This is a genomic window from Solirubrobacter phytolaccae (assembly GCF_027587195.1).
Taxonomy (GTDB): domain Bacteria; phylum Actinomycetota; class Thermoleophilia; order Solirubrobacterales; family Solirubrobacteraceae; genus Solirubrobacter; species Solirubrobacter phytolaccae.
Genome location: NZ_JAPDDP010000032.1, coordinates 1 through 57,671, shown reverse-complemented (window position 1 = coordinate 57,671; position 57,671 = coordinate 1). Strand labels below are relative to the sequence as shown.

The window sequence follows — 57,671 nt, the reverse complement described above, 5'->3', positions numbered from 1 at the left end:
CAATGCTGACCGTCGACCGGCAAGAGAGGATGAACGTGCCGGGCGCGACGATGTCCGGCTTGATCCGCGAGTCGCCGTTGTCGTTGACCGGGCCGCGGCTCGAGAAGTCGGCGATGTCGTCCGCGTTGTCGGCCTGCAAGCCGAAGCCGGCCCACTGGAGCGGGAAGTTCGTGGGCGGGGTCGCGGGGTTGCCATCCACGTCCTGCAGGTTCGGGTCGATCGTGATGATCGCGGGCAGCGGGCGGACGCTCTCGGATGCACCGACCGTGAGGCAGTTCTTCGCCGTTCCGGGCGGCGTCACAGTCGACGCGCTGTCGCCCGCGTTCCCGGCCGAGATGATGACCAGCAGGTCGCGGTGGTCCCACACGAACTCGTCGACGTCCTGCGACAGCGCGGTGTACCGGCCGAGGTTGATGCTGTCGCCCCAGCTGTCCGAGTGGATCCGCGCGCCGTCCGTGTAGGCGTCGTCGAACACCCCGACGCCGAGGTCGAGCGGCACGACCAGTCCCGGGCCACTGTCCGGGCCCATCGAGAGCACGGTCAGCCGCGCCGCCGGCGCCATTCCGCGGATCGTGCCGTTCGAGTTGGCCCCGTCCCCGGCGATGCTGCCGCAGACGTGCGTGCCGTGGTTGTTGAGGTCGGCGCCATCGGCGACGCCGAACGCGGCGGCCTTGGCCACCGTGGCGCGCACGTTCAGCACACGTCCGTTGAAGTCGGGCATGATCGTCCCGGGCTCGCCGGTGTCGAGTCCACTGTCGGCCACACCGACGATCTCGCCGGTGCCGTCGAGCGCGAGCGTCGTCGCGACCGGCTCGACGCCCGTGAGCGTCCGTGCGACGTTGTTCTGCGTGCGGATGTCGGGCTCGAGCTCGACGTTCAGCACGCCATCGAGCGCAGCGACGTCCGCGATCCTGTCGGCCGTGGTCTGCACAACCATCCGTCGGGCCGAGTGGGCCGTGACCTCACCGATCGAAGCCGCGGCCTCTTGGGTGGCCTCCGGCTGGTAGTTGGCGTCGACGGTGACGAGCAGGCTGACTGGAGGCGAGGTCGCGGCTGCGCTGGTCGCGGTGCGGAGAACCTGCCGCGCGGCTGGGGCCAAGGTCGCGTCCAGCTTCTCGAACGGCTGGACCGCGGCGGCCGAGTCGATGAAGGCCAGGCCCTGCAGGTCACCGAGCGAGGCATCGGTGGTGCCCCGGATTCGGTAGGCGCCGTCGGGAAGTCGGCTCACGACGCGAAGCCCGAGCTCCGTGAGTTGGGTCGAGTGAGTCTCTTCCAGCGGCCCGTTGGTGACGACGCGAGCGTCAAGGAGATCCATCACGGCTCCTTCGGGTTGTGGATTCCGTGACTGTTGCATCGATCATCAGCGGCGACCGGGCGCCACCGTTACTGGCCGGCGAACCGCATATCCAGGCGAATGACCGGTTTTCTAGGGTGTCATGATGGTGACATTAAGTCAGGGTTCCTCTAGCGCCACGGCCGGCAGCGCTCTCAGCACATCCAGCTGATCCGGGCGTAGGCCTTGGGCACGCCCGTGATCCGGCCTTCGATGCACTGGTAGACGCGCCGGTCGCCCTCGAGCTTGCGCGTGCGCACGACGACGCGCACCTTGCCGCGCTCACGGTGGCCCTCGGCGCAGCTCGGCTCGCAGATCAGGACGCTCGCGTTGCCGCGGGCGATCGCGCGCGACTGGCCCCAGTGGATCCAGCGCAGGCCGGTCAGGTCGACGTCGCGGAAGTTGAGCTTCTTCGGCTTCTGCGCGAGCTTGCTGGAGAGCGGGTCGCGGACGTAGGACTTCTCGGCAGCCTGGGCGGCGACGGGAGCGGACAGGGCGGCGACGGCAAGGGCGGCAACGACGGTACGGCGCATCCGGGAAGGGTCGCACGCGCCGACCTTCACCGCGTCGGGTCCGCGCACGGACACCCGGCTCTATACACGACTCCTCCTTTGCTCATAGGCTCCTCATCGCTGGGAGCAGGTATGAGCCGGCGGTCGGTCAGAGGGGACAGACGGCCACCGGAAATGCAGGGATAGGAGGGAACCCTTGCAGTTCATCGTTCGAGGACCGGTACCGGTCCTTGTGGCGGCGCTTGCCCTTGGGGCCGCTGCCGCACCCGCGTTGGCCGCATCGACGGAGGACATCGCTCGCGAGCACGTGAGCAAGCACGCCGGCCGCTTCGGCGTGTCGGCCGCCGACGTGGCGCAGCTCACGCTGCAGAACAGCTACAAGACCTCGGCCACCGGGGTCACCCACGTCAGCCTCGTGCAGCGGCACGCGGGCTATGACGTGTTCGACAGCCAGGTGACGGTCAACGTCGGACGCGACGGACGGGTCGTGTTCGCCGGTGGCAGCCTGGTGAAGGACCTGCAGGCCGGCGCGACGTCGGCCTCGCTCGACGCCGCCGACGCGGTCGAGGCCGCGGCGAGCGCGCTCGGGCTCGAGGACCCGTCGGGGCTGAGGGTCACGCAGGGCAGCAAGGCGCGCGAGGCGACGGTCAGCGGCGGCGGCATCTCGGCCTCGCCGATCCCGGCCAAGCTCGGCTGGCAGCCGTCCGCCGACGGCCGGCTGAAGCTCGCGTGGCGGATGGAGATCGACGCCGCCTCCGAGTCGCAGCGGTGGAACGCCACCGTCGACGCGAACACCGGGTCGCTGCTCGACGCCGAGGACCTCGTCATCCACGACGACGTCCACGACACGGGCGCGGCGCTGGCGCGCGAGACCACGATCAGCAAGAACTTCGCGCCGCCCGTGTTCGTCCTGAAGACGCAGGCGCCGGTCAACGACGGTTCCAGCTACAACGTCTTCCCGTGGCCGTCGGAGAGCCCGAACGACTCCGACCGCGCGCTCGTCACGAACATGGCGGACAGCCTCGCCTCGCCGTTCGGCTGGCACGACGAGAACGGCGCGGCCGGCCCGGAGTACACGATCACGCGCGGCAACAACGCCCACGCGTTCATGGACCAGGACGCCAACAACGTCCCGGACCCGAACAGCAGCCCGGACGGGGGCGCGGCGCTCAAGTTCGACTTCCCGATCGACTTCTCCGAGCACGCGCAGACGTACCGTGACGCGGCGACGACGAACCTGTTCTACGCGAACAACATGATCCACGACCTCGCGTACCGCTACGGGTTCGACGAGGCGTCGGGCAACTTCCAGACCAACAACTACGGTCGCGGCGGCACGGGCACCGACTACGTGCGCGCCGAGGCGGCCGACGGCAACGGCACCAACAACGCCAACTTCAACCCGCCGACCAACGACGGCGGCCAGCCGCGGATGCAGATGTACCTGTGGCCGGGCAACCAGGTCGGCGCGCAGAACCTCGTGTCGGTCGACGGCGGCGCGACGCTCAACGCGACGTGGGCGCGCTTCGGGCCCGCGATCACCAACGCCGGCCTCACCGGCGCGTTCGTGTACGGCGGGACCGGCTGCGAGGCCGCGCTGTACCCGGCGGAGCGTCCGACGGGCAACTGGATCGCGGTCGTCGACGGCGGCATCGTCGCGCCGCTGTGCAGCTACCTGCAGCGCGTGCAGGTCGCCGAGGCGCTCGGCGCCAAGGCGGTCGTGGTCGCGCACAACGCGACGGGCGCCGCGCCGGTCATCAGCGGCACGCTGACCGACCCGGCGACGACGATCCCGTCGGTCGGCCTCACGCAGGCCGACGGCACCGCGCTCAAGGCCGCGATCGCCGCCGGCCCGAAGACGGGTGCGATCAAGAAGAACCCGGCGCACACCGGCATCCGGGACGGTGACCTGGAGAACGGGATCATCATCCACGAGTACGGCCATGGCATCTCGAGCCGGCTCACCGGCGGCGTCGGCAACAGCTGCCTCGGCGGCAACGAGCAGGCGGGCGAGGGCTGGAGCGACTACCTCGCGCTGACCTTCACGATGGACCCGACGGTCGACGACCCGGACAAGGGCCGCGGCATGGGTCCGTACGCGCTGTTCCAGCCCAACCGCGGCGGCGCCGGCATCCGCCCGCGGCCGTACTCGCGCAACATGGAGATCCAGCCGTTCACGTACGACTCGATCAAGACTGGCGGCTGGCTCGCCGGCGCTTCGCTCGCCCTCCCGCACGGCCTCGGCCACGGCTGGGCGGCGGTGCTGTGGGACCTCAACTGGGACCTGATCGACAAGTACGGCTACAACCGCGAGCTCTACCAGGCGTGGAACACGGGCGGCAACAACCGTGCGCTCCAGTACGTGATGGACGGCCTGAAGCTGCAGGGCTGCAACCCGGGTCTGGTCGTCGCGGCCAAGGCGATCGTCGCCGCGTCCGAGGTCCGCAACAACGGCCCGGCCGACACGTGCACGATCTGGGCGGCGTTCGCCCGTCGCGGCCTCGGCTACAGCGCCGTCCAGGGCACCACCGGCCGCAACGACAACAGCGAGGCGTTCGACACCGCCCCGAGCTGCCTGCGCGGCTTCGAGAACGTGCCACCCGGACCCGAGATCACCACGGTCGTGTCGGGCACGGAGGTACCGCTGAAGTTCAAGGTCGACGCGGGGCTCAGTGGCCTCGACATCGCGACCAAGAACAACCCGTACTCGCGGCAGATCGACTGCACGACGCGGGCGACGGTCACGCCCGGCCAGGTCGCGATCACCCCGCGTCCGGTGCCGGTGGCGGCCGTGACGAAGGCCGGCAAGGCGCTCTCGGTGGACGCGAACGGCGTCTACACGTACCCGTGGCAGACGACCACCGCGTGGGGCGACAGCTGCCGCGAGTTCGTGTTCACGACGAAGACGGGCGTGCAGCACCGCGCCTACTTCAAGTTCCTCGCGGCCACGCACGTCGAGGCGCCGGTCGGCGGCTCGGTGCCGGCGACGCTGTCGGTTGTCCTGGGCGCGCCGGCGACGTTCCCGGCGTTCGTCCCGGGCGTCGCGCGGGAGTACACGGCCGCGACGAAGGCGACCGTGATCTCCACGGCCGGTGACGCGACGCTGTCGGTCTCGAACCTCGGGAACCTGGCCAACGGCGCGTTCACCCTGCCGGAGCCGCTGCAGGCCTCGCTGTCGAAGTCGGCGTGGAGCGCCCCGGTGTCCAACGAGGACGTGGACCTCACGTTCAAGCAGCTCATCAAGGCCAACGACGCGCTGCGCACCGGCACCTACAGCAAGACGGTCACGGTGACGTTGTCGACGACGACGCCGTAACGCGATGACACTTCGCGCGGTCCCGGGCAACCGGGACCGCGCGTCAGTCCTCGTACGCGATCCGGCGGGAGTCCGGCGACCACTCGAGGCCGAAGATCCCGCGCTTGCGGAACGGGATCAGCATCCGTGGCTTCTGGCCCGGCGTCATGAGCGCGAGCGCGGTGTCGCTGTCGGCGTTGTAGCTGCGCAGCACGACCGCGAGCTGCGTGCCGTCGGGGGACCAGACGATGCCCTCGACGTTCTCGCCGGCCGCGACCGGCGTGCCGAAGCGCTGGTCCTCACCGCTGACCACCACCTCCTCGCCTGAGGCGACCGCGATCCGCTCACCGGCGGGCGCCCACGCCTCGCGGGAACCGTTGATCCCGAGTCGGTGGCTCTTGCCCGAGGCGATGTCGAGCACGCGCATCCAGCCGGTGGAGCCGCCGGCGTACACCAGGCGGTCGCCGGCCGGGGAGAACGCTTCGAAGGAGACGCCGTAGAGGCCTTTGCCGTCGAGGCGCCGGAGGATGCGGCCGGAGGCGGCGTCCGCGACCCGCAACGTCTCACCCTTGCGCTCCCGCGCGAAGTAGGCGACCCGCGTGCCGTCGCGCGACCAGGTGAGGTTGAGGCTGCTCTCGTAGAGGTCGTCGCCTTCGGCGAACTGCGGCAGCTTCGCGAGCCGGCGACCGGAGGCCACGTCGCGGATCACCACGCCGCCGCGGTCGCCGCGCAGTCCCTGGCCGTGGTCGTAGAGCGCGGCGACGCGCGTCCCGCCCGGGCTGAGCACGGCGTCGAACGCGTCCGGCAGCCGCCGCAGGAGCTTCCCGCGCCCGCCGGCCACCGGGTAGCGGCGGACTTCGACTTCCTCACCGAGCGACTCGTTCGCGACGCCGATCAACGCGGAGCCGTCGGCCGTCCACTCGAGCGACGTCCAGCCCTCCGCGGGGGAGTCCTTCACGAGGGTCGAGCGCTTGCCGCTCTGCACGTCGATGACCTTCAGCGCGGCTGACGCCGGCGCGGCGGCCGCGAGCCACGCGCCCACCACCACGAGCAAACCACACTTTCTTGATCGACAAATATGAGAGTCTCGCCGAGCGCTCATCTTCTCCTGCCACGGTCCCGCCGTTGCTCGCACGTTGCGAGCGGGTCTACGGAGGGATCTATGAAGCTATTGAAAGCGCGTGCCGCCGGCGCCGCACTGCTCGTACTCGGCGTGGCCGCCGGGCCGGCGCTGGCCTCGGCGCCCGGCGTGTCGGTGAGCTCGGTCAGCTCGCTGGCGCCGAACGCGCGCGCCGGCACGGTGCGCGGTGAAGTGGTCAACCGGACCTCGCGCGCGGTCACCGCGCCGGTCAGCGTGCGCGTGCAGCGCACGGGGGCGAAGGCGCAGTTCGTCGGCACGACCACGGTGAGGGTCGCCGCGGGCGCGACGAAGGCGTACACGCTGGACGTCAAGCTGCCCGCGGGGCTGAGCCGCGGCAACTACTACCTGGCGGCGTGCACGCCGTCGCTGACGGAGGCCGACGGCCTCGGGTGCGCGACGAGCGAGCGCGACATCCGCATCCAGGGCGGCACGCCCGTCCGCGGCTCGGCCGTTCGCCTGCCGGCCGCTCGCACCGCCGGTGCCCGTGCGGCAGCCGCCGAGGACTGCACCTCGGGCGCCCACACGCTCGCCAAGCCCGGCGACCGCGTGTACCCGGACATCGGCAACGGCGGCTACGCGAGCCTCCACAGCGACGTCTTCATCAACTACGACGCGCTCACGAACCTGTTCCTGCCGGGCACGCACGTGGACCTGCAGCAGCGCTCGACGCAGTGCCTGAGCGACTTCAGCCTCGACTTCGATCGCAAGAACGGCGTGACGAGCGCGACGGTGCCGGGCCCGGACTTCACGGTCGGCTCGGTCACGGTCAACGGCCAGCCGGCGACGTTCAAGTTCGCGCAGCCGACCTACCCGGGCGACCCGAACGGGCAGGACGATCCGGACCCGCTGGCGCACCGCACCGGCCTCACGATCCCGATCAACGCGGCCAACCCGAACCCGCCGGCGTGCCCGCCGATCAACAGCCAGGCGGCCAACCAGAACCTGCCGTGCGGTGAGACCAAGCTGGTCATCACGCCGAGCGCGCCGATCCCGTCCGGCACCGACTTCACGGTCACGGTCAACTACACGGGCCGCCCGGGCGTGCGTCCGTCGCCGACCGGCACCGAGGGCTGGTTCCGCAACAACACGGCGGGCAGCCAGGGCGCGATGGTCACCTCCGAGCCGACCGGCACCGAGGCCTGGATGCCGCTCAACAACCACCCGTCCGTCAAGCCGACGTACGACATCTACGACACGGTCACCAAGGGCAAGCTCGCCATCGGCCCGGGCCGCCTCGTGACCTCCGGCGACGACGCGCCGAGCACGAACTTCCCCGACGGCTCGACGAGCTACCACTGGAAGTCCAGCGAGCCGATCGCGAACTACCTCGTCGAGAACAGCGTCGGCAACTTCGACTACTCGTTCCGCGACGGCGCGAACGACGTCGTCTACTTCGAGGCGCAGGACTCCGGCATCACGGCCGCGCGCAAGGCGCTCAACCGCGTCGCGATGGACCAGCAGGAAGCGATCACGCACTTCCAGGAGTCGATCACCGGCCCGTTCCCGTTCAACGCGAACGGCATCGTGGTCGCCCTGCCGAGTGCCTCCTTCGAGGAAGAGATGCAGACGAAGATCGTCTTCGTCGGCGGCACGATCGGCGGCGCGCAGGGCACGAACATCAACACGTTCGCGCACGAGAACATGCACCAGTGGTGGGGCGACAACGTCGCCGAGGGCGCGCCCAAGCTGATGTGGTTCAAGGAGGGTCAGGCGACGACGGCCGAGTACTACCAGACGGCTCTCACGGCGGCCAACGCGGCCGGCGGCCAGGGCACGACGGCCGGTGACGCAGCCTTCGAGGCTTCGCTCGTGGCTCGCTTCAACACCAACTACAACAGCACCAGCACGACGTTCTGGAACACCGCGCCGAGCAACCCCACGTCGGTGACGATGAACGGCACGTCCAACGCCTACACGCGTCCGGGCACGTCGTACCTCGCCCTGCGCGCGATCCTCGGCAAGGAGAACTACAACGCCGCGCTCCGGCACATCCAGGTCGCCTACCGCGGCGGCTCGATGGAGGAGGCGCCGCTGAAGGCCGAGTTCCACAAGTACCTCCCGAACCAGTCCCCGGCCTGCCACAACAAGCTCGAGGAGTTCTTCAAGCAGTGGTGGGACACGCCGTACACGGGCTCGCCCGCGGCCGGCAACAAGCCGCAGATCACCGGCCCCGGCCTCGCCGGCGGCGGCTTCTACGACGCGACGGGCGGCTGCGCGCCGTACGGCGTCGACGTCCCGGGTTCGGCCGGCGGCGACGTCGCCGCGACCCTGTCGTTGACGCTGGGCACGCCGGCCACGTTCGGCACGTTCACGCCGGGCCTGGAGAAGGAGTACACGGCCGCGACCACCGCGAACGTGATCTCCACCGCGGGTGACGCGGCGCTGACCGTGAGCGAGCCGGGCCACCTGGTCAACGGCGCGTTCTCGCTGCCGGAGCCGCTGCAGGTCGCGTTCTCCAAGTCGGCCTGGAACGCGCCGGTCTCCAACGACACCGTGGACATCGCGTTCAAACAGCGCGTGGCATCGACGGACGCGCTGCGCACGGGCGCGTACAGCAAGACGCTGACGTTCACGCTGTCGACCACCACGCCGTAGACGGACAGGAGGCCGGGGGCCGCGGCGGCGTCACATGCCGCTGCTGTGGAACTCGGCCTCCGGCGTCCCCTTGTGGGCGGGGGACTGCCACTCCTTGTCGAGGATCGTGAAGTCGGCCGTGATGCCCTTGACCTCGCGCTCTTGAGGGGTGCCCGTGAAGATGTCCTTGAAGACGTCGTCGAGCGCCCGGTTGAAGCGGACGGCCAGGAGGGTGCTGCCGTCGAGCTCGGGCTGGCTCAGCTCGGAGTGCGCTTGGCCCTGGATGTCGCCGACGCCGGCCGGCGTCTTCACGGTGCTCGTGGCCTTGTCGCGCTCGGTGAGCTTGCGGTTCCCGTAGCCCAGTGCGGCTCCCTCTTTGGCGTTGAAGCCGATCCGCGTGGCACCGGGCGCGCTCATCCAGCCGGGCACGGCGATGTCCTCGCCGGTCTGCACCATGGTGTGCGACGTCCGCTCGTCGTCCATCGTCAACGACGTGTGCACGCGCTGGTAGGCGCCCTTGTCGTTGCCGAGGTAGCAGCGCAGCTCCGTCTCGTTGCCCGCCTGGGTGTAGAGGTGCGTGATCAGGCGGTTCGCGCCCCCGACGCTGAGCTGGGGTTTGACCAGCAGCGGGATCTTGGTCATCTTCACCGACCCGTGGCCCTCGCCCTTGCGCTGCTCGGCCCTGGCTTCACCCAACGCCTCGAGGCGGGCGAAGATCGTGGCCTGGTTCTGGTTCGGGGTGTTCGCGACGTTGCCCATGAGGCCTTGGGCGCGCGCCTCGAAGGCCCGGAAGCGCTCCGCGGACTCGAACTGCTTGATCAGGTCGCCCTTCTTGGTCAGGTGCGTGTCGAGCCACGGTCCGACCGGCAGCGGGCCGGTGATGGCCCACGAGCCGGCCTTGGGGGACGTGCCCGCGCCCTCGAAGACCTTCGCGCCGAGCAACGCCTTGAGCTGCTTGACGCTCAGCGTCCGGGTGCCGACGTCGTTGCCGTCGGCGTCCTCGAGCTTCAGGGTCCAGATGCTCTCGCCCTGGATGACGGTGGCCCGCGTGGGCGTGTACGGCTCGGGCGCCTGCGGCGGCTGCTGGCCGGGCACCGCGTTCGGCGTGGCCCCGGCGTCCGCCGACGGCGCCGCCTCGTCGCTGAGGTCGAGCTTCGCCGCGTCGATCTTCTCGATCTTCGTGCTGCCGTCGAAGGTGACCTTGTAGGTCTTCTTGTTCTGGATCCCGACGATCGTCCCGAGCTTGGTGCCCATGCGGACGCGCTGCCGGTTGTCGGCGTATTCGTCGTTGCCGCCGTCGATCGCGCGCTGGAGCGTGGCGTGCTGCGCCCGCGTCTGGACCATGCGGGCGACGGCCTGGTTGCCTGCGGACCGCTGCAGCGCGAGCAGCGCGTGCGGATCAGGTGCCGGCTCCTCCGCGCGCCGGCGCTCGTCGCGCGGTTTCTCCGCCGTGTCAACTGTTCGCAGCATCAACACCGTGACTCTTTCAGGCTGCGTACGCGAAACGCGGCGATATCGCTTGCTAGAGCGAAATCCCACGCCTATCCGTGTCAGGCTTCAGACGATGGTGATCGGCGTGCCGACGGGCGTGAACGTGTAGAGCCTGGTCATGTCGGCGTTGCGGACGCGGACGCAGCCGTGCGACGGCCGGCCCGGGATGAGCTCGGGCTGGTCCGTCCCGTGGATGCCGACGACGCCGCCGCCCGGCCAGTCGGAGACCTTCGCGTAGGCCGAGGTGCCGAGGGCGTAGGCGCCGTACATCGGCGCGTTGGTCAAGCGGAGCTTCTCGCGCACCCAGAAGTGGCCGGCGGGCGTGGGCGTGGACGGCTTGCCGACACCGACGCGGGTCTTGAAGACGGTGCGGCCGGCCTTCGTGAGCGTCAGCGTGGCCGTCTTGCGGTTGACCGTGATGCGCGTGTCGACGGTGTTGAGCGGACCGAGTGCCGTGCGCCGGACCCAGCCCGTGCGACCGTTCGGCCGGCCGGGGACGCGGACCTTGACCCAACCGTCGCGGCGTTGCAGCACGAGGTACACCTCCGCCAGCTTGTCCTCGGTGAGAAGACGCGTGGTCGCGACGCGCTTGGCGGCCGTGTCCGGCTGGGCGCGGATGGCGACGATGTTCACCGGGTGCGCCCACGTGCTCGCGCTCGCCGGGGCGGCGAACGCGAGCGTCGCGGCGACGATCAGCCCGTGAAGTGCGGGGAGACGGCGCCGGTTGCGCACTTGGAGAAGCGGATCGTGAGCGTGCGCGCCTTCGTGCCGTCCGTGAACGTCACGCGCGCGGTGACCTTGTGCGTGCCGCGCTGGAGCTTGGCGACGCTGATCTTGCTGGCCGCGCGGGTGCCGTTGCGCGTCGCCTTGACCGTGCGGACCTTCTTGCCGTCGACGCGGAAGACGACGGTGCGGAGGCTGCGGCCGGAGACCGTGGCGGTGCGCGTGGACTTCACGCAGCCGGCGAGGCCGGTGAGCTTCGCGGTGCCGACGCGACGGGTCTCGGTCGCGGCGAGGATGCCGCCCTCCGCGGCCGGCGTCGGCGACGGCGTGACGGTTGCCGCGGCGGGCGTGGCCGGGACCGGCGTGGCCTCAGGGAGCGGCGTCGTCGTGGGGGACGGCGTCGGCTCGGGCGAGACCGTCGGGGCCGGCGTGGGGGTCGGGCTCGGCGTGGGCTCGGGCGAGGGGGTCGGCGTTGCCGTCGGCGAAGGCGTGGGGCTCGGGGTCGGGCTGGGCGTCGGCTCGGGCGTTGGGCTCGGCGTGGGCTCGGGCGTCGGGCTGGGCGTCGGCGAAGGCGTGGGGCTCGGCGTCGGGGTCGGGCTCGGCGTGGGCTCGGGCGAAGGGGTCGGCGTCGGCGTCGGGCTTGGCGTCGGCGTGGGGCTTGGCGTTGGCGTGGGGGTCGGCGTTGGCGTTGGCGTCACCTCCGGCAGGTCACCCGCGAACGGCGCGTGGTGGATCTCGCCGCCGCCCGTGTGGCTGAAGCTCGCGGCGATCACGCTGCCCTCGACGTTCGAGCGCGTCAGCAGCGACACGGCCGCGCGCGGCGCCAGGATCGTGCCTTCCACGGTCGCGCTGCTCGGGTCCAGCGTCAGGCCCGTCGCGTTCGGGAACGCGAGCAGGATGCGCTTGGCCTGCGTGAGGCCGATGCCGGAGAAGTTCGGCGCGCGCCAGGTGCCGGTGGTCCAGTCCGGGACCGCGATCACGAGGGTCGCGTCACTCGGCATCGAGCGGAACGTGATCGTGCCCAGCCTGCGCAGCTGGTCGGCGGTGAGCCGCCACACGTTGGTTCCCGACGAGAGCCGCAGGTAGGGGTCGACGGTCCCGGCACCGCTCCAGCTCAAGGGGTCGCCGTTGGCGTTGGTCGGCGTGACCGTCGGCGTCAATGCGCCGTACGCGTCCGCCTCGGCGCGCAGCGACGTCAACGCGCCGGCGAAGTCGATCGCGTTCGCGGGCGCGCCGAACATCGTCGACGACGGCTGCCCGGTGTTGAGCGCGATCGCCCCGCTCGCACCCGCGCGGGTGATCGAGGCCGTGCCGCCGCTCGTCGCGCCGGTCAGCCCCGCACCGTCCACGACACGCGCGTACTGGTTGTTGTTGACCGTCAGCCGTCCGCCGTTGAAGCGCACGGTCCCGCCGACGTAGAGCGCGAACGGCTTGCCGTCGATCTTGTACGGGCTCGCGTTGTTGTTGCCGACGCGGTAGTCACCGCCCGCGGGCAGGAGGAGGTCGCCGCCGACGGCCATCGAGCCGTCGTTCTCGTTGCCGGTGACCGTGGCGTTGCCGGCGCTGAACACGGTCATCCCGCCCGCCGCGGACAGGGGCGCGGCCGAAGCGGTGGCAGGCAGGACGAGGAGGGCCGACAACGCGGGCGCAAGCAGGCGCCAACGCCGTCGGGAGACGAAGCGTTCCGGCATCGGAACTCCTAAGGAGCGAGAGGGGAGCGGCCGCGATGGAGGGGGAGTGCGGCCAACGTCCACAGTAGTACGCGCTGCAACTGCTTTATAAGGATTGGCCAAACCTGGCCAGATGTTCGGCCCGCGAAGAGCCTGACTGGCAAATATCTTCCTAAGACGCTAAAGTGTCTTCCATGGAAGCAACTTGGCGATGGACACTGATCACCGCGATCGCGCCCGTCGCGTGGGGCTCCAACTACTACGTCACGCGCGAGTTCCTGCCCGCCGACGCCGCGCTGTGGGGCGCCGCGATCCGGGCGCTGCCCGCCGGGCTGCTCCTGCTGCTCGTCGCCCGGGCCCGTCCGCGCGGTGCCTGGTGGTGGCGCTCGGCGCTGCTCGGCGCGATGAACGTCGGCGCGTTCTTCGCGCTCATCTACCTGGCGGCACAGCGGCTGCCGACCAGCATCGCCTCGACGATCATGGCCGCGTCGCCGATCGCGCTGATGCTGATGGCCTGGGCGATCGTCGCCGAGCGCCCGCGTCTCATCCCGCTCACCGGCGCAGCCATCGGGATCTCCGGCGTCGCGATCATGCTGCTCGGCGGCGGCGGGACGATCGACCCGCTCGGCGTCGCGGCCTCCGTCACGGCGATGCTCATGTCCGCGGCCGGCTACGTGCTCGCCAAGCGCTGGAGCGGCGAGGTCGAGCTGCTCGCGTCCACGTCCTGGCAGCTCGTCGCGGGTGGCCTGCTGCTGCTCGTGCCCGCGCTGCTGCTCGAAGGCGCGCCGCCCGCGCTGGATGCGCAGGCGACGCTCGGCTTCGCGTACGTCACGGTGATCGCCACGGCGGTCGCCTTCGTGGCCTGGTTCGGCGGCCTCAGCCATCTACCGGCGTCGACCGTCGGGCTGATCGGGCTGCTGAACCCGGTGACCGGCGTGCTGCTCGGGACGGTGCTCGCGGGCGAGCTCCTCAGCGCACGTCAGGCGCTCGGGATTGCGCTCGTGCTCGCCGGGATCCTGGTCGGCCGGGCCAAGCGGCGCGTGTCGCGCGTCGTCGCCAGGCCGGTCGCGTCGGCGGCGGCGAGCGCCTGCCAGTCGGCCATGCCCGCGCCCGGGAGCTCGCGCCGGTAGCCACACGCGTAGAGCGTTCCCGCGACCCCGCCTTCGCACAGCGGCGCGGTCGCGTTACGGAGGCCTGCTCGACTCCCGGTGGCGGTTCACCGCCGACGATTCACCGGTTGACCCGTCGATGCGGGGGTCCGGAAAACAGGAGGCTTCCACTCGCAGCAGCAACCTCCCCAAACGAACCGCAAAGGACCTCCTCCCAATGATCATCCGTGGCTTCCTCGCTCTCGCCGTCAGCGCCGTCCTCGGCATCGGCACGCTCGTCGTCGTCAACAACGCCTCCAACGACGCCAATGACACGGCGAAGGAGATCACCCGCCAGTCGCTCGAGTACCAGAAGGAGGCCCTGAAGGACGCCGACGCGCAGACCAAGGCCGCTCAGGAGAGCATCGAGGACGCGGTCGACACGGCCACCGAGCAGTCCGGCGCCGACGCCGACGCCATCCAGGAGGACGTCGCCGAGCAGATCGACGCGGCGACGAAGCAGATCGAGGAGGCGACGAAGTAGTCGCTACGCGACCCGGACGACGACCCCGGTGGTCCCCGTGAGGACGGCCGCGACGCCCGCCCGCAGGGCGTTCGCGGCCCGCTCCGGGGTGAACGTGGCCGGGTCGTAGGAGTCGCGCATGCCGAGGCCTTCGCCGCGGAACGCGGCGCCGGGCCAGTTCGCGGCGGTGACGTTGAACGTCGGCTCCGCGATCTCGGCGCCCAGCACCAGGAACTGCCGATCGAGGTGGTTGGCGCTGACCAGGGCCAGCGGGTCGATGAGGCCGTTGCCGGCGGCGATGATCAGGTCCGGCCCGAGCTTCATGGCGGCGACGATCGGCGCGATGTGGTCGCGGCGATCGGTGGCGTCGACGGTCTTGAGCGACACGTCCTCGTCCTCGGCCCAGCGCGTGACGGCGCTCTCGAGCGTCTTGGTCGACGCGTCCTCGCCCGTGCTGAGCAGCACCACGCGGTAGCCCTTGGGCGGGTGGACCTGCTCCCAGGACCCGGGGCGCGGCGTGATCGTCGCCTCCGGCGCGGGCGGCGCGTCCGGGTCGATGAAGCCGGCGCCGAGCTCGCCGACGGCGGCGGGCTTGCCGTGGGGCTCGGACCAGTCGTCAGCGGCGGCGCAGCCGCACAGCAGCGCGGCCGCCAGGGCCGTCACGAGCAGAGAGCGCAAGGACACGCAGGAGAGCGTGGCGGCTCGTCGGTGTAACTCAGAGGGTCGTTCACACACCCTTCACAGGTCATCGATGTGTGACAGCAGATCATGCGGCACCCGACTCGGTGACCCCATGGTTAGACACTTCTCACATAAAACTCTCACAATTGCGCTGACGCTAGGCATTGTTCTCATATATGCCTCATCTGCGTTCGCACACGGGTTCAGCTCCGTGGTGTACGTGGACGCAAGCTCGGGGGAGCGCGACCACGTGCACACCGAGCTCGGGCTCGAGTACGACCTGCTGGTCGTCTCCGCCGCCGACTTCGAGCACAACGACGCGCTCTTCAACGACGGCACCGCCGCCTTCGAGGGCGGCGAGCCCACGGCGCAGGCGGCCGCGCTCGAGCAGCACGCGGCCACGGTCGTCCAGTACGTCGCCAACCGCTTCAGCGTCACCGGCGACGGCGAGAAGTGCACGCCGACCAAGCGCGGCGCGATCACGATCGAGCAGCGCGACGGCGTGCCCTACGCGTACCTGCCGCTCGACTTCGCCTGCCCGCCGGACGTCAAGGCGCACGAGCTCACGAGCAAGCTGTTCCCCGGCTCGGAGAAGTACGTCCGCAGCACGAACACGATCGTCACCTACGAGGAGCTGGACCTCCAGCACGGCACGGCCAGCCTGAACTCCAGCCACCCGTCGTTCTCCACGCAGCAGAGCCGCTTGGAGGAGTACTGGCAGTTCTTCCGCCTCGGGGCCGAGCACCTCTACACGGGCATCGACCACATCCTGTTCCTGCTGGCGCTGATCGCGGGGTCGCGCCGCCTGCGCGACATCATCGCCGTCGCCACGACGTTCACGATCGCGCACTCGGTGACGTTCATCCTGGCCGCGCTCGGCTTCGTCAGCGCGCCCGCGTCGGTGATCGAGCCGATCATCGCGCTGTCGATCTCGGTCGTCGCCGCCATGACGCTCTACCGGCTCTGGCGGGGCGACGACAGCGACCCGCGCGAGCTCGACTGGCCACGGCTGGCGCTCGTGTTCGTCTTCGGCCTCGTGCACGGCCTCGGGTTCGCGTCGGCGCTCGGCCTGGACCGGGACTTCTCCTGGTCGCTGCTGTCGTCGCTGCTGGTGTTCAACCTCGGCATCGAGACCGTGCAGCTGGCGATCATCCTCGCCGTCTTCCCGGTGCTGATGTTCCTCCGTCGTCGCCTCCCGCTCGCCGGGTTGTCGGCCACCGGTGCGATCGCCACGGGTGTGTGTGCCATGGGCCTGCTGTGGTTCGTGCAGCGCGTTGCCGGCGTGTGAACGTCTCACTCATATTCGACTCATTCACAGGAACCGGGTTGTTCACACCGATGTACTCGCGTCTGAAGGAAGCTGCGGCCGGTCTATGTCGCAGCACTCAAACTGACGAAGGAGAAACGTCGGTGAAGTTTTCACACACACCGCGGGCGATGGCTGTGGGTCTTGCCGCCATCACCGCAACGGCAGCGCTGGGTATCGGAGGGATCACGATCGCCGGCGCTCAGGCTCCGGCGACGTCGTCCGCGATCTCGCTCGGCGTCGGTGCCAACGCGTCGCAGCGGGTCGTGTCCTGGTACACGTCCGCCAACACCGCGCAGTCGGTGCAGGTCGCCCCGACCGCCTCGCTGACGGACGGCGCGTTCCCGGCTTCCGCCACGACGTTCGCGGCGACGGTCGCCGCGAACACGGTCAACGGCGGCTTCAACGGCCACGCCATCCTGAGCGGCCTGCAGGAGGACACCGCGTACTCGTACCGCGTGGGCTCCGAGGGCTCCTGGTCCGCCACGTACACGTTCAAGACGCAGAAGTTCAAGGGCGAGTTCGACTTCCTGTTCTACGGCGACCCGCAGATCGGCTCGTCGGGCAACGTCCCCAAGGACGGCGCCGGCTGGGAGGACACCCTCAACGTGTCCCTCGCCGCCAACCCGAACGCGGAGCTGCTCGTCTCGGGCGGCGACCAGGTCGAGACGGCCAACACCGAGTCCCAGTGGGACGCGTTCCTGAAGTCCGACAAGCTGCGCCAGTACCCGTGGGCGGCCACGATCGGCAACCACGACGTCGGTGGCAAGGCGTACGACCAGCACTTCTGGACGCCGAACACCGACCGCTCCGCCGACTACTACTCGGGCAGCACGAGCACGCAGTCCGGCGGTGACTACTACTACGTCTACAAGGACGTTCTGTTCATCCACCTGAACTCGAACGCCTACGCGGGCACCAAGGACGCGGCGCACGTCAAGTACGTCACGGACACCGTCAACGCCCACGGCTCCGAGGCCAAGTACACGGTCCTCGTGTTCCACCACGCGATCTACTCGCCGGCGTCGCACGCCAACGACGGCGACAACAAGCAGCGTCGTCAGGACTTCCCGACGGCGTTCTCGAACCTCGGCGTGGATCTGGTCCTCGCCGGCCACGACCACAGCTACTCGCGTTCGTACGCGCTCAAGAACGGCCAGAAGGCCAACGCGTCCGAGCAGCCGGGTGCCGCGCAGGTGGTCACGGGTCCCGGTGGCGTGATCTACGTCACGGGCAACTCCGCCTCGGGCTCGAAGTACTACGACATCACCAAGCCGGTCGCGGGCGAGTTCGGCCCGGACCCGCTGAACCCGAACTCGCACTACGCGAACTCGGTCGAGAACCAGGAGCACGTCCGCACCTACGTGCGCGTCCAGGTCCGCAACGACAAGCTCGTCGTCGAGAACGTCCGGTCCGGCACGTGCGCCGCTCCGAACTCGGCGGTCGAGAACGGCTCCTGGTGCGGCCCGAACGGCGGCGCGTCCCCGGCCCAGCCGGTCGGCTCGATCGTCGACAAGGTCACCATCCACGCGGCTGAGGCCAACACCGACGCGCCCGTCGGTGGCACCGTCCCGGCCACGCTGTCCCTGACGCTCGGCACGCCGGCGACGTTCGGCGCGTTCACGCCGGGCCTCGAGAAGGAGTACTCGGCCGCGACCGACGCCACCGTGATCTCCACGGCCGGCGACGCCGCGCTGACCGTCTCCGACCCCGGTCACCTGACCAACGGCGCGTTCTCCCTCCCGGAGCCGCTCCAGGTCGCGTTCTCCAAGTCCGCGTGGGCCGCTCCGGTCTCCAACGACAAGGTCGACGTCTCGTTCAAGCAGCTCGTGAAGTCCACCGACGCCCTGCGCACCGGTGCCTACACGAAGTCGCTCACGTTCACGCTCTCCACGACGAACCCGTAGGAGCATGACGTTGCGCCCGATCAGCCCCCGCGTCGTCGTCGTGTTGTTGCTCACGCTGGGGCTGGTCGGGTCGCTCACCCGGCCGGCCGCGGCCGCGGACTGGACGCTCGCCCCGGCCGACACCACCTTCGGCTCCGGCCGACAAGCCTTTCGCTACACGCTCAACCCCGGCGGCACCCTCGAGGACGCCGTCGCCGTGTTCAACACCGGCGCCGCGCCGCTCGACGTCACGCTCCGGGCCGCCGACGGCGTCCCGGGCCTCGAGCTCGCGCAGGCGGCCGTGACCGTCCCGGCCGGCGAGACGGCCGAAGTGCCCTTCACCCTGACCCTGCCGCAGGACGCCGAGGCCGGCGACCGGGTCGGCGGCATCGTCGCGGCCGGTGGCGGCAGCGAGGCCACGGCCGCGATCAACCTGCGCGTCGGCGGTCCGCTCACGCCTTCGCTCGTGGTCGAGGACGTGCGCATGGAGTACTCCGGCGGCGACGCCACCGTCGAGTACACGCTCCGCAACACGGGCAACGCGATCCTCTCCGCGCAGCCCACGGTGTCCGTCAGCGGCCCGTTCGGTCGCTGGAAGGCCGCGGCCGGCAAGCTCCCGGACAGCCCCGCGGTGCTGCCCGGCAAGACCTGGAAGGGGTCCGCGCGCGTGCCGGACGTCACGCCCGCGGTCCGGCTGAGCGCCACCGTCGAGCTCCTGCCCCTGATCACGGACGAGGCCGGTTCGGTCTCCCCGCTCAAGCCGGTGCAGGCGACCGGTCACGCGTTCGCGATCCCGTGGCTGCTGGTGCTCGCGCTGCTCGTCGTGGTCGGCGTCGTCGTCGCCGTCGCGCGCCGGCGTCCCGCCCGGGCGAGGGTGTCGTCGGTTCAACACCTCGGGTAGGTGGTGCGCGCCGCCCGGCGCGCATACAACCCGGGGCGTGTTACAGCTCGCGCTCGGTCACGACCCCTGTCAAGAACGCCCGCTCGGCCAGCCGCACGCGCTTCTGCATCTGCGGCAGGCCGTCCACGCCGAACTTCGCGAACAGCGTGCGCAGATGGCCCTTCACCGCGTCGACCGAGAGGAAGAGCTCGGCGGCGATCTGCTGATTGGTGGCCGGCGTGGCGAACGCGTCCCCGGTCTTGAAGGGGCGGCAGAGCGCGACCAGCACGCGCTTCTGCGCCTCGGTCAGGTCGGCCGCGGTGGCGAGATCCGCGCCGGCCGCCGTAGCCTGCGAAGCGCCCTGCAGCGGCGCGCGGAACTGCACGAGCGTCTCGCCGAAGCGCAGCGCGTCGCCGTCGCGCAGCCGCCGGCGGCCCGCGAGCCGCTCGCCGTTGACGTACGAGCCGTTGCGGGAGAGGCCGTCGTCGATGAGCATCCACTGGCCGCCGGAGACCTCGAGCTCGGCGTGCAGGCGGCTGACGTCCGGGTCCCACGCGAGCGTGAGCGTGGTCTCGGGCGCGCGGCCGATGCTGATCGGCGCCTCGGCCGGGTCCAGCGCGCGGATGTGCTGGGTGCTCTCACCGTCGCGGTAGAGCAGGAACGGCGTGCCGAGGCGCTCGGCGTGCAGGCGCGCCTGGATGTCGACGGGGGAGGGAAGGGCCATGGCCACGGGCGATTCTAGGTCCGGCGGGGTGCGGCTGGTCGTGCTCGACGGGCCGGACAGCGGGCGCGAGTTCCCGCTGGCGGGCGCGTTCGCGATCGCGATCGGGCGGGCGGAGGAGGCGGGGATCGTGATCGACGACGACCAGGTGTCGCGCCGGCACGCGCTCGTGACGGTGTTCGAGGACGGGGCGCGGATCGACGACCTCGACTCGACCAACGGCACGTGGGTGAACGGCGCGCGGATCGCGGTCCCGCATCCGTTGCTCGAGGGCGACGAGCTGCGCGTCGGGGGCACCCGTCTCCGGCTGCTGATTGCGTGAAGTCGGCGTGATCGGACTCACGTTGTCAACACCGCGTCGACAAGCGTCATGTAGTTTGTGGCCGGCACGGATGGGTAGGGCGCGGGCGAAATTCGGCGGGATCGTGGCAGCGGCGCTGTTGTGCGTCCTGCTCGCTCCGGGCGCGGCCTCCGCGCAGCTCACGTGCACGCAGGAGGGCTACACCCGCGAGGCGCCGTACTGCTTCAACGCGCCGGGCACGCGCGCGCCGGGGCCGACGGAGACGCAGCCGATGGCGTCGAGCAATGCCGACGCGCGGGTCACGCCGCTGCAGTCGTGCCCCGACGGCCAGACGTTCGGCCGGACGCTGTGGATGGCCGTGCATCCGCACGCGGCCGGCTCGCTGGCGATCGTCGCGATCGGGATCGACGCGCGGATGGTGATCGAGGACGTCGCGACGGGCGAGAAGGTCTGCTCTGACGATTCCTTCGACGAGGGCTCACCGACGATGCGTGAGAGCCTCGCCGTGCGTGGGCTCGAGGCCGGCAAGACGTACCTCGTGCAGATCGGCGGCCGGACGCGCGGCAGCGGCTCGCCCGCCACGGGCGACTTCGCTTGGCAGGGAGGCTTCGTCCCGGACCCCGCCGGCGGAGGAAGCGGCGGTGGAGGAGGTGGCTCCGGCGGCGGTGGCGGTGGCGGCGGGACCACGACGCCGGGCGGGCTCGCTCCGGACGACCCCGATCCCGACATGGACGGCATCCGCGGCGCGAAGGACAAGTGCCCGGGCAAGGGCACGCGTGGGCGCGACCTCAACCAGGACGGCTGCGAGGACCGCAAGCGCCAGGAGATCGACGTCAAGTGGCGGATCGTCCCGACGAGCGGGCGCGGCGTGATCATGCGCGAGCTGCGGCTGAGCGGTGCGCCCAAGGGCGGGAAGGTCACCGTCAAGTGCTCGCGCGGGTGCAAGAAGCAGACGCTCAAGCTGACCAAGTCGCGGCTGAACGTGAGCGCGAGCAAGCTGCGCGCCGGGCGCCTGAAGCCGGGGACGACGATCGAGGTCAGCGTCGCGCGGCCGGGCTACAACGGCACGACCTACCGCTACACGGTGAAGAAGACGACGATGACGCAGACGTGGAAGCGCTGCCTGCCCGAGGGCAAGTCCACGCCGGTGAAGGGAGCGTGCTACTGACATGCGGACCGTCTTGATCGTGTTGGTGGGCGCAGGCTTGGTGGCGGCGGCGTTCGGGTTGGGGCGCGTGACGCGCGCGGACGCGGAAGCGCCGGTCGTGCCCGCGCGCGCGACGCCGGCGCCGCTGGAGGCGGGAGCGCCGGTGTCGGCCTCGGGCGTGGGCGCGGCGCGGACGATCCCGGCGCTGCGGCCCGTGCGGACGCCGAAGCCGAAGCGGAAGACGACCACGCCGTCGTCGGGCTCGTCGGTGTCGCCCGCGGCCACCGCCCCGCCCGCGGCCACGACGGCTCCGTCGACGCCCCGGCCCTCGACGACCACTGCGCCGCCGCCGGCGAAGCAGCAGCCGTCGAAGCCGGTCGAAGAGATCGGCTGAGCCGTGCTGGCTCCTGGCGACGCCGTCGCCGGCTACCGGATCGACAGCGTCCTCGGGCGCGGTGGGATGGGCATCGTCTACACGGCGACGCAGCTGTCCCTGAACCGCACCGTGGCGCTGAAGTTCCTGGCCGACGTGCTGGGCTCCGATGCCGATTTCCGCGAGCGCTTCCGGCGCGAGGGCCTCATCCAGGCCGCGCTCGACCATCCGAACATCGTCCCGGTGTACGAGGCGGGCGAGGTCGACGAGGGCCTGTTCCTCGCGATGCGGCTCGTCCGCGGATCGAACCTGAAGGAGCTGATCGTCGGCGGCCGCCTCGGCGTGGCGCGGACCTTGCGCGTGCTCGGCCCGATCGCCGACGCGCTCGACGCCGCCCATGAGGCCGGCCTGACCCATCGCGACATCAAGCCGCAGAACATCCTCGTCGGCGCCCGCGACCACGCCTACCTCGCCGACTTCGGCCTGACGAAGGAGGCGGGCGCGACCGGCGTCACCAAGACCGGCCAGTTCGTCGGCACGTTCGACTACGTCGCCCCGGAGCTCATCTCGGGCGAGATCGGCGGCCGCGAGAGCGACCAGTACGCGCTCGCCGCCGTGCTCTACGAGTGCCTGACGGGCGAGGTCCCGTACGTGCGCCTGACCGACGCGGCCTTGCTCTTCGCGCACGTCGGCGACCCGATCCCGTCGGTCACCGAGCGCCGCGACGACCTCCCGCAGGCCATCGACGCCGTCATCGCCCGCGGCCTGGCCAAGACGCCGGGCGAGCGCTTCGAGACGGCCTCGGAGATGATCGCGGCGGCCGCGACGGCGCTGGAGGGCATCGCCGACGACACCCGCGGCCCGTTCGGCGCGCCGATGCCCACCGACGCGCGCCGCTCGCCGACGACCGTGCGCGGCACGACCCGCGCGACTCAGGCCACCCCTGCCTCGCCACTGCGCGCGGTCGCGTCGGCGGTGGCGACCCCGCCGCCGGCCGACGTCGCACCGGAGACGCAGGTCGCCGCGCGCGCACTCGCGCCGGCCACGCCGGCCGTGCCGCGCGAGTCCGTGCCGGAGACGCGCGTGTCGCGGCGCGAGGACGCCGCGGAGACGCCGGTCCGAGACGCGGCCGGCGAGACGCGCGTCGGCGCGCGCGCCGCGGCGGCGGCCGTGCCTGAGACGCGCGTGGGCGAGCGCGAGGTCGTGCCGGAGACGCGCGTGTCGCGCCGCGACGCCGCGGCCGCGCCTGCGTCGCCCGACCGCGCGGTGGCGACCACGGCCTCATCGCGCGACTCGTCGCGCCCCGCCACGCGGCGTCGGCCCTTGGCGGTGGTCGTGGCGCTCGTGGTCGTCGGGGCGGCCGTCGGCGCATTCCTTGCCGGGCGGTCCGGCTCGGGCGAGCCGGTCGCCGCGGCCGCGCCTGTGACGGTCGCGGGCGGCGGTGTGCAGCTCACCGCGCCGACCGGGTGGGCGCGGACGAGCGCGCCGGTGATCCCCGGGCTCGACTTCCAGGCGCCGGTGGCGGTCGGAGCGAAGGAGGCCTGGGCCGTCGCGGGCACGCTGTCCGAGGTGTCCGGGCCGCAGCTGCTGCCGGCGGCGTTCCTGGACGGGCTCGGGACGGCGCCTGCCGCCGACGATCGGGTCAAGCTCGGCGAGCTGCAGGCGGTGCGCTATCGCGACCTGCGGCCGAACGGGTTCGACAAGCCGCTCACGGTGTACGTGGTGCCGCTCGAGACCGGCGCCGCCGCGGTCGCGTGCTTCGCGACCCGGGCGGCCTGCGACCAAACCGCGGCTTCGCTGCAGCTCGACGGCCTGAATGCGCTGCCGGTCGGGCCGAGCAGCGCGTTCGCGCAGGACGTCGACGCGCTGGCTTCCGACCTCGAGGCTGCTCGGTTCAACTCCGCCAAGGCTCTGAACCGGGCCCGCACGCGCACCGCGCAGGCCGACGCGCTCTCGTCGCTGGCCGAGGACTATCGCGAGGCGGCGGCCACCGAGCTCGCCGCCGGCCCGGCCGACACGGCACTCGCGTCCGCGCTGAGCGCGAAGATCTCCGCGGCCGCCGACGCATACGGCGACGCCGCCCAGGCCGCCCGCTCCGGCCGGGAGCGCGCCTACGCGCAGGCTCGCGGCGCCGCTCGCAAGGCCGAGTCCGCCGTCGCCGGGGCGTTCTCGCGCCTCGAGGACGCGGGCTATCGCGTGGGGTGAGTCCGCCGCGTCGGCGAGCGGGTCTCGCGCCCGCGGGGATGGGGTGACCCCCGACGACACCATGGGGTCCTAGAGCGCCGCTCGCCGCGCTCATAGAACTCCGTCCATGACCCCGACGGACACGCACACGCTCCTGGTCACGGACGGCAACGCCAAGGGCCGGGAGATCGTGCTCGGCACCGGCGACTTCCTGATCGGGCGGCTCGCCGACGACGACAACGGCCGCCTGGCCGACGACCCCGAGCTGTCGCGCCGCCACGCGCGCATCCAGGCCACGCCCGACGGGGGCATCGAGATCGAGGACCTCGGCTCGACCAACGGCACGTACGTCAACAACGAGCGCGTGACGACGCGGCGGCGCCTGCAGGCGGGCGACGTCGTCGAGCTCGGCCAGACCAAGCTCAACGTGCTCGACCCCGCCGGTCGGGCCGCGCAGCCGACGCAGTTCGGCCGCGTCCGTCCCGGCGGCCAGGACACGCCGCGCACGCCGCTCCCCGCCGTCCCCGCAGCGGCCGCCAAGCAGCCGACCGTTGCGTCCCGCGCCGTCCCGCGCGCCGCGCTGATCGGCGGCGGCGTGCTCGGCACGCTCGCGGTCGTCGGCGTGGCGGTCGCGCTCGCCTCGTCCGGCGGGGAGGACGACGGGAAGGCGATCAAGAGCCCGATCGAGCCGACCACGCTGACAGTCGCGCAGCAGATCAAGCGCGGCTCGCCGTCCACCGTCGAGCTCTCCACGCGCGGCCCGGGCTTCTCGCGCGGCCGCAAGACGACCTTGAGCGGCGGCGGCTCGGGCATCGTCGTCGACGCCGAGAAGGGCCTCGTGCTCACCAACGCGCACGTCGTCGCGGGCCAGACGTCGATCAAGGCGAAGGTCGCCGACGGCACCGAGATCAGCGCCCGCGTCGTCTCCCAGGCGCCGTGCGAGGACCTCGCGCTCGTGTCGCTCCGGCCGACGCCGAAGTCGCTGGTCGAGGCCAAGCTCGGCAGCTCGGGCAAGGTCGCCGCCGGTGACCGCGTCGTCGCCCTCGGCTACCCGTCCGCGTTCGAGGAGCGGCTGAGCGGCCGCACGCTGCAGGCCTCGGAGGGCATCGTGTCCGCGCCGACCGGCAAGACGTCGCTCGGCGCGGCCTCACCGGCGCTGCCCGAGGTCATCCAGCACCAGGCCCCGCTGAACGGCGGCAACTCCGGCGGCCCGCTGTTCAACGAGCGCGGCGAGGTGGTCGGCATCAACACGTTCAGCAGCGGCCGCAGCTCGAGCCAGAACCAGAACGCCGCGATCGCCGTCGACCGCGTCAAGCAGATGCTTGCCGACCTCGAGGCCGGCAAGAACAGCGGCTACCTCGGCTGGCAGGTGCTCCCGCTCACCGGCGGTCAGCTCCCGCTGCGCCCGCGCACCACCGGCCGCACCGGCAGCGCGCTCGTCGTCCTCAGCGTCGACGCCGGCTCACCCGCCGACAAGAAGAAGTTCGAGTTCGGCGACACGATCTACGAGATTGACGGCACGCCCGTCCGCAAGTTCCAGGACGTCTGCGACATCGTCAACTCCAAGGCCTCCGGCGACACGATCCGCGTCGAGGGCTACCGCTTCCCGCCGCTGTCGCTGTTCGGCGCCCGCCTGAACGCCTTCCAGTCCTCGATCCTGCGCGCCGGCCTGCATTTCAAGCGCACGATCAAGCTTCGCTAAGGCTCAACCTGAGCCTGAGAAGATGACGCGTAGAACGCGAACGCGACGCCGCCGTACCGGCGGACGTCGCCGCGCGTGAGGCGCTGCAGCTCGAGGTCGTGGATCTCCTTCGGGTCGGTCTGCACGACCACGACCCCGTCCTCGGCGAGCCACGCCGGCTCGGCGTCGAGCAGCTGCACCGTCGGCTCCCACAGCTCCTTCCACTGCGGCGGGGCGATGAAGACGACGTCGTAGGGCTCCAGGGGCGGTCGCCGGAGGAACTGGAAGACGTCCCCGGCGACCACCTTCGCGCGGTCGTCGACGCGGGTGTGCTCGAGGTTCCAGCGCAGGTCGCGCAGCGCGACGTCGCCGAGCTCGACGAAGGTCGCGGCCGCGGCGCCGCGGCTCAGCGCCTCGATCCCGACGCCGCCCGTGCCCGCGAACAGGTCCAGGAAGCGGCAGTCGGGGATCCGCGACGTGAGGATGCTGAAGAGCGCTTCCTTCCCGCGGTCGCTGATGGGGCGGGTCCCGTCCGAGGACGGCGGGCGGAGCTTGGTGCCCCTGGCAGTTCCGGTGATCACGCGCATGCCCCACTCACGCTACTTATCTCGCCGCGACGATCCACGCGACAGGCTGTGCGGCGTGAAGCTCCTGCTCGCTCTCGCCGCGGCGCTCGTCACCTTCGTCGCCGCGCTCCTGCTGACGACGCGCGGGGAGGAGACACCGGCGCCGCCGACGGCACCGGCGGCACTCGCGGGCGTCGAGCGGCGGATCGCGCCGGCCGGGCTCGGCGAGCACCTCGACGCGCTGCAGCGGATCGCCGACGCCAACGGCGGCAACCGCGCCGCGGGGACGGCCGGGGAGCGCGCGACCGCGGACTACCTCGCGGGCCGGCTGCGGGCGGCGGGGTACCGGGTGAGCACGCAGGAGGTCGCGGTGCCGTCCTTCCGCGAGCGCCGGGCGCCGCGCCTGACCGCCGGCTCGCGCACGTACACGGCGCGCACCCTGCAGTACTCGGGCAGCGGCACCGCGACCGGACGGGTCCGCTCGACCGCGATCGGCTGCACCGCGGCGGCGTTCACGGCGCTGCGCGACGGCGAGATCGCGCTGATCCAGCGCGGGACGTGTCCGTTCCGGCAGAAGGTGCTCGCGGCGCAGCGGGCCGGCGCCGCCGCGGTGCTGATCGCCGACGAGGCCCCGGTCCGCGGCTCGCTCCAGCGCCCAGGAGCGCGGATTCCGGTGGTGGCCGTGGGGACGGACGGCGCCGGTCTGGCGGGCGAAGAGGCGCGCGTGGTGGTCGACGCGGAGTCGTCGGAGCGGCGCTCGCCGAGCGTGATCGCCGAGGCGGGCGCGGCCGGCGCGGCCCGGGTCGTGATGGCCGGCGCGCACCTGGACTCCGTCGACGAGGGGCCCGGGCTCAACGACAACGGCAGCGGCGTCGCGGCCGTCCTGGAGATCGCGGAGGAGCTCGGCGGGCGCCGCCTCCCGGACGGCTCCGCGCTGCGGTTCGGGTTCTGGGGCGCCGAGGAGATCGGCCTGGTCGGCTCCACCCGCTACGTCCAGGACCTCAGCCGCGCCGAGCGCGCCCGGATCGCCGCCTACGTCAACCTCGACATGGTCGGCTCACCGGGCGCCGAGCCCGCGATCTACGACGGCGACCCGGCGATCGCGGCGGCGTTGCGCCGGCAGCTGGGTGAGGACGCGCCCCGCGACGACCTCGGCGACAGCTCCGACCACGCGCCCTTCGCCGCCGCGAACATCCCGGTCGGGGGCCTCTTCACGGGGCTCGACAAGTGCTACCACCGGGGCTGCGACACGATCGACAACGTCGACCGCGGCGTGCTCACGACGTCGGCGCGGGCAGCCGGCGGCGCACTCGTCGAGCTCATGTGATCAGCGCCGCGCGGTCAGCGTCACCGGCTTGGAGCGGTTGCCGGCGGCGTCGGTGGCGACGAGCGTGATCCGGTAGCGGCCGGGCGTCAGTCGCTTGCGGAGCGTGAGCGCCGACTTCGTGCCCCGCGCGCGCGTGATCACGCGCCCACCGCGCTTGACGGTGGCGGTGGTCGTGGCCGCTTCGGAGAGGGTGAAGCGCACGGTCCGGTCGATGAGCCGCGCGCGGGTGATCTTCGGTGCGCTCGTATCCCGCTCTGGCTCGGTGGCGGCCACGGCCGGGAAGAACGACTCGAAGCGGGCGTGGATCGAGAGCGGCCGGTCGATGGCGTAGGAGCAGGGCAGGCCGCACGGCGCGCCGAGCACGACGGCGAGGTACGAGCCGCCGAACGGGACCGCGCGCAGCTCGACGTTCGTGCCGGGGTCGAGTAGGTGCGTGCACGAGAAGGTGCACGCGCTGCCATTGACCAGCAGCGCGCCGTTGCCGGTCGTCGACGCGGTCACCCGGAACGGGTCGCCGAAGAGGCGGTAGAGCACGCCGTCGGCGCCGGACGTGCCCGCCACGACGACGTTCCCGTTGTCCTGCAGCGCGCCGGTCGTCAGTGCCGCGGCGTTGATGGTCGCGGTGCCGTCGGCGTCGAAGGTGGGGTCGCGGCGGCCACTGCCGGTCAGCCGGTGGACCGCGCCGCTGGTCCCGGTGGAGCCCGGCAGCACGAGCTTGCCGTCGGGCTGGAGCAGCGGCGCGCCGAGCGTCTCGCTGGAATCGAGCTCGAGGAACTGCACGCCGGCGTCGTTGAACGTGTCGTCGGGCAGGCCGTCGGCCTGGAAGCGCCAGACGACGCCGTTCGCGCCGACCGACGTGCGGCCCGTGACGACGAGCTTGCCGTCGGGCTGCAGCAGCAGGCCGGCGGCGGTCTCGGTGCCGCCCAGGTTGAGCCGCTGCTTGCCGGCGCCCGGGTAGGCCGGGTCGAGGCCGGCGACCGGGTGCAGGCGGGCGATGAACGCATCGGTCGCGGTGCTGCCGGCGAGCAGGATCCGGCCGTTGGGCTGGACCGCGAGGGCGGTGGCGGTCTCGGTCGAGTCGGCGGCGAACGTGATCGCGAGGCGGCCGCCGGCGTTGAAGTTGGCGTCGGGCGCGCCGTCCCGGCCGCGGCGGCGCCACACGAGCGAGTCGCCCGCGCCCTCGCCGGCCACGACGAGCTTGTCCTCCGCGGCGAGCGCGAGCGCGGTGACCTGCTCGGTCGCGGTGGTGGTCGTGAGCGTCGCGCGACCGGACGTGCCGAACGCGGCGTCCGGCTGGCCGGCGGCGTCGAAGCGCCACAGCGTCGCGCGGGTGCCGGCGCTGCCGCCGACGACGATCCTGCCGTCGGGCTGGAGCACGAGCGCGCGGAGGCGGTCGGCACCCGCGGGCGTCACGAACCCGCTCGTGCCGAAGGTCAGGTCGAGGTTGCCGTTGGCGGTCAGGCGGTAGACGCGGCGTTCGCCGGCGAGCACGAGCCGGCCGTCGGCCTGCCGGGCGACGGCGCGGACCGGCTCGCCCGCGAGGCGGAACTCACCGCCGGAGCCGAACGAGGGGTCGCGCTGGCCGGTCGCGGCGGACGCGACCCCGGGCACGAGCAGCGAGAGCACGACGAGGATGGGGAGGAGTCGGAGCATCCGGGCACTCAACCCGGACCGCACCTCCGTCGGCAATCGGTGCCGCGCCCTTAACTTTCCCCGCGACCCTGAAGCAGCGCGTCGGCCGTGCGCGGGTCGAGCTGGCCGTCGACGGGCAGCAGATGCGCGGCCTGGAAGCGCGCGAGCGCGTCCAGCGTGCGGCGGTCGTAGCGGCCGGTGACGGCGTCGACGGGGAGGAAGCCGTGCGCGGCGAGGCGCTCCTGGGCGGTGCGGGCGTGCAGGGCGGGCGCGCCGCCGGCGACCGACCCGGGGACGGCCACGGCGCGCAGCGCGGCGGCGGCGCCGTCCAGGCGCGGGAGCCGCAGCGGGCGGGGGCGGGCGATGAGGGGGCGAGTCAGGTGCATCGTTCTGCACTCCACTGTCGCCCGTGAACGGTCGCGTGACCATTGGGACTTGCCCCGAGGCGCCTCAGGGATTCCCCGGACCCCTTAACGCGGAAAGCCCACCCGGGGGTGGACTCTCGGCCATCAGAAGATCAGGCGGCTTTCGCTGGAAAGGGGACGTCTAAAAGAGGTCTCGCCCTCGGGTTGCCTTCGCTGTCTGACTCCTTCAGGGTAGCGCGCGAGTCGGCGCGTGCGGCGTTCGTAGGATGCTCGGCGTGGGAGATCACCTGATCGTCATGCATTCGGCCGTTCGCGCCTGCCCGGGCTACGACCGCCACGAGACGCCCTCGATGTACCTGGACGGCGCCTCGATCGCCACCGAGACCGAGCACGGTCGGGTCGTGACGGCGCAGATGGCTCGTCGTCAGAACACGCTGGACGAGGCGATCGAGGCGGGCATCCTCGCGCTCGGCGCCGCCGGCATCTCCAAGGGCATCCGGCGCCAGGCCCGCGGCGCGTGCGAGGACTACTTCTACAACCGGCTCGAGCTCACGCCCGACTACGTGCTGCAGCCGCTGGAGTCGGTGCAGCCCGGGCTCGAGCCGCTGCCCGAGGGCATGCAGAAGGTGCTCGAGGACCTGATCGAGCTCGTGGTCGACGGCGACTACGAGGAGCTGCGCGAGCTCTCGCACGAGCGGCTCGAGGTCGAGGACATGCGCCGCCGGCTCGAGGACGACCTGCCGGAGGCGCTCGTGTTCCCGCCGAAGGAGATCTACCGCGTCGAGGCGATCACCAAGTCCGACGAGGCCGAGCAGCCCGGCTGGGCGTACTTCCTGGAGCTGTGGACGGACAAGGGCCCGGCCAAGCTGCACATCGAGGGCGAGATCGAAGAGGCCAACGGCCGCTACGCCGCCTCGCTCGCCGACATCCTGCCGTAAAAAAAGCTGGTCACAAATGGTCGGCGTGGCTGCACATAGAGGTGCATGCCACAGCGCGTCGAGGATCGCGTGCGCCCGATCACGCCCCAGCTGGCGTGGCGCGTCGCCGTGCTCGGCGGGATCGCGTTCGTGCTGTTCGCGGTCGTCTTCTTCCGGCTCTGGTACCTGCAGATCCTCACGGGCGACGTCGCGCGCGGCGCCGCGGCCCGCAACGGGCACCGGTCGGAGAAGATCGAGGCGCCGCGCGGCGACATCGTCGATCGTCACCGCCGGCCGCTCGTCAGCACCCGCAAGGCGGCGGTGGTGCAGCTCGTGCCGTCCGCGCTGCCGAAGGCGGTCCACGACCAGGCCGACGAGTACCGCGCGAAGCTGGGCGTCGCGGAGACCGAGCGGCTCGCGAGCAAGTGGCGCTACGAGGCGCTCGCGCGCCAGCTGCGTGACGACGGGCGCGCCTCCACCCCCGAGGAGGTTCGCGAGCGCACCCGCCTGAAGCACCTCGGCGAAGCCGCGCGCGAGGTGCCGCTGCCGCCGCTGCCCGCCGGCGAGCCGGAGCTGACGGCGCTCTACCGCCGCATCGGCCGGGCGATCAAGATCACGCCGGAGACGATCCACGAGCGTGTGATCCGCAGCATCGCGGACACGCCGTTCGCGAACGTCACGGTCCGCACGGACGTCCCGCTCGAGCGCTTCAACTTCATGCGCGAGCGCCCGGAGTCCTTCGCCGGCGTTGTCGTGACCGACCGCTACGTGCGCGAGTACCCGCGCGGCACGCTCGCCGCGCAGCTGTTCGGGACCGTCTCCGAGATCACCGACACCCAGCTCGGCACGCCGAAGTTCAAGGGCGTCAAGCAGGGCACGCGGATCGGGCAGAGCGGGCTGGAGGCGCAGTACGACAAGTTCCTGCGCGGCGTGGACGGCGCGACGCGGTTCAAGGTCGACGCGATGGGCGCGCGCGACGACGAGCGGCGCGTGCTCGTCACCCAGCCCCAGCAGGGCCAGCGGCTGCGGCTGACGCTCGACCTGGACCTGCAGGAGACCGGCGAGCGGGCGCTCGCGCAGGCCATGGCGCACTCCGAGCACGGGGCGCGCGCGGGCGCGTTCGTGGCCATGGACCCGTTCACCGGCGAGGTGTTCGCGATGGGCTCGGCGCCGAGCTTCGAGGCGAGCGTCTTCGCGCGGCCGTTCACGGAGAGCAAATGGCGCTTCCTGACCTCCGACGCGACCCACGCGCCCCTGCTCAACCGCGTGACCGAGTCCGTCTATCCGTCCGCGTCGACGTTCAAGCCCGTGACCGCGTTCGCCGCGCTCGAGTCGGGTCTGATCACGCCGTCGCGCGAGCTCGAGGACGACGGGCACTGGGAGTACGGCGGTCGCGACTACCAGAACGCGCGCGAGGCGCGGTTCGGCTCGCTGAACGTGTCGGACGCGCTGAAGGTCTCCTCGGACATCTTCTTCTTCAAGCTCGGCGCGCAGGCCGACGACCGCGTGATCCAGCGCTGGGCGGAGCGCTTCGGCTACGGCCACCGGACTGGCATCGACCTCCCCGGCGAACGTGCGGGGCTCGTGCCGGACCGCAAGTGGCGACAGGTCGAGTTCGCGAAGTACCGCGCCTGCACGGAGCGCGAGAACGTCCCGCGCGGGACGATGGAGGCGCTGATCGCGTGCGGCGGGGTCGAGAAGGAGTGGACGGGCGGTGACAACCTCAACCTCGCGGTCGGGCAGGGCGACCTGCAGGCCACGCCGATGCAGGTCGCGGTCGCCTACGCGGCGATCGCGAACGGCGGCAAGCTCGTCAAGCCGCACCTCGGCCAGTCGATCGACGACGCCAACGGCGTCCCGATCCAGGAGTTCCGCCCCAACCCGCGCCGCACGATCGAGCTCGACCCGCGCGACCGGCAGGCCGTGCTCGACGGGCTGCGCCGCGCCGCGCGGGAGGAGCAGGGCACGTCCGCCGACGTGTTCAAGGGCTGGCCGATGAAGCGCCACCCCGTGTACGGGAAGACCGGCACCGCGGAGCGCGGCGTCAACCCCGACCAGGCGTGGTACGCGTGCTTCGTCAAGGACGGCGGCCGGCCGATCGTCGTCGTGGTGACGGTCGAGCGGGGCGGTTTCGGCGCCGCGACCGCCGCCCCGGCGGCCCGGATGATCCTCGCGCAGTGGTTCGGCGTACGCGACCGCGGCTTCCACACGGGCACCAGCGTCACGCGCTGACATTGCGCCGCGGCGCTCGAGCCGGTATTACTCCGCCCGTTCTCATGCAGCGCGCTCTGGTCATGCCGCGCGGCACCGTCATGGCGTTCGCCGTGCTCGTGCTGCTCCTCGCCCTCGCCGGGCTGGCTGACCCTGGGCTGACGCTGGCGTTCGCGCCGGCCGTCGTCCTGCTCGCGCTGCTGTGCCTGGGCATGCGCCCGGGTGAGGCGCTCATCTCGCGGCTGCGTGCGCGGTTCGAGACGCGTGCGGTCGCGCGGGCGAGCTCGATGCGGCGCCCGCGGTTGGCGCTGGTCGTGCGGCCGGTCGGCTGCAGCCTCGCGGCGGCGCTGGCGATGCGCCCGCCACCCGTTCGGCTGTAGATCCGGGCGATTTGGCGAGCTGCGCGGGTGGCTGGTCGCGGCGTGCCGTTTTGCCTGCAAATCGGCGAAATTCGCACTTGACGCCGGTGCTCGGAGTGCGCTAAGGCTGAAGAAGGTCATGCGGTCCCGCCGTGCGCACATCGCCCTTTTCGTCCTGCTCGTCGCCCTGTTGGCGGTGAGCGCGACCGCTGCGCTGTTCGCGCTGCCGGTGCTGGCGATCCTCGCGCTGCTCACCGCCGGCCGCTACGTGGGGGAGGAGCGCATCCTCGCCCGCCACCTGGTCGTGCCGCGGGCCCGCCGCGCTCCGGTCCGTCGCTGGCGCCCTGTGCGTCCCGACGGCGTCCGGTCGCTGCTCGCCCGCCGTCCGCGGACGTTCCGCGGACCCCCGATCTTCGCCGCGTGATCTGACGAGCGCCGCCGCGTCGGCGCGCTCGCTCGATCCGCGAGAGCCGTACCGCCGTCCCTGGGCCCTCATCCCTCTCAACCGGCGGTACCCCGACGGGCGCGTGTCCCGCGACGACCCTCCTCTCCGTCGTCGCGGGGCACGTCGGCCCGTCTCCTCCTTCGTACGCACACCCACTCACTCTCTCGAGGAGACGACTTGAAGCATCTCGTTCGGTCGGGCGCGCTCGCGCTCGGCATCGCCCTTGTCGCGGCCGCGCCCGCGGTGGCCAAGGATCAGAAGGTCGACATCCGCTTCGCCGGCGTGGCGGGTGACGAGCCGGTCGCCTGCGGCACGCCGATCGAAGGGCTCGGGACGACCGCGCAGGCGGCGCAGCTGCAGGACCTGCGCTTCTTCGTCTCCGAGGTGGCGCTGATCACGCGTGGCGGCAAGGCCGTGCCGCTCAAGCTGGCGAAGAACTCGGCGTACCGGGTGACGCGCGACGGGATCGGCGTGACGCTGATCGACCTCGAGAACGGCACCGGCTCGTGTGCCGTCGACGGCACGCCGGGCACGAACGCGATCGTTCGCGGCACGGTGCCGGCGGGCAAGTACGTCGGCGCGCGCTGGACGGTCGGCGTGCCGTTCGCGCTCAACCACACCGACGCTCCCGCGATGCCCGCGCCGCTCAACAGCGCGGCGATGGCGTGGTCCTGGCAGGGCGGGCGCAAGTTCACCAAGATCGAGCTGTCCGACCCGGGCGGAGCCACCGGCAGCTGGGTGGCCAAGACGTTCTTCGTGCACCTCGGCAGCGCGGGCTGCACGGGCAACCCGGCGACGGGCCAGACGGTGAGCTGCGCCAACGCGAACCGCGGTTCGGTGCGGCTGAAGAAGTTCAACCCGGCCAAGCAGCAGGTCGCCGTGGACGTCAAGACGCTCGTCGCCGGCAGCGACATCACGGTCAACGGCGGCAACGCGCCGGGCTGCATGTCCGCGCCCACCGACCCCGAGTGCGCGGGCGTGTTCAAGGCCTTCGGCGTCAGCGGCACCCAGACCGTCTTCAAGGCGATCGCCAAGTGAGCCGCGCGCGGCGCCGACTGCTGGTGTTGGCCACCATCGTCTTCGCGGCCGTGGTCGTGCAGACGATGGCGTCGGCGTCGGCGCCGCGCGAGTACAAGTGGGAGCTCCCGAAGGGCTTCCCGAAGCCGAACGTCCCGTCCAACAACCCGATGAGCGATGCGAAGGTCGCAGTCGGCCGGCGCCTGTTCTACGACGTGCGGCTGTCGGGCAACGGCACGCAGTCGTGCGGCTCGTGCCACCGCCAGGAGCTGGCGTTCACCGACGGCAAGGGCCAGGCGCTCGGCTCCACCGGCCAGGTCCATCCCCGCGGCGCGCAGTCGCTGATCAACGTGGTCTACAACTCCACGCTGACCTGGGCGAACCCGGCGCTCGTCTCGCTCGAGCGCCAGATGGAGGTGCCGCTGTTCGGGACGACGCCGGTCGAGATGGGCGTCACCGACGCCAACCGCGACGCGGTGCTGCGCCGGATCCTGAAGGACCCCTGGTACAAGGCCCGCTTCGCCAAGGCCTATCCGGGCTCCAAGAAGCCGATCTCGTGGACGACGGTCATCCGCTCGATCGCCTCCTTCCAGCGCAGCCTGGTCTCCGCCGACTCGCGCTACGACCGCTACCTGCAGGGCAAGGTCAAGCTCACCCCCGCGGAAAAACGCGGCATGGAGCTGTTCATGGGCGAGCGCGCCGAGTGCCACCACTGCCACGGCTCGTTCATCTTCAACGACCAGGTCACCTACAAGGGCTCACCCGCCGAGAAGCCGCTCTTCCACAACACCGGCCTCTACAACCTCGGCGGCACCGGCGCGTTCCCCGAGCCCAACCGCGGCGCCTTCGAGCTCACCTCCGACCCGAAGGACATGGGCGCGTTCAAGGCGCCCTCGCTGCGCAACGTCGGCGTGACCGGTCCGTACATGCACGACGGCTCCGTCCCCACCTTGGAGGCCGCCGTCGACCACTACGCCGGCGGCGGCCGCGTGATCACCGACGGCCCGAACGCCGGCGACGGCCGCGCGAACCCCTACAAGGACCCACTCATCTCCGAGATCAAGCTCGCGCCGGGGGACAAGGCCGACCTCGTGGCGTTCCTGAAGGCGCTGACGGACAAGCGCGTCCTGACCGACAAGCGGTTCTCGGACCCGTTCGCTAGGTCCGCGTCGCGCGGCGCGCGCTGAGCACCCCGAACGTGCCGACGATGAGCCCCAGAGCGCCCACGATCAGCGCGATGATCGCCAGCGTGTCGCTCGACCCGCCGTCGTCGCTCGTGGTCGCCGCAGTGCGCTCGGCGTCGGTCGCTTCGGCCGTGGCGGTCGGCGCCGCGTGGTCCGCGCCGTGCTCGTCACCCGCCGCCTCGGTCACGGAGACGGTCGGTGCCGGGTTGTCGGAGTCCTCGGCGCCGATCCAGCGCACGACCTCGCCGCCCGTGTAGGTCTGCAGCGCCTTGAAGGTCAGGGTGTCGCCGGCCTCGCCGGGGATGCGGACCGAGAGGCCGAAGTCGCGGAAGGCGCCGGGCGGGATCGCGTCGTCGGCGTCGTCGGCGGTCCAGGTGATGGTGTCGACGGCCTCGGTGATCTCGCCGTCGTCGGTCTTGATCGGCGTCTCCAGCTGCTTCTTGGTGACCTTGACGTCCCAGCCGGGGATCGGCTCGAAGGACGCGGAGGCGAACCCGTCCGGGAACTGGAGCTCGACCTTCTGGGTCGAGGCGTCGTCGCGCTCGTTCGGGACGCGGACGTTGAGGCGGGTGTAGCCGCCCGCGGCGGCGGTGCTGGGCTGCAGCGTGACGTGCGCCTGGGCGACGGCGGGGGCGGCAAGCGTCAGGACCGCGACAGCAAGGACTAGGGGGGTGCGCATGGCTACTTCCTTCAGACCCGAGGGTTTGGAGTCGGCTACCCGAGAGTTTCAGCGGACCAACACGTCGCGTGATAGGAAAGCGCTCGGACATGAGCAGAGGACTTTCAAAAATGAGCAGCTGGAGCGCAACCGTCGCGACGTTGGCGGCCGCGGCCGTGTGTGGACTCGGGGCCGCAACGGCGCAGGCGGCGATCGTCATCAACGAGGTCGAGTCCGAGGGCACGGCCGACTTCATCGAGCTCAAGAACACCGGGGCCGCCACGGACATCGGCGGCTGGGTCCTGAAGGACTCCAACAACGGCAACACGTTCACGGTCCCGGCGGGCACGACGCTGCCCGCGGGTGGCTACTTCGTCGCGTTCCCGGGCTTCGGGCTCGGCTCGAGCGATCAGGCGCGGCTGTTCACGCCCGCCGACCTCGTCACCCCGATCGACAGCTACACGTGGACCGAGCACGCGATCACGACCTACGGCCGCTGCCCGGACGGCACCGGCGCGTTCAGCTGGACCAACCGGCCGACGCAGGGCGCCGCGAACGACTGCCCGGCCCCGGCGGCGACCTGGCCCGGCGGCGTCTCGATCGCCGACGCGGACGACCTCGCCGTCTTCAGCTCCAACCTCAGCGGCATCGCCTACCAGCCGGGCGCCAACGGCGCGCGCGGCGTGCTGTGGGCGGTGCAGAACGGGCCGTCCACGCTCTACCGGCTCGTCCATGACGGCAGCAAGTGGGTGCGGGACACGGCCGGCGGCTGGGGCTTCGGCAAGCAGCTCGTGTACCCGAGCGGCCTCGGCGTGCCGGACGCGGAGGGCATCACGCTCGTCGCCTCCGACCCCAACGCGGTCTACGTGTCGACCGAGCGCAACGACAGCGGCGGCGACAGCACGATCAGCCGCCCCGCCGTCCTGCGCTACGACACGACCGGCGCCGGCACCACGCTGACCGCGACCAACGACTGGAACCTCACCGCCGACCTGCCGGGCCTGGACGCCAACTCCGGCCTGGAGGCGATCGCCTGGGTGCCGGACACGCTGCTCGTGAGCAAGGGCTTCGTCGACGAGTCCACCGGCGGCAAGTACGACCCCGCGGCCTACCCGGGCCACGGCTCCGGGCTGTTCTTCGTCGGCGTCGAGCAGGACGGCAAGGTCATCGCCTACGCGCTCACGACGGCCGGCGCCTACCGGCGGATCGCGACGATCGCGAGCGGCTTCCCCGCCGTGATGGCGCTCGAGTACGAGCCCGAGACGACGCACCTGTGGGCGGCGTGCGACAACAGCTGCGACGGGCGCACGGCCACGCTCGACATCGACGGCACCGGTCGCTTCGTCGTGACCAACACGTTCGCGCGTCCCGCCGGCATGTCCAACCTCAACAACGAGGGCTTCGCGATCGCCCCGCAGTCCGAGTGCGTCGCCGGCTTCAAGCCCGTCTTCTACACCGACGACAGCGGCAGCGGCGGCCACGCGATCCGCACCGGCACCCTCACCTGCACGGTCCCGAGCCCGGACCCGGACCCGACGCCGACCCCGACGCCGCAGCCCACCACCCCGACGCCGACGCCGACCCCCACGCCGCCCGCGCCGGTGGTCGACCGCACGGCGCCGAGCCTCAAGCTCGCACTGCGCGTCACCAAGACCGGGTCGTTCGCGGTGCGCCGGACCGGCAAGCTGCAGGTGACGCTCACGCTCGGGGAGCGCGCCGACCTCACGTTCACGGCCACGGCGCGCAAGAACAGCAAGGCGCGCGCCCGGTCGATCTACAAGAGCACGCGCAAGGGCGTGAAGGCGGGCACGACCAAGCTCACGGTCACGCTGACCAAGCGCGTGCGCACGGCGCTGCGCAAGGGCGAGACGGTGACGCTGACCCTCCAGGCGCGTGACGCGGCCGGCAACGCGGTGACCAAGCGGGCGAGCGTGAAGGTGCCGTAGCGCCGGGGGGTGACGTGGCACGTTGGCGCTGGTAGCGTCGCGTGCGTGGAGGAAGCGGTGGTGCTCGTCAAGCGGGGCGCACGCCACGCCGGAGTTCCGTGTCCGGCCAACGCGACGATCGGGCGGGAGGCCGAGCTCGTCGAGATCGGCGCGTTGCTGGCCCGGCCGGATGTGCGTCTGCTGACGCTCGCGGGGCCGGGCGGCGCGGGGAAGACCCGCCTCGCCCACGAGGCCGCGCGCGCCGCCGCGGACCACTTCCCCGGCGGCGCCGTGCACGTCACGCTCGACGGCACCGAGGACGCGGGCGTGCTCGTGGCCGAGGCCGCGGCCGCGCTCGACGTCGTCGCCGCGACCGCCGACCAGCTCGCCGAGCAGCTGCGGCTGGCGACGAACGGCGCGCCCGCGCTGCTCGTCCTCGACGGGTTCGAGCGGTTCATCGACGACGCCTGGCAGGTCGGTCGCCTGCTCGCCGCGGCGGAGAACCTGAAGCTCCTGATCTCCAGCCGCGCGCCACTCCGGATCACCGCCGAGCACGTCTACCCGGTGCGCCCGCTCGCGGCGGGCCACGCCGCGCAGCTGTTCGTCGCGCGCGTGACCGCCGCGCGGCCGGACCGCGAGATCGACGACGCCTGCGTGGAGGCGATCTGCGCGCGGCTCGACGGCCTGCCGCTCGCGATCGAGCTCGCCGCCGACCGCGCGCGGCTGCTTCCGCTGCCGGCGCTGCTGGCCGGGCTCGAGGACCGGCTCGCGCTGCTCACCCACGGGCCGCGCGACCTGCCGGCCCGCCAGCGCTCGCTGCGCGCCACGCTCGACTGGTCCTGGGACGCCCTCGACGACGCCGAGCGCACGCTCCTCGGCCGCATGACCGTGTTCGAGGGCGGCGCTTCGCTCGAGGCGCTCGAGGCCGTCTGCGACCCCGGCGTCGAGCCGCTGCTGAGCGCGATCCTCGACAAGGCCTCGCTCCTGCAGTCGGACGTGAACACGGACGGCCAGCCGCGCTTCGGGATGCTCGACACGATCCGCGAGTTCGCGGCCGAGCGCGCGACCGTCACGGACGCCGCCCGCCGTCATGCGCACTGGTTCCTCGACTACTGCGAGCGCGCCGCCGAGGCCGCCGCGCGCGAGCACCGCCGCGACCAGCTGCAGCGTCTCGCGCTCGAGCGCGGCAACCTCCGCCTCGCCTTCGAATGGCACCTGCGCCACGGCACGCCCGACGACGCGCTGCGGATCGCGATCGCCTTCGCCCGCGCGTTGCCCTGGGATGCGCATGTCCACGAGGTGCGGAGCTGGCTTGCTGGTGCGTTGGCCGCAAAGCCGAGCGAGAACGTGCCGGCGGCGCTCTACTGGGACGGGCGGCTCGCGCTCTCGCAGGCCGCGTTCGCCGAGGCCGCCAAGCGGCTCGGCGCCGCCACGCGGGCCGCGCAGGAAGCCGGCGACGCGGCGCTGGAGGCCGCCGCGCTCGTCGCCCATGGGCGCTGCGCCGCGCTCGTGCGCCGCGCGGACGCCGCGCCGCTGTGCGAGCGCGCCCTCCTTGCCGCGCGTGCGGTCGGGGACCCGGGCCTGATCGGCGACGCGCTGTTCGCCCTCGCCAGCGCGTACGAGCGTGTGCGCGACTGGGACCGGGTCGAGCGGCTGTCCGCCGAGGCGCTGATCCCGTATCGCGCCGCGGGCGATCCGTACGGCGCCGCGGCCGCGCTCGCCGAGCTCGGGTGGTTCGACCTCGTGCACGGGCGGATCGAGCTCGCCGAGGAGCGCTTCGCGGAGGCCGTCGCGTTGCGTGAGCGGCACGGCGACGACCGGCGGCTCGTCGAGCCGCTGATCAACTACGCGTGGCTTGCGTTCGCGCGGCGCACCGCCGAGGAGGCGCGCGTCCAGTTCCTCGAGTGCCTGTCGCGCGCGCAGCACATGGACGACCGCTTCACGATCGCGGAGGCGCTCGGCGGGCTGTCGGCGGTCGCGGCGCTCGAGGCGCGTTGGAGCGAAGCCGCGCGGCTGGCGGGCGCGTCGGCGGCCGTGCAGGAGCGCACCGGCGCGCCCGCGTGGGAGTCGGTCGTGGACGAGGTCGAGCGCGGGCTCGCCGAGGCCCGCGAGGCGCTCGGGCCGCACGCCTTCACCAGCGAGTTCGAAGCGGGCCACGCGCGCGGTGAAGACGAAGCGCACCAGTGACGAGGACTTCGTCGCGATCCGGACCAAGCTGCTGGTCCCCGAGCTGCGTGGTGAGCAAGCCGGTCGCCTGGGGCTCGTCCGCGTCCTGGAAGCCGGCCGTGCGCGGCGCCTGACGCTCGTCGCCGCCCCGACCGGGTTCGGCAAGACGACCATGCTCGCGGCGTGGGCGGCAGTCAGCCCGGCTCGCTTCGCCTGGGTCTCGCTCGACGAGGCCGACGACGAGCCGACGCGCTTCTGGAGCTACGTCGTCGCCGCGCTCGAAGGCGCCGCGCCCGAGTTCTCCGGCACGCCCGCGCGGCGTCTGCGCGCCCCCGGCGTGCAGGTCGCGGACGAGGTGCTGCCCGCGCTGGTCAACGCGCTCGGCCCGGCGACCACGCCGCTGGTGCTCGTCCTCGACGACTACCACCTGATCGCCGACGCGACGATCCACGAGGACGTCGGCTACCTGCTCGAGCGGCTCGGCCCGGGGGTCCACGTCGTGCTCGCGGGCCAGGCCGACCCGCCGCTCAAGCTCGGCCGGCTGCGGGCGCGGGGCGAGCTCAACGAGCTGCGCGTGCAGCAGCTGCGCTTCAGCGACGAGGAGGCGACCGCGCTGCTCAATGGCCAGCACGGCCTCAAGCTCGCGCCGGAGCAGATCGCGGCCGTCCAGCACCGCACGGAGGGCTGGGTCGCGGGCCTGAACCTCGTCGCGTTGTCGTTGCGTGACGCCGCCGATCGCGAAGGGCTGATGGCGCGGATGCCGGTCGGCGACCGCTTCCTCGCCGACTACCTGTGGGAGGAGGTCGCCGCGCACCAGACGCCGGACACGCGCGCGTTCCTGATGCGCACGTCCGTGCTCGAGCGGCTCTCCGGCCCGCTCTGCGACGCCGTCGCCAACGGGACGGACAGCGCCCAGCGGCTCCTCGCGCTCGAGCGCGGCAACCTGTTCGTCGTCCCGCTCGACGCCGAGCGGCGCTGGTACCGCTACCACCACATGTTCCGCGCGATGCTGCGGCGCCAGCTCGAGCGCCAGGAGCCGGACGCCGTCGCCGACCTGCACCGCCGCGCGAGCGCGTGGTTCGCCGACCAGGGCGACCTCGCGGGCGTGATCGACCACGCGCTGCTCGCGGGCGACGCGCACGTGGCCGCCGACGCGCTCCAGCGCCACTGGCTGGACCTCTACAGCGACGGCTGGGCGAACAGCGCGCTGGGCTGGATCGACCGGCTCCCGCGCACGACGCTCAACGAGTACCCGCGGCTGTCGCTCGCACGGGCCGGCATCGCGCGCGCCATGGGCCGCCTCGACGAGGTCGAGCCGTGGCTCACGCGCGTCGAACACGCCGCCGCCGAGGAGGGCGACGAGACGGCACGGCGTGACCTGCGCGCGGGTCTCGCCCGGCAGCGGTCGATGCTCGCGCTCGTGCAGGCCGACGTCGGCGGCGCCGTCCGCCTCGGCCGGCTCGCGATCGCCGAGCGGCCGCCCGACTCGCCCGAGGCGCCCGCAGACTCCTACTTCCTCGGCATCTGCCTGTTCTGGACCGGGGCGACCGCCGAGGCCGAGCAGCGCCTGCGCGCGTACCTCGACGTCACCGCGCCGGGCGAGCAGGACGTGCGGCGCGTGTTCGCGATGGCGCTCCTGGCCACCGCGCACGCGCGCCGCGGCGAGCTCGACGCCGCCCAGCGGCTCGTCGAGGCGTCGCTGGCGACCACCGACCGGCGCGGCCTGGGCGAGCACCCGCCGACCGAGCAGACGCACGTCGCCGCCGGGATCGTCGCCTTCCAACGCGACGCCTACGAACGCGCGGAGGAGCACCTCGAGCACGCGGCGACGCTCGCCCGCCGCGGCGGCGACCGCCTGGAGATCGCGCACGCCCTGCTGTGGCTCGGCCGCGCCCGGGCCCGGTCCGGCGACGGCCCGGGCGCCGGGGACGCGCTCACGGCCGCGCGGATCCAGCTCCGTGGCGCGCGCGTCCCGAGCCTCGTCGAGCTCGAACGGGTCCTCGAGCACGAGATCCGGTCGGCGCCCGCCGCCCCCGAGTCGGAAGCCGTCGACGACGAGCTGCTCAGCGCCGCGGAGCTGCGCGTGCTCGAGCTGCTCCCGAGCGACCTCACCTACCGCGAGATCGCGGACCGCCTGTACCTGTCGCTGAACACCGTCCGCACGCACGGCCAGCGCATCCGCCGCAAGCTGGGCACCTCCACGCGCGACGAGGCGGTCAGCGCCGCGCGGCGCCTCGGGTTGCTGTGAGCGGCAACGGCAACGGCTGATCACACCCGCGGGCGCCGCGTCCAGCGCGCGGCTTGTCGGCCGCGGCGGTGACGAGGAATTGCTTGACCCGTCGCGGCGGGCGTGATGTGGGCAGGTGAGGAGGGTTCCCCTCACTGAGTGAACGCTCAGGCGTTCACCTCAGATCGATCACGAACGACCAGCCGCGCACGTGCCGTCGAGGTGATCCGTCAGTTGACCCCCCTGAGGGGCGTCAAGTGACGGATGACCCCCACGAGGCGGTGTTCGGCCCTCGCCATACCAACGGGGAACGCAACGCGTTCCACAGTCCGGGGAACCCGGCTCACTGGCACATGAGCGCGCCCACCCTGACGCGGCGGCCGCGGGTGTGCTCGCCGTTGACGTTTGTCGGGCAAGTCCGCAAGGCGGTCGTATCAGGCACGGGTGAGGGTGGGTCTTTGCGGTGTGTCAGCGCTCAAACAACCCGTCCCGGACGACCCGGGCGACGTGCCACTGCCACGCGCGATCCCGATGACGGTGTTCTCGCAGCTGCGCCCGTGGCGGACCTGGCTGCAGGAGTGGTTCCTGCGCTTCAGCCGGCTGTCCGCGAGCGCGGGGATCCGCGAGCTGTCGTTCATCCACTTCGTGCGCTTCGCGATCGTGCGCAGGCTGCCGGACGGGCGCCGCCTGCGCCACCCGATCCTGCTCTTCGAGAGCAACTACAACGGCTCGTTCGAGAACTACATCGACACGTTCTCGGAGTCGGTGCCCAAGCACATGAAGCTGTTCTGGGGAACGTCGTACGGCTTCCCCGGGCCGCTGCCGTGCACGCCGTTCAAGCGGTACATCGACGCGAACGAGTTCAAGATCGACCACTACTACCGCGCGTATCCGGACGCGTCGGTGACGATGATCGTGTCGGCGCTCGCGCTCGACGAGCCGCACGAGCGCTTCTATCGGCACGCCGAGCAGCTCACCCCGGACGAGTTCCGGCGCGCGTACGACGCGTTCCTCACCGACCACCAGGGGCAGCTATGAAGCTCCTCGACACGCTGCGCCAGCTCACCCGCGGCGCCGGCAACCAGCGCTGGGGCGCGCACTCGCTGCTGATCCTCGCGCCGATCGGCGACGGCGCGCGCGAGGACCTGCTGGGAGAGCTCGCCCGCTGCGAACACGACTCCCCGCTCGCCGGCCTCGCCGAGGTGCACTTCGCGCGCTGGGTCGTGATCGACCAGCTCAAGACCGGCTTCGCCGACGCGCCCAAGCGCCCGTCCCGGCTGGACCGGCCGTACCTGCTGTTCAGCGCCGACTACACGCCGGCGCCCGGCGACGGGACGCTCCTCGAGCGCCTCGCGGAGGTCGGCGCGGCGGTGTGGAACCACTGCGACGGCTTCCCGCCGGACGGGCCGGCGCGCGTGGACTACCTCGCCGCGCACCGCTGCGACACGACGCTCTACTACGCCGGCTATCCCGACGCGACCCCCGCGCGCGTCAAGACCGCGGTCGCGCGCCGTGACGCGCTGACGCGGTTCGTGCTCGACCACCGCGACGAGCGGGACGCGGCCACCCTCCAGCGCGCCTACCTGAAGGAGGCGGCACGATGGTTCTAGAGCTCGCGGACATCCAGGGCAACATCCTGCGCGGGTACTCCTTCCCGCGCGCGATCCACCTGTTCGTCGCCTTCCCGGACGCGGACGCCGGGCGTCGCTTGCTGCGCGCGCTCGTGCCGCAGGTCCAGACCGCCGCGCGGTGGGACGAGCGGCCGGAGACCGCGCTCAACGTGGCGCTCACCTACGCCGGGCTGCGGCTGCTGGGCGCGGACGACGAGTGCCTGCCGGGCGCGCTGCGCGAGCCGATCGCGCAGCGCGCCCCGACCCGCCTCGGGGACGACCTGCGCACGTGGCGGGGCGAGCTCGGGCGCGGGAAAGCGCACGCGCTCGTGCTCCTCGCCGGCGACGGCTGGGCGTTCGCTCAGCGCCTGCGGACGCTGCGCACGCTCCTGGACGAGCACGGCGTCGAGGTCGGGTTCGAGCAGCGGACGGAGGCGCTCGCCGACCAGCGCGAGCACTTCGGCTTCGCGGACGGCTTCGGCCAGCCCGCGGTCGAGGGCACCGACCACCGGCGCGCGGGCCAGGGCGAGCCGGAGGAGTACGGCAGCTGGCGCGACATCAAGGCCGGCGAGTTCGTGCACGGCTACGAGGACGAGGACGCGCAGACCGAGACCGCGCCGCTGCTGCGCAACGGCTCGTTCATGGTCTACCGCAAGCTCGAGCAGGACGTGGAGCGCTTCCGCAGCTACCTCGACCGCGAGGCCGACCACTACTGCGCGACCGTCGGCGTCAACCACGGCACGGACCCCGACACGGCGCACGCCTACGCGCGGGAGCTGGTCGCGGCCAAGCTCATCGGGCGCTGGCGGGACGGCGTCGCCGTGGAGCTCGCGCCCGAGCGTGACCCGGCCGAGGCGCACGCGCTGCGCCACGAGTCCGTCGGCGAGCCCGACAACGACTTCCGCTACGCCGACGACCGCGACGGGCGCCGCTGCCCGGTCGGGGCGCACGTCCGGCGCGCGAACCCGCGTGACTCGGCCCGCGCGACGGCGCAGACCCGCCGGCACCGGATCATCCGGCGCGGCATGCCCTACGAGGAGGGCGACGCGCGCGGGCTCGTGTTCATCTGCTTCAACGCGAGCTTCGAGCGCCAGTTCGAGACCGTCCAGCGCCTGTGGTGCGACGACGGGAACGCGTTCGGGCTCGGCCGCGACCAGGACGTGCTGTTCGCGAGCGGCGCGGGCTCGGGCAAGCTCACGATCCCCGGCGAGCCGCCGCACTTCGCGCGCGCCGAGCGCGGCCTCGTGACCACCCGCGGCTGCGAGTACCTGCTGATGCCTGGCCTCCGCGCGTTGCGCGCGCTGGCCGAAGGAGGAGAGCGCTGATGCCCGGCTACCGGGAGTCGCCGCTGCGCGACGAGCACGAGGCGATCAAGCACGTGGTGGAGGCGGTCGGCGGGCTGATGCGCGACCGCTACGCGACGCGCCGGCCGATGCTGCGCGGCCAGCACGCCAAGGCCCACGGCACCGTGCACGCGAAGGTGACCATCGCGGGGGACCTCCCGCTCGAGCTCCGCCACGGCGTGTTCAAGACGCCGCGCACGTTCGACGCCTGGGTGCGGTTCTCGGCGAGCAGCATGATCCCGATGTCCGACGCCACGCGGGACCCGCGCGGGTTCGCGCTCAAGCTGCTCGGCGTCGAGGGCGAGAAGGTCCTCGACGACCCGGGCGACAACGACAGCCAGGACTTCGTGTTCGTCAACGGCCAGCAGTTCTTCGTGCGCGACGCGGTCGACTACGCCGAGTTCGCGGACTGCGTCGTGCGCGCCGCGACCGCGAAGGGCAAGCTGCGCCGGCTCCTGGCGACGCGGCCGTTCTTCTTCCCGTCGCTGTGGCCAGGCGCGTGGCGGTGGCGCGAGTTCTGGGTGCTGTGGCGGCTCACGCACGCGCGTGACCGTGGCCCGCTCGCGCTGCGCTACTGGTCGCAGACGCCGTACAAGCTCGGGCCGCACGCGATCGTCAAGTACTCCGTGACGCCGCGGGTCGCCCCGGTCGCGGCGCCGGAGGACGAGCTCGGCGTGGCGGCGGCGGTCGCGGCCGGCGAGACGGTGTTCGACCTGTCCGTGCAGGTGCAGACGGACGCGCACCGGATGCCAGAGGACGACCCGACGGTGCGCTGGTCCGAGCGCCGCTCGCCGCCGGTGAAGGTGGCGACGATCGTGATCCCGCGGCAGACGAGCGGAGACCAGGCGCGCCGCAACTTCGGCGAGCGCCTGCGCTTCACGCCGTGGCACGCGCTGGCCGACCACGAGCCGCTCGGGTCGATCAACCGCGTGCGCCGCGCCGTCTACCTGGAGAGCGCGCGGATGCGCGACGAGGCGAACGGCATCCGGCCGCGCACGACCGAGGTGCAACCGGGCGACCGTTAGGCCACGGCGCTCGGTGCTTCGAGCCGCGCCGCGAGCACGCGCTCGAGCACGGGCGCCGGCATCGCCCGCACGCGGGTGAGCGCCGCGCGCGTGTGCTCGGCGGCCCGCGGCGCGTCACCCATCGCGCCCGCGAGTAACCCGAGGTAGCCCTCGACCGGGCCGAGCAGGCTGCAGTAGGCGACGACGACGTTGTACGCGCGGAACGGCAGCAGCTCGGCGTACAGCGCCCGCGCCACGTCGGCCTCGCCGAGCCCCGCGCACAGCTCGCCCAGCAGCGTGGTGCGCGTGAGCCAGAACATGCCGCGCGGGATCGCGTGCACGCCTTCGCCGACCTCCTCCTCGAAGCACCGGCGAGCGCCCGCGAGGTTCCCGGTGTCGAGGTACAGGACGCCGAGCGCGCTGCGCCAGCCGAGCTGGTAGCCGCCCTTGGCGACGAGGCGCTCGACGACGTGGGTGAGCTCGCCGACCCGGCCTTGGACGCGCCGCATCGCGAACAGCTGCGACGCCCATGAGCTGACGGCGTCGCCGGTGTGCGCCTCACGCGCTGCGAGCAGCGACGCCTCGGCGTGGCGGTCGGCCTGCTCGAGGTCGCCCGCCAGCTCGGCCCACAGGCCGCGCGCGCCCTCGGCCAAGGACCGGAACAGCGGCTGCCCGAGCTCGCCGCTCAACCGCAGGAGCCCTGCGTGCTCGGCCCGCGCGGCGTCGATCGCGCCGACGTGCAGCAGGTCGTACATGTGCCACTGATGGCGCTCGGCGAGCAGCTCGCGGTGCTCGAGCGCGAGCGCCTGCAGCGTGCGCTCGATCTCCAGTCGGCGCGGGATGTGGCGCACGTCGAGCAGGGTCACGTGCGCGGCCATCAGCACCGCGGCGAGCAGCCGCTCGTCACCGAGCTCGCGCGCCATCGCCACCGCCTGGTCGGCGAGCGCGATCGAGCGCGGCGTCTCGCTCGGGAAGCCCAGCGTCGTCGCCAGCCGGGAGAGCAGGAGCGCGCGCTCCGGGCGGGGCTCGGGGCCGATCATCACCAGCGCGGTCTCCAGCAGCTCGCGGTAGCGGGTGCCGAGGTAGGTGACCTCGAAGTAGCGCTCGCCGAGCCCGAGCGCCGCCCGCGCGAGCTGGGTCGCGGCGCCGCGTTCGAGCGCGCTCTCCGCCGCCTCCCGGAACGTCGCGCGCGCACCGTCGTCGCCCGCGTGCCACTGGACGCGGCCGAGCGCGAGCTGGACGTCGCAGCGGCCGGACGCGTCGAGCGGGTCCGCGAGCCGCAACGCGACCCGGAAGTGGCTCGCGGCCTCGTCGTACGCGAACGCTTCGGCGGCGCGGTGGCCGGCCGCGATCGAGTAGCGGCAGCCGGGCTCGGGCCCGGCGAGCGGCGCGGCGAGCGCGAAGTGGTGCGCGAGCTCGGCCGGGTTGGCGTCCGCGGAGCGCTCCAGCTCGCGCGCGAGCCGCAGGTGCACGCGCACGCGGCGTGCGTCCGAGAGCTGGCCGTAGAGCACTTCGCGCACGAGCGCGTGGGCGAACGTGAAGACGTCGAACTGGCCGTGCACCTCGACGACCAGGCGCGCGGCCAGGCACTCGTCGATCGCCGTCACCAGCGCGTCCGGCCCGACGTCGAGCAGCGGCTCGAGCGCGGCGAGCGGGAACGTGGGGCCGACGACCGACGCCGCGCGCAGCAGCTCCTCGGCCACGGGGGAGAGCTGGCGGACGCGGCGCAGGATCACCTCCGCGACGCCCTCGGGCACGCCGAGGTTGGCGATCGCGTCCTCGTCGACCACGGGCGCGTCCTGCCAGCGCGACTCGCTGAGCGCGCGCAGCGTCTCCTCGATGAAGAACGCGTTGCCGTCGGTCTGCTCGCGCAGGCGCTGCACGAACGCGGTGGTCACGGGACGCTCGAGCCGGTCCGCGACCAGCGCGCCGGTGGTCGCGTCGTCGAAGCCCGCGAGCGCGATCCGCTCGAAGCGTCGCTCGCGCCGCAGGTCCGACAGCACGCCGGTGAGCGGGTGCCGCTTGCCGACCTCGGCGTCGCGGAACGTGCCGAGCACGAGCAGCCGGCTGCCGTCGGCGTGCCGGAGCAGGTGGCGGATCAGGTGCAGCGTCGGCGTGTCCGCCCAGTGCAGGTCATCGAGCACGAGCACGACCGGCCAGCGGCGCGCCGCGCGCTTGAGGATCGAGACGACCGCGTCGAACACCTGGTAGCGCTCGGTTGCGTGGTCGGCGTCGCGGGTGTCGGCGGGCGCCTCGGGCAGGATCCGGCCGAGCCGTGAGAGCTCACCGGGGATCTCGCCCACGAAGTCGCCGCCGGCGTGCGCGAGCAGGTGGTTGAGCGCCTCGACGAACACCTGGTACGGCAGCAGCGCCTCGGCGTCGGCGCGCCCGTAGAGCACGGCGGCGCCCTCACGGCGCGCGTCGTCGGCGAAGCGGGCGGCGAGCCGCGTCTTGCCGACGCCGGCCTCGCCGACGAGCAGCACGAGCTCGGTCTGCCCGCGCGTGCTGTCCAGCCAGCGGGCGCGCAGCTGGGCGAGGTGGGCCTCGCGGCCGACGAAGGCACCCTCGCTCGCTCGCGGACCGGTGGTCGGCGGCGGGATCACGACCGCGGGCGCGAGGTCGAGCGCGGGGTCCTGGCGCAGCACGGCGGCCTGCAGCCGCTGCAGCTCCGGGCCGGGGACGAGCCCGTGCTCCTCGTCGAGCAGCCGGCGCAGCGCGGTGTAGGCCGCGAGCGCCTCCGACTGGCGTCCGCCGCGGTAGAGCGCGAGCATCAGGTGCTGGGTCAGCCGCTCGCGCGTGGGGTGCTCGGCGACGAGCCGGCGCAGTTCGCCGATCAGCGCGTCGTGGTGGCCGGCGGCGAGGTCGGCCGCGATCCGCGCCTCCAGCGCGGACCGTCGTTCCTCCTCGAGCTGCCGGATCTGGACGGCCGCGAACGGCGCCTTCTCCAGGTCGGCGAGCGGCGGGCCGCGCCAGCGGGCGAGCGCCGCGCGGAGCAGTGCCGAAGCCGCCGCCCAGTCCTCCTGGTCGGTGAGCGCCCGCGCCGCCTGCACGTCGCGCTGGAACGCGAGCAGGTCCAGCTCGTCGGGGCCGACCGACAACCGGTAGCCCGCGCGTGTGGTCTCGATCCGGTCGGCGTCGCCGAGCGCCTTGCGCAGCCGCGAGACGTGCACGTGGATGGTCTTGAGCGCGGTCGGCGGGACGTCGTCGCCCCACAGGCCGATTGCAAGGTGCTCGGGCGCGACGGGCGCGTTGGGCTGCAGGAGCAGCATCGCGAGCACCGCGCGCGGCTTGGTCCCGCCCAGCTCGAGCGGGCCGCGACCGTCCCGTGCTTCCAGCGGACCCAGGACCCGGAACTCCATTGGTCAAGCGACCCTACAGCTGCGATGACCCGTTCGCCAAGGACAGCCGCATCGCCGGGTGCCCGAAGAACTGGTACGCGAAGCAGGTGCCCGAAGCGCGGCTCGGCTCCGGGCCGTCCGCCGCACGGGCGCGGCGCAGGACGTCGGCCGGTTGCGCGCCGGCCTGGATCTCCGCGTAGAACTCGAGCGCGACCCGCGCGGCGTGCTGGTCGTCGATCGACCACAGCGGCGCGACCACCGCGCTCGCCCCGGCCTTCACGAGCGCCATCGCCATCCCGCCGTAGTCGCCGAGCACCTCGCGCCCCATGCCCACCTGGCACGCGTTCAGGAACACGAACGGCCGGTGCGGGAGGTCCATCCCGCGCACGACGGTCGGGTCCAGCGTGCGCTGGTCGGTCAGCACCAGGCCGTCCATCCCGCCGCCCGGGTCGTAGTGGCCGTGGACGGCGAAGTGCAGGACGTCGGCCTGCGGCGCGCCCTCCAGGCAGCGGGTGACGTCGTCGAGCGTCGCAGGCACGTGGGCGGCGCCGAACCGCGCCTGCAGCGCGCGGCCCTCGTCCTCGGCCGCGAGCAGCCGCTGCCAGCCCGGCGCGGCGTACTCACCCCAGATCGCGGCCATCCGCTCGCCGTCCACGGCCGGCGGCGCGGGCCACGGCGGGTTGCGCTCGGACAGCAGCCAGCGCCCGACGCACGCCTGCGCGGCGAGGAACCCGGGCGCCTCGGGGTCGATCCGCTCGTCCAGCCACGCGAGCTCCCACGGGATGTGCGGCTCCTCGGACAGGATCTGCACGAGCGGCGGACGACCGACCCGGTCGGCGACCGCGGCCAGCAGCGCCGTCCACTCGGGCGGCATCGCCTCGGCGATCTCCTTGCCGATGCCGCGCAGGAACGCGAACAGGTCCGACTGCCCCTCGCGCGCGTTGGCGCGCAGGATCAGCGAGCGGGCGTACTCGCGGGGCGCGTCGCCGACGCTGGTGATCGGCGCCTCGTCCGGCACGGGCAGGTCATGGCTCGTGTCGAACACCCACATCAGCTCGCCGGGGAAGCGCCCCCGGCGGATGTCGATCGTCAGGTCCGGCGCCGGGAGGCCGCGCGGGAGCGCGAGCACGCCCTCGGCCTCGGGCGTGGTCGGCACGAGCTCGGGCTGGACGTCGGCCCCGCGGGTGACGATCAGGCTGCGCGAGCCGAACCCGATGGTGTGGCCGTGGTGCAGGTACAGGGCCTGGATCCGCGCCTCGCGCTCCTCCGCCAGCTGCGGCTCAGCCTTGAGCCGCAGCGTGACGGAGGGCAGCGGCTCGTCGTCCTTGACGTGCAGCTCGTGACGCCAGACCTGCCCGGGCTCGAGAGAGATCCCGTCGGCGGTCACGTGCACGGTGATGCGCTGGTCGCCGGGTGGCAGGTCCATCACGGTGGAGAACAGCTCAGGGTCGAGCACCGTGGTGAGGCCGACGGTGACCTCGAACGGATGCTCGGCGACGACGGTGTCCAGCGTGTCGATGCGCGCGTAGACGGGCTGCCCGGGCTCGCGCTCGGCCATGTGCTGCTCGGTCGTGATCAGGGGGTCGCCAGAGAAATCCGCCTCGAGGAGCTCCTCGAAGCGGAAGCGGTCGGGCTGTGGCGGGCCCGACAGCTCGGCGAGCAGCTCCAGCAGCTGCGCGCGGACCCGCTCCTCCTCGGCGGGGTCTTCCAGCTCGTCCAGTCGGCTCAGCAGATCGATGACGGCCGCACGCATCGAAGCAGGGTCCATACGAGGGAGATCATCGAGCGGGGGTCCGAGATACCACCTCGCTGTATCTGGACCGCCACAGCCCGGGTCTCCTCCAGCGTGAGCGCCCCGCGAACGCCCTGCCCCATGCCGCTTCCACACCGACCACGAACGCCGAACGGCCGGCCCCAGCTGCGGCTCACGCCGCGCACCGCGCTGATCCGGATCACCGGCACCGCCGAGCGCGGCTGGGTCGTCGGCTTCCACGACGACGACGGCCGCGGCGACTGGACGACGAGCCCGATTGCCGAGGCCCGGCTCGACGCACCGCTCCCACCCTTCCTCACCAGCCTCGACGCGCACGCCGCGATCCGGCGCTGCCTGCTCGACGAGCACGGCCACGAGGTCGGGCTCGAGGCGGTCGGCGAGTACCTGCACGGGCTGCTGCACCAGGGCGCGATCGGCGAGGCGTGGGACGCGGCCGCGATGTCCGCGCGGCCGAGCGGGCTGCGGCTGCTGCTCGACCTGCCGGACTCGCTCGCGTCGCTGCCGTGGGAGCTGCTCATCCGCGGGCTCAAGCGGCCCGCGACCGACGTCGCCGCGCCGCTCGTGCGCGTCGGCCGGAGCTTCTGCGGCGCGTCCACGCCGGAGGCCGTGCGCTGGCCGCTGAAGGTGCTGATGGTCGTCGGCTCGGCGGCGGACGACGAGCGCGTCGCCGCGTTCGACGAGGTACGCAACGTCCAGCACGCGCTGCGCCGGCACTGCGGGCAGACCGACGTCGAGGTGCTGTGGCGGCCGACCCGCGCCGAGCTACGCGAGCGCTACGACGAGCTGCGCCCGCACATCTTCCACTTCATCGGCCACGGCGACGTCGAGGACGGCCGTGGGCGGCTGCTGCTGCACGACCCGCGGACGGGCGACCAGCACCCGTGGACGGCGCCGGAGATCCACGCGGACCTCGCCGCGCACCCGCCGCGCCTGGCGATCCTCAACGCCTGCCGCTCCGCCGACCGCGACGAGGACCGGGCGGGCGCCTGGCGCGTCGCCGACGCGTTCGTCGAGCTCGAGGTCGCGGCCGTGATCGCGATGCAGGCCGACATCCGCGGGGACGTCGCCGCGGCGTTCACCGCCGAGCTCTACACCGCGCTCGTCCAGCACGAGCCGCTCGACGTCGCCGTCAGCCGCGCACGCCGCGCGATCACCGACACGACCGGGTTCGAACGGCGTGACTTCGCGGTGCCGAGCCTCACGGTCAACGCGCCGCCGGAGTCCGTGCTGCGGCTGCGCTACGGCACCGGCGACGAGGACCTGGACCCGGGCGAGCCGCTGCAACGCCAGTACGCGGGCTTCGTCGACCGCACGCGCGAGCGCCGCCGGCTGTGGCGCGTGCTCGACCCGGAGCCCGAGCTCGAGATCGCCCCGGGCGTGATCGAGATCACCGGGCCGGCCGCGGTCGGCAAGTCCGAGCTCGCACGCTGGTGCGTGACCGCGTGCGAGGTCCACGGTGGCAACGCGGCCTACGTCGACCTCAAGCGCGGCGGCCGCGTCGACTGCCTGGCCACGCTCGGGCTGATCGCCGCCGAGCTCGCCGCCAAGCCGCAGCACCAGGACGCGAACGCGGCCGCGTTCGCCGCCTGGCGGGAAGCCGTCGAGACGCTCACGCGCACGCCCGCCGCGCCGCCGAACGCGCTCGAGACGACGTTCGCCCTGTTCACCGACGCGCTGCGCGAGGCGGCCGGCGACCGGCCGCTGCTGGTGACGCTCGACCACGTCGCCGCGCTCGCGACCGAGGAGCTCGAGCTGCTGTGCGACTACCTGCTCGAGCCGGCCGCGCACGGGCAGCTGGAGCCGGTGCGGTTCATCGTCGCGGTGAGCGAGGAGCAGGCGGGCGCGCTGACCGAGCGCCTGCGCCGGGCGATCGGCGCGTCGATCTCGCTGCGCACGTTCCGCCCGGACGAGTTCGGCGAGATCGCCCTGCAGTACTTCTTCCACCACTTCGACGTCCCGCGCACGGACGTCGAGGCGACGCTCGCCGCGCTCCCCAGCCTCAACGAGGACTTCAGCTGGGGCGCGGTCGTCGGGCTGGCCAGCTACATCGAAGGAATCGGATGGGAGCGCTACAAGTGACCGTGCCTGACCTGCGGGCGATCGCCGCCCAGCTCGCGAGCGGCCAGTCGCTCGAGGCCGCCGTGCGCGCGGTCGCCCCGACCGGGAGGACCGAGCTGCTCAAGCGCTGCGCGGCGGTGCATCACTTCGACGCGGCGCTGCTGGACGTCCTGCGCGCGGTCCCGCCGCGGATCGAGGGCGTCCACCTGCCGGACCTGATCGCGCTCGGCGCGGTCGAGCCGGTGCCCGGCCGGCCGGATCGCTTCCGCGTGCCCGACCTGGAGCGGCGTGAGCTCTACGCCGGCTGGTGGGAGGGAGCGGACGCCGGCGAGGTGATCCCGGAGCCGCTGCGCGAGCTCTCCGCGCGCGTGCTCGCGCACCTCGCCGACGGGAGCGTGGTCGAGGCGCTCTACCACGAGCTGGTCGTCGCGCCCGAAGCCGCGCTCGAGCGCTTCGCCGCCGAGTTCCGCGCCGCGGACGCCGCGTTCGACCTCGCGCGCTGCCAGGACCTGCTCGACGTCGTGATCGAACGGCTGGCGCTGCTCGGCCCGGAGGGCGCGGCGGTCTGCAACGCGCATCAGCGGCGGCTGCGCTCGCGGGCGATGTGGATGCGCGACTGGCGGCGTTCCTCACGCTTCCAGTTGCCCGCGCCGAGCGCGCGGGCGACCGAGGCGCTGCTGGCCGGCGAGGTCCGCGCGCTCGAGCTGTGGGCGGACGGCGGCATGGGCAAGTCGACCTACCTGCGCTGGCTGATCGCGCGCCGCTGCGTGCCGGAGGGGATCGCGTGCGCTCGCGTGGACCTGGAGGCGGTCGATCCGCTGCGCGCGTGCCGCGAGCCGTGGCTGCTGCTGCTCGAGCTGGCCGAGCAGCTCGACCGCCAGCTCCCGGACGCGCCGTTCTACGAGCTGCTCTCCCAGCACCCCGGGCAGCGCGAGCGGCTGCTGCGGCGGCCGACCACCGCGCCGTCCCTCGGCGCCGCCGCCGCGGACATCCAGGCGCGCTTCGCCGCGACGCTGCGAGAGGTCAACGACGGGCGGCCGATCGTGATCGCGCTCGACACTTTGGAGGCCGCGCTGCCGATCGCCGGCACCGGCACCGAGCTCGGGCCGCTCTTCACCTTGCTGGAGTCGCTGCTCGAGACCGTGCCGGCGCTGCGGCTCGTGCTCACCAGCCGCGCCCGTCCGGGGTTCCCGGGCGCCTCGGCCGTGCGCCTGGAGGCGTTCACCGACGCGGAGGCGCGCACGTACCTGGCGACCAAGCGCGGGCTCGAGCGGCCGGCGCTGGTGGACCGGATCGTCGCGAGCGCTGGCGGCGTGCCGTTCAAGCTCGAGCTGCTGGCCGACGTCGCCGAGGAGCGGCCCGGGATCGACCCGGGCGAGCTGGTGACGAGCGCGGGCGCGGACATGGTCTACCTGATGGAGCGGATCCTGCGGCCGCTCGACCCGGACCTCGGCGCGTTGCTGCTGTACGGCGTCGCGCCGCGCACGCTCGAGCACGAGTTCGCGGTCTCGGTGCTCGGGCCGCTGCTGCCGGGGCGCGACATCGACGCGCTGTGGCGCGCGCTGCGCCGGTACGCGAGCCGCGCGTCGTGGGTGCAACTGGACCCGGTGGACGTGCACACCGTGCGCTTCCACCCGTCGATCCTGGTGCCGATGCGCAAGCTGCTCGCGGCGGCGGACGCGCACGCGCCGCTGCACGAGCGCGCGGCCGCGTGGTTCGACGCGCGCGCCGGGCGGGATCCGGAGAACGCCACGCGCTGGCTCTGCGAGGCGGTCTTCCACCGCTTCCAGCTCGACCCGGACCAGGCGCGCGGGGACTGGCAGGCGTGCGTGGACGCAGCGTGCGCGGACCGCCGCCCGGACCGCCGCCGCGCGCTCGCGGCCGAGGTGCTGGGGGAGGACTACGCGCTGCAGCGCTCCGTCCGGACCGACCTGCGGGCGCGCTGGGAGCTCGCGGTCGCGGCCGTCCAGCTCGCCTGCCGGGAAGCGCCCGAGCGGCGTGCCGGGCACGGGTTCGAGGCCGAGCGCGCGCTCCGTGACCTGCGCCACCTGCAGGCCCGTCCGGGCACGCCGACGCTGCGCAAGAGCGAGCTGGCATTGGTCGAGGCCGGGGTCGCGCTGGTGCGTGGTGACGCGGACGCGGCTCGCCCGCACGTCGAGACGGCGCTGCGCGGACGGCTCGCGCGCGAGGACCAGCTGTGGCTGCGGCTCGCCTACGCGGGGGCGCTGTCCCTCCACGACAGCCGCCACGCGGCGGCGCACTTCCGCTCGTCCCTGTCGTTCGCGCGGCGGGGCGCGCCGTGCGACGTCGCGGCAGTGCACCAGCAGCTCGCCGTGTTCCACGACGCGCGCGACCAGCTCGACCGGGCGCTGGCGGCGTGCGCGGACGGGGCGCGGCTGGCGAGCGGGCGTCAGGCGGTGGAGCTCGCGCTGACGCGTGCGCGGCTGGAGCTGCGCCGAGGCGCGCCGACGCTGGCTTTGTCGGTGCTGGCCGAGGTCGAGGGCGACGAGCCGGACGTGGCCGCGCGGTGCGCGATCCTGCGCGTGCAGGCGCTGCTCGCGGCCGGGCATCCGCTGCAGGCCCGTGCGCTCGCCGACGACGCGGCGGAGCGGTTCAGCGGCACGCTGCGCGGCGCGGGCGACCGCTCGTGGACGATCGCCGCCGAGGGGCGCGAGCTGCGCGGGAAGGTGCACGCGGAGCTGCTCGACGCCCAGCACGCGCTGGCCGACTTCGAGGAGGCTGCGGACCGCTGGAGCCGGATCGGCGCGACCGCCGCGGTCTGCCGCTGCCGGGTGCGCGGCGCGGCGCTGCAGCTGCGCGGGCTCGGCGATCTCGCCGAGGCGGCGGCGCGGCTGGAGTCGGCGCGGCGCACGCGGCTCGAGCGCGGCAGCGACGTCTGGACGCGGCGGCTGCTGCTGGGCGCCGAGCTGGTCGCCCGGCGCGGCGATCGCGAGCGGGCGGCGCGGCTGGTGATGGAGGCGCTGCACGGCCTGCGCGCGGCGGGGCGGCCGCCGCGGAGCTTCGTCGCCGCGACGCTCGCCGGGCTTTCGGTGAGTGAAGGGAAGGCGCAGGACGCGCTGCTCGACTGCCTGTGCGCGCAGCTCTCGCACGTCACGCCGGCGACCGCACGGCTGGCGCTGCTCGACGGGCTCGAGCGCGTGCCGGAGCTGTCCGGTCGGCCGGAGCTGCGGACCCGCCTGCGCCGGCTCGTGCCGTCGCCCGTGCGGGCGTCGGCGCGCTACGCGGACATCCCGGAGCGCGACCGCGTGCTCCTCGCCGTGCGCGACGCCGAGCTCGACCGGCTCGTCGGGCATCCGGAGCGCTCGGTGGCCACCTTGGAGCACGCGTGGAGCGCGCTCGGCGAGGACCCGTCGCGCGCGACGTTGCACGCGCTCGTCGCGACCGCGGCGCGCGTCGACGCGCGCGGACTGCTGAACGAGCTCGTCCAGCAGGAGCTGGCCAAGGTCGCGTCGACCAAGCAGGCGACCCCGGTCCGCGACGGCGCCGCGCTCGTCCAGGCCGCGGAGGCGCTGCCGGACGCGGCCCTGCGCGACCGCGTGCTGGAGGTCGCCCGCGCCGCCCTCGAGGACCGCTGCGAGCAGGCCGGCGCCTGGCCCGCGCGGCTGCTCGAGCTGCGCGCGGACAGTGCGACCGACGGTGACGACGCCTCCGGTCTGTTGCGGCGCGCGGACGGCCTCAACGAGTCGCTGGGCCGCAAGCGCACCGCGAGCGTCTCCGAGCACGAGCTGCGCGTGACCATCGAGCCGGCCGAGGACGGCGACGGCCTCGTGGCGACGGCGCTGACGCACGACGGCGACGAGCACGAGCTGCGCGCGCCGCGCGTCCCGCCGCTGTCCCACGCGGCGAGCGACCCGTCAGGCCTGGCCGAGGAGATCGCCGCGTTCCTGCGCCCGCTCGCGCCGGCGCGCGGCGACGATGCGCCCGACCGTGACCGGCGCGCGGTTGGCGCGGAGCCGGGCGGCGACGATGCGCCCGATCGTGAGAGGCGCGCGGTTGATGCGGCGCCGGCTATCG

General features: G+C 72.9%; 41 protein-coding genes and 1 pseudogene (1 of these 42 running past the window's edge). 28 read left to right on the top strand and 14 right to left on the bottom strand.

Translation table 11 applies throughout. The features are described 5' to 3' along the window. A protein-coding gene (locus OJ997_RS18125) for a S8 family serine peptidase (RefSeq protein WP_270026598.1) crosses the window boundary here: on the bottom strand, positions 1–1,228 show its 5' portion. It extends 2,297 nt beyond the left edge of the window; 1,228 of the gene's 3,525 nt are visible here — the first part of the coding sequence; it begins with the start codon at positions 1,226–1,228; the stop codon falls past the left edge of the window. A gap of 260 nt (positions 1,229–1,488) precedes the next feature. Beyond that, on the bottom strand, positions 1,489–1,866 hold the full coding sequence (locus OJ997_RS18120; protein ID WP_270026597.1) for a hypothetical protein: 378 nt from the start codon (positions 1,864–1,866) through the stop codon (positions 1,489–1,491). Positions 1,867–2,116: 250 nt separating this feature from the next. Here OJ997_RS18120 and OJ997_RS18115 point away from each other — a divergent pair, with 250 nt between their 5' ends. Beyond that, positions 2,117–5,161 carry a M36 family metallopeptidase gene (locus tag OJ997_RS18115; protein ID WP_270026596.1) on the top strand — a complete coding sequence of 1,015 codons (3,045 nt, stop codon included), beginning with the start codon at positions 2,117–2,119 and terminating at the stop codon, positions 5,159–5,161. A gap of 43 nt (positions 5,162–5,204) precedes the next feature. Here the strand turns inward: OJ997_RS18115 and OJ997_RS18110 are convergent, their stop codons facing one another. Next, entirely contained in the window at positions 5,205–6,194 is a 990-nt protein-coding gene (locus OJ997_RS18110; protein ID WP_270026595.1) for a WD40 repeat domain-containing protein, read from the bottom strand. Between the two features lie 108 nt (positions 6,195–6,302). On the opposite strand from OJ997_RS18110, the gene OJ997_RS18105 reads away from it, so the two are divergent. Next, complete coding sequence (locus tag OJ997_RS18105) at positions 6,303–8,876, top strand: M1 family aminopeptidase (protein WP_270026594.1); 2,574 nt, start codon at positions 6,303–6,305, stop codon at positions 8,874–8,876. 30 nt (positions 8,877–8,906) lie between these two features. On the opposite strand, the gene OJ997_RS18100 is transcribed toward OJ997_RS18105, so the two are convergent. From OJ997_RS18100 to OJ997_RS18090, 3 genes are all read right to left on the bottom strand, one after another. Further along, positions 8,907–10,325 (bottom strand): hypothetical protein, encoded by a 1,419-nt coding sequence (locus OJ997_RS18100; RefSeq protein WP_270026593.1) that lies wholly within the window; start codon positions 10,323–10,325, stop codon positions 8,907–8,909. A gap of 87 nt (positions 10,326–10,412) precedes the next feature. After that, positions 10,413–11,078 carry a L,D-transpeptidase family protein gene (locus OJ997_RS18095; protein WP_270026592.1) on the bottom strand — a complete coding sequence of 222 codons (666 nt, stop codon included), beginning with the start codon at positions 11,076–11,078 and terminating at the stop codon, positions 10,413–10,415. Next, positions 11,039–12,760, bottom strand: coding sequence for a choice-of-anchor A family protein (locus OJ997_RS18090; protein WP_270026591.1), 1,722 nt, complete (start codon positions 12,758–12,760; stop codon positions 11,039–11,041). Before OJ997_RS18090 ends, OJ997_RS18095 begins: the two co-directional genes overlap by 40 nt. A gap of 173 nt (positions 12,761–12,933) precedes the next feature. Here OJ997_RS18090 and OJ997_RS18085 point away from each other — a divergent pair, with 173 nt between their 5' ends. After that, entirely contained in the window at positions 12,934–13,869 is a 936-nt protein-coding gene (locus OJ997_RS18085; protein WP_270026590.1) for a DMT family transporter, read from the top strand. A 196-nt stretch (positions 13,870–14,065) separates the two neighbouring features. Beyond that, positions 14,066–14,371 (top strand): hypothetical protein, encoded by a 306-nt coding sequence (locus OJ997_RS18080; RefSeq protein WP_270026589.1) that lies wholly within the window; start codon positions 14,066–14,068, stop codon positions 14,369–14,371. 3 nt (positions 14,372–14,374) lie between these two features. Here OJ997_RS18080 and OJ997_RS18075 read toward each other — a convergent pair whose 3' ends face one another. Continuing rightward, entirely contained in the window at positions 14,375–15,028 is a 654-nt protein-coding gene (locus tag OJ997_RS18075; protein ID WP_372517910.1) for a type 1 periplasmic-binding domain-containing protein, read from the bottom strand. 223 nt (positions 15,029–15,251) lie between these two features. On the opposite strand from OJ997_RS18075, the gene OJ997_RS18070 reads away from it, so the two are divergent. From OJ997_RS18070 to OJ997_RS18060, 3 genes are all read left to right on the top strand, one after another. Next, positions 15,252–16,319: a HupE/UreJ family protein gene (locus tag OJ997_RS18070; protein ID WP_270026587.1), complete on the top strand. Its 1,068-nt coding sequence runs from the start codon at positions 15,252–15,254 to the stop codon at positions 16,317–16,319. A 149-nt stretch (positions 16,320–16,468) separates the two neighbouring features. Next, entirely contained in the window at positions 16,469–18,244 is a 1,776-nt protein-coding gene (locus tag OJ997_RS18065) for a purple acid phosphatase family protein (protein WP_270026586.1), read from the top strand. A gap of 4 nt (positions 18,245–18,248) precedes the next feature. Further along, positions 18,249–19,124, top strand: coding sequence for a COG1470 family protein (locus OJ997_RS18060; protein WP_270026585.1), 876 nt, complete (start codon positions 18,249–18,251; stop codon positions 19,122–19,124). A 40-nt stretch (positions 19,125–19,164) separates the two neighbouring features. On the opposite strand, the gene OJ997_RS18055 is transcribed toward OJ997_RS18060, so the two are convergent. Then, on the bottom strand, positions 19,165–19,827 hold the full coding sequence (locus OJ997_RS18055) for an FHA domain-containing protein (RefSeq protein WP_270026584.1): 663 nt from the start codon (positions 19,825–19,827) through the stop codon (positions 19,165–19,167). On the opposite strand from OJ997_RS18055, the gene OJ997_RS18050 reads away from it, so the two are divergent. The 5 genes from OJ997_RS18050 to OJ997_RS18030 all read left to right on the top strand — a co-directional run bounded on the left by OJ997_RS18050 (position 19,826) and on the right by OJ997_RS18030 (position 25,531). Then, a complete protein-coding gene (locus OJ997_RS18050) occupies positions 19,826–20,146 on the top strand; it encodes an FHA domain-containing protein (protein ID WP_270026583.1) in 321 nt (106 codons plus the stop codon). The two genes, OJ997_RS18055 and OJ997_RS18050, sit on opposite strands and share 2 nt — an antisense overlap. Positions 20,147–20,249: 103 nt before the next feature. After that, positions 20,250–21,293 (top strand): hypothetical protein, encoded by a 1,044-nt coding sequence (locus tag OJ997_RS18045; RefSeq protein WP_270026582.1) that lies wholly within the window; start codon positions 20,250–20,252, stop codon positions 21,291–21,293. Position 21,294: 1 nt separating this feature from the next. Further along, the gene (locus OJ997_RS18040; RefSeq protein ID WP_270026581.1) at positions 21,295–21,666 is read left to right on the top strand and encodes a hypothetical protein; all 372 of its coding nucleotides are present in this window, start codon (positions 21,295–21,297) and stop codon (positions 21,664–21,666) included. A 3-nt stretch (positions 21,667–21,669) separates the two neighbouring features. Further along, positions 21,670–23,850 (top strand): serine/threonine-protein kinase, encoded by a 2,181-nt coding sequence (locus tag OJ997_RS18035; RefSeq protein ID WP_270026580.1) that lies wholly within the window; start codon positions 21,670–21,672, stop codon positions 23,848–23,850. 106 nt (positions 23,851–23,956) lie between these two features. Beyond that, positions 23,957–25,531: a trypsin-like peptidase domain-containing protein gene (locus OJ997_RS18030; RefSeq protein WP_270026579.1), complete on the top strand. Its 1,575-nt coding sequence runs from the start codon at positions 23,957–23,959 to the stop codon at positions 25,529–25,531. Here the strand turns inward: OJ997_RS18030 and rsmD are convergent. Next, positions 25,528–26,097: a 16S rRNA (guanine(966)-N(2))-methyltransferase RsmD gene (rsmD, locus tag OJ997_RS18025; protein ID WP_270026578.1), complete on the bottom strand. Its 570-nt coding sequence runs from the start codon at positions 26,095–26,097 to the stop codon at positions 25,528–25,530. The genes OJ997_RS18030 and rsmD overlap by 4 nt on opposite strands. Positions 26,098–26,152: 55 nt before the next feature. Between rsmD and OJ997_RS18020 the strand changes: the two genes are divergently transcribed. Further along, the gene (locus OJ997_RS18020; protein ID WP_270026577.1) at positions 26,153–27,403 is read left to right on the top strand and encodes a M28 family peptidase; all 1,251 of its coding nucleotides are present in this window, start codon (positions 26,153–26,155) and stop codon (positions 27,401–27,403) included. Here the strand turns inward: OJ997_RS18020 and OJ997_RS18015 are convergent, their stop codons facing one another. Further along, positions 27,404–29,056, bottom strand: a complete 1,653-nt coding sequence (locus OJ997_RS18015) for a hypothetical protein (protein ID WP_270026576.1) — start codon at positions 29,054–29,056, stop codon at positions 27,404–27,406. A gap of 50 nt (positions 29,057–29,106) precedes the next feature. Then, positions 29,107–29,421 carry a peptidoglycan-binding domain-containing protein gene (locus OJ997_RS18010; RefSeq protein WP_270026575.1) on the bottom strand — a complete coding sequence of 105 codons (315 nt, stop codon included), beginning with the start codon at positions 29,419–29,421 and terminating at the stop codon, positions 29,107–29,109. 254 nt (positions 29,422–29,675) lie between these two features. On the opposite strand from OJ997_RS18010, the gene OJ997_RS18005 reads away from it, so the two are divergent. The 6 genes from OJ997_RS18005 (at position 29,676) to OJ997_RS17980 (ending at position 35,536) form a co-directional block, all read left to right on the top strand. Next, the gene (locus OJ997_RS18005; RefSeq protein WP_270026574.1) at positions 29,676–30,338 is read left to right on the top strand and encodes a DUF7668 domain-containing protein; all 663 of its coding nucleotides are present in this window, start codon (positions 29,676–29,678) and stop codon (positions 30,336–30,338) included. 45 nt (positions 30,339–30,383) lie between these two features. Then, a complete protein-coding gene (locus OJ997_RS18000) occupies positions 30,384–32,549 on the top strand; it encodes a penicillin-binding transpeptidase domain-containing protein (RefSeq protein ID WP_270026573.1) in 2,166 nt (721 codons plus the stop codon). A gap of 44 nt (positions 32,550–32,593) precedes the next feature. Next, positions 32,594–32,908, top strand: coding sequence for a hypothetical protein (locus tag OJ997_RS17995; protein WP_270026572.1), 315 nt, complete (start codon positions 32,594–32,596; stop codon positions 32,906–32,908). Positions 32,909–33,026: 118 nt separating this feature from the next. Beyond that, positions 33,027–33,311 carry a hypothetical protein gene (locus OJ997_RS17990; protein WP_270026571.1) on the top strand — a complete coding sequence of 95 codons (285 nt, stop codon included), beginning with the start codon at positions 33,027–33,029 and terminating at the stop codon, positions 33,309–33,311. A gap of 198 nt (positions 33,312–33,509) precedes the next feature. Beyond that, entirely contained in the window at positions 33,510–34,370 is an 861-nt protein-coding gene (locus OJ997_RS17985; protein WP_270026570.1) for an MbnP family copper-binding protein, read from the top strand. Positions 34,371–34,435: 65 nt separating this feature from the next. Continuing rightward, entirely contained in the window at positions 34,436–35,536 is a 1,101-nt protein-coding gene (locus OJ997_RS17980; protein WP_272599929.1) for a methanobactin export MATE transporter MbnM, read from the top strand. Here OJ997_RS17980 and OJ997_RS17975 read toward each other — a convergent pair. Beyond that, a complete protein-coding gene (locus tag OJ997_RS17975) occupies positions 35,508–36,212 on the bottom strand; it encodes a YcnI family copper-binding membrane protein (RefSeq protein ID WP_270026568.1) in 705 nt (234 codons plus the stop codon). The two genes, OJ997_RS17980 and OJ997_RS17975, sit on opposite strands and share 29 nt — an antisense overlap. A 110-nt stretch (positions 36,213–36,322) precedes the next feature. Between OJ997_RS17975 and OJ997_RS17970 the strand changes: the two genes are divergently transcribed. From OJ997_RS17970 to OJ997_RS17940, 7 genes are all read left to right on the top strand, one after another. Continuing rightward, positions 36,323–38,137, top strand: coding sequence for a lamin tail domain-containing protein (locus OJ997_RS17970; protein WP_270026567.1), 1,815 nt, complete (start codon positions 36,323–36,325; stop codon positions 38,135–38,137). A 45-nt stretch (positions 38,138–38,182) separates the two neighbouring features. After that, entirely contained in the window at positions 38,183–40,303 is a 2,121-nt protein-coding gene (locus OJ997_RS17965) for an ATP-binding protein (RefSeq protein ID WP_270026566.1), read from the top strand. Then, on the top strand, positions 40,281–42,530 hold the full coding sequence (locus OJ997_RS37655; RefSeq protein ID WP_270026565.1) for a winged helix-turn-helix domain-containing protein: 2,250 nt from the start codon (positions 40,281–40,283) through the stop codon (positions 42,528–42,530). Before OJ997_RS17965 ends, OJ997_RS37655 begins: the two co-directional genes overlap by 23 nt. A 444-nt stretch (positions 42,531–42,974) precedes the next feature. Next, the gene (locus OJ997_RS17955) at positions 42,975–43,547 is read left to right on the top strand and encodes a hypothetical protein (protein ID WP_270026564.1); all 573 of its coding nucleotides are present in this window, start codon (positions 42,975–42,977) and stop codon (positions 43,545–43,547) included. Continuing rightward, positions 43,544–44,119 (top strand): hypothetical protein, encoded by a 576-nt coding sequence (locus tag OJ997_RS17950; RefSeq protein ID WP_270026563.1) that lies wholly within the window; start codon positions 43,544–43,546, stop codon positions 44,117–44,119. The genes OJ997_RS17955 and OJ997_RS17950 overlap by 4 nt, the downstream gene beginning before the upstream one ends. Beyond that, complete coding sequence (locus OJ997_RS17945; protein WP_270026562.1) at positions 44,110–45,444, top strand: Dyp-type peroxidase; 1,335 nt, start codon at positions 44,110–44,112, stop codon at positions 45,442–45,444. The genes OJ997_RS17950 and OJ997_RS17945 overlap by 10 nt, the downstream gene beginning before the upstream one ends. Next, complete coding sequence (locus tag OJ997_RS17940) at positions 45,444–46,487, top strand: catalase family protein (RefSeq protein WP_270026561.1); 1,044 nt, start codon at positions 45,444–45,446, stop codon at positions 46,485–46,487. The genes OJ997_RS17945 and OJ997_RS17940 overlap by 1 nt, the downstream gene beginning before the upstream one ends. Here OJ997_RS17940 and OJ997_RS17935 read toward each other — a convergent pair. Both OJ997_RS17935 and OJ997_RS17930 read right to left on the bottom strand, forming a co-directional pair. Continuing rightward, a complete protein-coding gene (locus OJ997_RS17935) occupies positions 46,484–49,825 on the bottom strand; it encodes an ATP-binding protein (protein ID WP_270026560.1) in 3,342 nt (1,113 codons plus the stop codon). The two genes, OJ997_RS17940 and OJ997_RS17935, sit on opposite strands and share 4 nt — an antisense overlap. A 13-nt stretch (positions 49,826–49,838) precedes the next feature. Next, a complete protein-coding gene (locus OJ997_RS17930) occupies positions 49,839–51,557 on the bottom strand; it encodes a CHAT domain-containing protein (protein ID WP_270026559.1) in 1,719 nt (572 codons plus the stop codon). 120 nt (positions 51,558–51,677) lie between these two features. Here OJ997_RS17930 and OJ997_RS17925 point away from each other — a divergent pair, with 120 nt between their 5' ends. Then, complete coding sequence (locus tag OJ997_RS17925) at positions 51,678–53,657, top strand: CHAT domain-containing protein (protein WP_270026558.1); 1,980 nt, start codon at positions 51,678–51,680, stop codon at positions 53,655–53,657. Next, positions 53,654–57,671 (top strand): annotated as a pseudogene (locus OJ997_RS17920) (hypothetical protein); the annotation flags it as partial. The gene OJ997_RS17925 and the pseudogene OJ997_RS17920, both read left to right, overlap by 4 nt.

Bases quoted from the DNA above. Each gene is read 5' to 3' on its own strand.
- OJ997_RS18120 (WP_270026597.1), bottom strand. From the start codon at position 1,866: ATGCGCCGTACCGTCGTTGCCGCCCTTGCCGTCGCCGCCCTGTCCGCT.
- OJ997_RS18105 (WP_270026594.1), top strand. From the start codon at position 6,303: ATGAAGCTATTGAAAGCGCGTGCCGCCGGCGCCGCACTGCTCGTACTC.
- OJ997_RS18100 (WP_270026593.1), bottom strand. From the start codon at position 10,325: ATGCTGCGAACAGTTGACACGGCGGAGAAACCGCGCGACGAGCGCCGG.
- OJ997_RS18090 (WP_270026591.1), bottom strand. From the start codon at position 12,760: ATGCCGGAACGCTTCGTCTCCCGACGGCGTTGGCGCCTGCTTGCGCCC.
- OJ997_RS18085 (WP_270026590.1), top strand. From the start codon at position 12,934: ATGGAAGCAACTTGGCGATGGACACTGATCACCGCGATCGCGCCCGTC.
- OJ997_RS18080 (WP_270026589.1), top strand. From the start codon at position 14,066: ATGATCATCCGTGGCTTCCTCGCTCTCGCCGTCAGCGCCGTCCTCGGC.
- OJ997_RS18065 (WP_270026586.1), top strand. From the start codon at position 16,469: ATGGCTGTGGGTCTTGCCGCCATCACCGCAACGGCAGCGCTGGGTATC.
- OJ997_RS18060 (WP_270026585.1), top strand. From the start codon at position 18,249: ATGACGTTGCGCCCGATCAGCCCCCGCGTCGTCGTCGTGTTGTTGCTC.
- OJ997_RS18050 (WP_270026583.1), top strand. From the start codon at position 19,826: ATGGCCACGGGCGATTCTAGGTCCGGCGGGGTGCGGCTGGTCGTGCTC.
- OJ997_RS18055 (WP_270026584.1), bottom strand. From the start codon at position 19,827: ATGGCCCTTCCCTCCCCCGTCGACATCCAGGCGCGCCTGCACGCCGAG.
- OJ997_RS18040 (WP_270026581.1), top strand. From the start codon at position 21,295: ATGCGGACCGTCTTGATCGTGTTGGTGGGCGCAGGCTTGGTGGCGGCG.
- OJ997_RS18030 (WP_270026579.1), top strand. From the start codon at position 23,957: ATGACCCCGACGGACACGCACACGCTCCTGGTCACGGACGGCAACGCC.
- rsmD (WP_270026578.1), bottom strand. From the start codon at position 26,097: ATGCGCGTGATCACCGGAACTGCCAGGGGCACCAAGCTCCGCCCGCCG.
- OJ997_RS18015 (WP_270026576.1), bottom strand. From the start codon at position 29,056: ATGCTCCGACTCCTCCCCATCCTCGTCGTGCTCTCGCTGCTCGTGCCC.
- OJ997_RS18010 (WP_270026575.1), bottom strand. From the start codon at position 29,421: ATGCACCTGACTCGCCCCCTCATCGCCCGCCCCCGCCCGCTGCGGCTC.
- OJ997_RS18000 (WP_270026573.1), top strand. From the start codon at position 30,384: ATGCCACAGCGCGTCGAGGATCGCGTGCGCCCGATCACGCCCCAGCTG.
- OJ997_RS17995 (WP_270026572.1), top strand. From the start codon at position 32,594: ATGCAGCGCGCTCTGGTCATGCCGCGCGGCACCGTCATGGCGTTCGCC.
- OJ997_RS17990 (WP_270026571.1), top strand. From the start codon at position 33,027: ATGCGGTCCCGCCGTGCGCACATCGCCCTTTTCGTCCTGCTCGTCGCC.
- OJ997_RS17980 (WP_272599929.1), top strand. From the start codon at position 34,436: ATGGCGTCGGCGTCGGCGCCGCGCGAGTACAAGTGGGAGCTCCCGAAG.
- OJ997_RS17975 (WP_270026568.1), bottom strand. From the start codon at position 36,212: ATGCGCACCCCCCTAGTCCTTGCTGTCGCGGTCCTGACGCTTGCCGCC.
- OJ997_RS17970 (WP_270026567.1), top strand. From the start codon at position 36,323: ATGAGCAGCTGGAGCGCAACCGTCGCGACGTTGGCGGCCGCGGCCGTG.
- OJ997_RS17950 (WP_270026563.1), top strand. From the start codon at position 43,544: ATGAAGCTCCTCGACACGCTGCGCCAGCTCACCCGCGGCGCCGGCAAC.
- OJ997_RS17945 (WP_270026562.1), top strand. From the start codon at position 44,110: ATGGTTCTAGAGCTCGCGGACATCCAGGGCAACATCCTGCGCGGGTAC.
- OJ997_RS17940 (WP_270026561.1), top strand. From the start codon at position 45,444: ATGCCCGGCTACCGGGAGTCGCCGCTGCGCGACGAGCACGAGGCGATC.
- OJ997_RS17935 (WP_270026560.1), bottom strand. From the start codon at position 49,825: ATGGAGTTCCGGGTCCTGGGTCCGCTGGAAGCACGGGACGGTCGCGGC.
- OJ997_RS17930 (WP_270026559.1), bottom strand. From the start codon at position 51,557: ATGCGTGCGGCCGTCATCGATCTGCTGAGCCGACTGGACGAGCTGGAA.
- OJ997_RS17925 (WP_270026558.1), top strand. From the start codon at position 51,678: ATGCCGCTTCCACACCGACCACGAACGCCGAACGGCCGGCCCCAGCTG.